Below are 56,342 nucleotides of genomic sequence, written 5' to 3' on the forward strand. Positions count from 1 at the left end.
GCGGTTGATGGTGGCGGGGGAGCGGCTGATCGCCGAGCGGGGATATCTGGTGCCGCTGCGCGATATCGCGGCCGCGGCCGGGCAGCGCAACAACTCGGCGATCCCGTATCACTTCGGCTCACGCGACGGACTCGTCGAGGCGGTGGTCCAGCAGCGGCTGGCGACTTTGGAGGTGCGTCGGTTGGAGTTGCTGGCGCAGCGCCCCGCCGCGGCCGCCGACGATGTGCACACTCTGCTCGACGCGCTGGTCATCCCCATGTTCGAACTGGGAGCGCGTGACGAAAGTTCCTATTACGCAAGGTTTCTCGAACAGATCCGCACCCATCCCGCAGTGTCGGACGCGGCCAATCTGGACAGCGCCGAACGGACCTCGGTGCGAGTGATCGTGGGCGGGCTCGACCGCGCTCTTTCGGACCTGCCGCCGCGTCTGCGGCATCGCAGGCTGCGCAGCCTCACCACGGTGCTGTTCGCGCTGCTGGCCGACCACGAACGCGCCGTCGAGGCAGGCCGGATCGCCGCCGACGACCGGGAGGCCTGGGACCAGGTCATCGACATGCTCGCCGGCACGCTCACCGCGCCGGTGACGACGCGTACCCGCTGACCGTGTGACCATCGGTCCATGTCCAGCGACAATACGATCGGTTTCGCCGCACCGATTCCGGTACTGCGCATCTACGACATCGAGAAGGCGTATGAGTTCTACCGGGATTTCCTGGGTTTCGCGGTGGACTGGGAGCATCGGTTCGAACCGAATTTCCCGCTGTATGCCCAGGTTTCGCGCTCGGGCGCGCGACTGCATCTGAGTGAGCATCACGGCGACGGCACCCCCGGATCGGTGGTGTGGATCGCTGTGGACGATATCGACACCTGGCAATCCGAGCTTGCTGCCACGGATTACCGATTCGCCAAACCTGGGCGCCCCGCCGACGGTCCGGGAGGGCGGGGTTTCGCGGTAACCGACCCGTTCGGCAACATCCTGCGGTTCGCGCAGCCCGGCTGATCCTCGCCGCAGCCCGCCGAGGCTGGCGGCTCACCACGCCGGCCGATTACCGTGAACCCTGTGGATATCGCGCGCGAACTGCCCGGCGAACGGTCGGTGCCGCGTACCGGATGGCGTAGTCAGGGCGGGCCGCTACTGGCGGCCGGTGCGGTGGTCGCCGCGGCCGCGGTGCTGCACTTCCACGATCCGCACAGCCAGGGGGCATACGGGATATGCCCGTTCTATGCCCTGACCGGATGGTGGTGTCCGGGCTGCGGTGGACTGCGGGCTGTGCACAATCTCACCGAAGGCCGGGTACTCGACGCGCTGCACAGCAACGTATTCGTGCTTCCGCTGCTGCTCACCCTGGTGCTGTGGTGGGGGCGGTGGGCTCTGAGCCGCTGGCGCGGCCGAGCCGACACCACCTTCCCGTTCACCCTTCGTGGCCAGGCGCAATGGTGGCTCATCGGGCTGCTCGCGCTGTTCACCGTGATCCGCAATACCCCGTGGGGTACATGGTTGGCCCCGGTCTAAGCGGGCATGCTGGAAATATGACCCAGGAAATCGCTGATTCACTGAAGGCTCGGGTGCGCGAGAAGATGCTGCGCCAATTGAACGAGGACGGCGCGCCCGACGCCGAGCAGGACGATCCGCGCCAGATCGCGATCGAGAAGGACCTCGAGGCCATCGACTCCGTTTCCGACGGCGATCCGCTGATCGAAGAATTGGCCGCCCGCTACCTCGTGCCGTGAATCAGATCGTGCCGAATCAGATCGTGCAGGGTGCCGCGCCCTGCCCCGCCTCGGTCAAGCCGGGCCGGGTCTCCGGCAGCGGGGACCACTGGCCGCCGGCATACGTGTAGTTCCACGAAGCGCCGTCTCGAACCAGTCGGCTCAGCGCCTCGAGCAGGCGATCCACATCCGCGACCGACGTGCCCAGACCGACGCTCGCGCGCACCGCGCCGTCGACACCGAGCCGCTGCAGCAGGGGATGTGCGCAGAAACGCCCGTCGCGCACGCCGATACCGAATTCGGCCGACAGATACGCCGCGACCCGGCCGGGCTCGAACCCGTCGACGGTGAATGCCACGATGCCCACACTGTCGGCGCTGTCGGAAAAGATGCGCAGTTGCCGAACGCCCGCAACGGTTTTCAGGCCGTCGCGCAGGCGGCGGATCAAATGGTGTTCGTGCTCGACCACGGCCTGTTCGTCGAGGGCATACAACGTTTCGCAGGCCGCCGCGACGGCCGCCGCGCCCAAGACGTTCGGTGACCCCGCCTCGTGCCGCTGCGGTGCGGGCGCCCAGTGCGCCTGCTCGGTGGTGACCGCGGTGACCGCCCCGCCGCCGGCCAGATACGGCGGCGCCGCGTCCAGCCAGTCGCGGCGGCCCACCAGCACCCCGGCGCCGAAGGGCGCGTACAACTTGTGCCCGGAGAAGGCCAGGTAGTCGATGCCGGTTCCGCCGGATTCCGCGAACGACTGCAGGTCGATTCGGCGATGCGGGGCCAGTTGCGCGGCATCGACCAGGATGCGGGCGCCGTGGCGATGCGCGATCGCGGTCAGTTCCGCCAGCGGCAGCACCTCACCGGTCACATTCGACGCGCCCGTAACCGCAAGCAGCGCAGCGGGTTCGGCGCACACCTCGGCCTCGATCCGCCGCAGCGTCTCCGCGATCGTCGCGGCGGCGAGAACCACCCGCCGGCCGCGGCGCGTCCAGGGCAGGAAATTCGCGTGGTGCTCGATATCGAGCACCACGGTGTCGCCGGGAACGCAGCACGCCAGCAGATTCAGCGAGTCGGTGGTGTTGCGGGTGAACACCACCACCTGGTCGTCGGCGCAGTTCACCGCCCGCGCTACCGCAACACGCGCTGCCTCGTAGCGATCGGTGCTGATGCGGGAGGCGTATCCGGCGCCGCGGTGCACGCTGGCGTAGTAGGGGAGCAGCTCGTTCACGCGGTCGGTGACCTGGGCCAGGGCGGGGGCGCTGGCGGCGTAGTCGAAGTTGGCGTAGGTACGGAAACCGCCCTGTACCAACGGAACTCGCAGATCGCAGCCGGAGACGCGCGCGATCGCTTCACCGGTGCGGCAGGAACGGGTGGCATGGCCGGCGCAGTCCGACGCCGAGCAGGTGCAGGAGGCGCCGGAGCGGGAGGCGCAGCCGCCGTGAGCGCAAACCTGTTCCGGGACAACGGTTTCGGCGGTAGCGGCGGCAATTGTCGAGACAGCAGTACGCATCGGGGCGATCCCTTTGTTCAGGGACTCCGGACGTGGAGGGTGATCGGAGTCCGCGCTTGCCGTGCTCGGTCGAGCATCGGCCGGGTCGTCACCCGGAGCACCCCACCGCGGAGGAGGGTTGCCGACCAGCTAGCCGGGGCTTGACGCTGGTACTCGTGACCTGAGCCGAGAGTGGCAGAACCGGCCCGGCGTTGTCAAGCACCGGACTCGAGCGAGCAGTGGCGCCGCGACGCCTGCGAAATCGGGCGACGCGTGAAAGGGATTGCGGCTCAGTCCAATCCGGCCGGGCGGTGATAGGTGCCGTTGTAGTACAGCAGCGGGTTGCGCATCGGCTCACCACCGGTGTCGTCGTGCACCCGGGTGACCAATCCGACCACCAGGGTGTGGTCGCCGATGGGAATCAACCGGTGCACGGTGGCCCGCACCCAGATCGGGGTGCCGTGCAGCACCGGCTCGCCCGTGTCCAGCGTCGACCACAACTCCGGGTCGGCGAAACGCTCTTCGGCGGCGCGCGAAAATCGTTGTGCCAGATGCTGTTGATGTTCGCCGAGGAAGTGCACGACGACCGAATCGGCCTCGCTCATCGCGTCGATGGACGAGGAGGTGTGCGCGATGTTGAACGAGATCAGTGGCGGATCCAGCGACAGCGAGGCGAAGGAGGTGGCGGTGAAGCCCACCGGGCGTTCCGGCCGACTCAGGGTGACGATCGTCACTCCCGCGGGGTAGTGGCGCATGGCCGCCCGGTACTGCGCTGCGGTGACGCCGTCGTGCTGAGATTCGAGATGCTGAGGGTCGAGATCGGCCAGCTCGGCGTCGGGTCGCTGGGAACTGCTCACGCCTCCAACCTACGTCGTGCCCGCCCTCCCGCAATCCCGACGCCGTCCCGGCCCCGCCGAACTGCCCCGATACGCTGGACGAATGAGTGATTGGAAGGCCTTCGACGTCGAGCGCACCGGTCACGTCGCGCGAGTGACGCTGACCGGACCCGGCAAGGGCAATGCCATGGGACCGGATTTCTGGAGTGAACTGCCGCTGATCTTCGGCGAGCTGGACGCCGACCCGGAGATCCGCGCGATCGTGCTCACCGGTTCCGGTAAGCACTTCTCCTACGGCCTCGATCTGCCCGCGATGAGCCCGACCTTCGGTCCGCTGCTGGGCGAGAAGGCCCTGGCCGCACCGCGCACCGATTTCCTGTACGAGATCCGCCGCATGCAGGCCTCGGTGACCGCGGTCGCCGACTGCCGCAAACCCGTGATCGCCGCGATCTCCGGCTGGTGCGTGGGTGGCGGACTCGATCTGATCGCCGCCGCGGATATCCGCCTGGCCAGCGCGGAGGCCAGCTTCAGCCTGCGCGAGGCCAAGGTCGCCATCGTCGCCGACATCGGATCGCTGCACCGGCTGCCGGGCATCATCGGCGAGGGCCATGTGCGCGAGCTCGCCTATACCGGCAAGGACATCGATGCCGCGCGTGCGGAGAAGATCGGCCTGATCAACGACGTCTACCCGGACCAGGAGGCGGTGCTGGCCGCCGCGCACACGCTGGCGGAGGAGATCGCCGCGAATCCGCCGCTGGTCGTGCAGGGCATCAAGGACGTGCTGGATCAGCCCAAGGCCGGCAAGGTGGCCGACGGGCTGCGGTACGTCTCGACGTGGAACGCGGCGTTCCTGCCCTCGGAGGATCTGACCGAGGCGATTCAGGCCGTCTTCGAGAAGCGCAAGCCGAACTTCCAGGGCAAGTAGCGCACGTGCGACGGCGCTCGGCGGGACGCATACGCCCGCGAGCGCCGTCGACCGGCACTCAGTGCCCGCCCTGCTCCTGCAGCCGCTCGAACGCCTCGGTGGTGAGAGTCTCGGCCTTGGCCCGGCCGTCCCAGCCGTCGACCTTGACCCACTTGCCGGGCTCGAGGTCCTTGTAGTGCTCGAAGAAGTGCTCAATGGCCTTGCGCTCGAATTCCGGGATGTCGTTGACGTCCTGGATGTGATCCCAGCGCTTGTCACCGGCCGGCACCGCGACGACCTTCTCGTCGCCGCCCGCCTCGTCGCTCATCAGCAACACGCCGACCGGGCGGGCCTCGACGATCACGCCGGGGAACACCGACTCCGGCAGCAGCACCAGGCAGTCCAGCGGGTCGCCGTCGGAGCCGAGGGTGTTCTCGATGTAGCCGTAGTCGGCCGGGTAGACCATCGGGGTGTAGAGGTAGCGGTCCAGCCGCACCCGACCCGTCTCGTGGTCGACCTCGTACTTGTTGCGCTGCCCCTTGGGGATCTCGATGGTGACGTCGAACTCCACGTCATCTCCTTCGTCCGATGCGTATGCGTTGATGCGGTACGGCTGCTCGCCGGCGTGTGCCGCGGCCGACTCGCCGACCGGTCCGGTGGGCTGCCGACGCGCCAGCTCGTTCGGTGGAACGCCGGCGAGGTGAGGATAGTGTGGTCGATGCGCGCATGGGTGCGGCAGGGAGCGTCCGCCTCACACGGGTGAATAGGGAGACAGCTGTCACGTGGTAGGTCGAGGTAGGAAGAACATCGGTGGGCTGGCCGCTCGCCGACGCCGCAATATGTGGGTCGCGGTGCTGGTCGCAACCGTTGTCGCCGTCGTCGTGGCCACGGTCGCTCTGGTGACGGTGCGGCCGTGGACCGAGGAGTTCCGGCACGGGGGTTTGACGATAGCCGCACCCCCGGCCCCCGTGAAGCCCTTTCCCCAGCTGAATCCCGCCTCGGCGAGTGCGCCCGAACCCAGCCGCCAGGGTCTGGCCACTGCTCTGGCTCAGGTGGCTACCAGTCCGGACCTGGGCAATTTCGCCGGATCGATCTCCGATCCCGACACCCGCGCCACGCTCTGGAGCGCCGATCCGGACAAGCCGATGATCCCGGCGTCCACCCTGAAGGTCATGACCGCGGCGGCGGCGCTGCTGGTGTTGCCGCCGGATCGTCGGCTCACCACGCGGGTGGTAGCCGGTTCGGCGCCCGGTGAGGTGGTGCTGGTCGGCGCCGGCGATCCGACCCTGACCGCGCAGGCCGACGGCAAGGGCTACTACCCGAACGGGCCGAAGTTGTCGGATCTGGTGGCTCAGATCCGTGCCGCCGGGCATCCGGTCGACACGGTCGTGGTCGACACCTCGCTGTATTCGGGTCCGACTTCGCCGGCCGGCTGGGATCCGGCCGATATCGCGGGCGGTTCGTGGGCGCCGATCGAACCGGTGATGATCGACGGCGGCCGCCTCGACCCGCTGGTCGAATATTCGCCGCGCTCGGCCACGCCCGCCCTGGACGCGGGTCGCCGGCTGGCGCTGGAACTGGGCGCCGACCCGGCGAAGGTACGGCTGGGCAAGGCCGCCCCCGGCGCCGCCGAATTGGCCCACGTGGATTCCGCGGAACTGCGGGACCGCTTGCGGGACATGATGATTCACTCCGACGATGTGCTCGCCGAGACGATCGGCCGGGAGATCGCGGCGGCGACCGGTGGCGAGCAGTCGTTCGCCGGTGCGGCTTCCGCCACCCTGACGGCGTTGAAGGCAGCGGGTTTCGACACCGCGGGCGTCACCCAGATCGACAACAGCGGACTGTCCACCGACGACCGGGTTCCGGCGCGCCTGCTCGACCGGATCATCGCCGAATCGGCCGCGTCCGCGCAGCCGGGCGGTGCGGATCCGGGCGGCACCACACCGCCCTCGGTCGTGAACACCGGCGATGCCGCCGCGGTCGCCTCGCCGCTGGCGCCGCTGCTGGACTATCTGCCGGTCGCCGGTGGCACCGGATCGCTGGCGGTACGGTTCGCCGACGGCGGCCCCGAGCGCGCCGGAGCGGGCTGGGTGCGTGCCAAGACCGGAACTCTGTCGGTGTCGAGCGCGTTGGCTGGATATGTGTTGGATCGCGACGGCCGCGTCATGACCTTCGCGCTGATGTCGAACGACCGGCCCCCCGAGGCCAGCCGCCCGGCATTGGACGCCGTCGCCACCACGCTTCGCAACTGTGGATGCTCCTGACGGGTGGAAATGCGATGACCGGATCCGGTGACCCCGCCGATGGCCGTACCGCCGACGACGCCGTGGTCGCCGGTCGCGAAGCCACGGACGTGGCGAAGAACGCGTCCGCGAAACGCTCGGTGCTGGCCGGCTCGGTCGATTGGCAGCTGGCGGCACGGGCCGGCAGTGCCGTCGTGCCGTCCGGTCCGCGCACCACGCGGTATTCCGCCGAACAGGTCGTCGAGGAACTGTCCGAGGCGTCCGTGCGGGCCGAGGGCCCGGTGCGCGAGGTGAGTCTGCTCCTCGACGACCAGCCCGTTCCGCAGGCCACGATCGTCGATCGCCGCGGCTGGATCCGCGCAGCGGCCGAATCCATGTCCGAACTCACCGGATCCGCCGACGACGACCGCGGCCGCTTCGCCGGGAAACCGGCCGGCGTCCAGGCCGGGGCGATGCTGGCCTTCCTGTCCACCGCGATCCTCGGCCAATACGATCCGTTCAGCGGGCCGGACGGCACCCTGCTGCTGGTCGCGCCCAATATCATGGCCGTGGAGCGCGCACTCGGCGTCTCGCCCAGCGATTTCCGGCTGTGGGTGTGCCTGCACGAGGTGACGCACCGGGTGCAGTTCTCTTCCGCGCCCTGGCTGGCCGACTATATGAAGCAGAATGTCGACACCCTCGGCGCCGTCGGCGACGAATCGGTGAACGAGGTACTCACCCGGCTGCTGGAGGAGATGCGTCGCCGCCGCGACAACGGGGTGAGCGACGATCCCGCCGATCGCGGCATCCTCGGCCTGCTGCGCGCCACCCAGCCACCGCCGCAGCGCGACGCGCTGGACCGGTTGCTGATGCTCGGCACGCTGCTGGAGGGCCATGCCGACCACGTGATGGACGCCGTCGGCCCGGCCGTGATTCCCACCGTCGCGCAGATCCGCGAGGCCTTCGATCAGCGTCGCCGCCGCCCGGCCAATCCGATCCAGCGGCTGTTGCGCGCCCTGCTCGGGGTGGACGCGAAGGTCGCGCAGTACGTGCGCGGCAAGGCGTTCGTCGACGAGGTCGTCGGCAAGGTCGGCATGCAGCGGTTCAACACCGTGTGGACCGACGCCGACACCCTGCCCCGGCCCGACGAGATCAGCACCCCGCAACGATGGATCGACCGAGTCCTGGGGTGAATCCGGCGGGCGCGGCGGGGGTCGCGCCCGCCCGGCTCCCGGAGACGGCGGCGGTGCTGGGGATGCGGCACGCCGTACGCGAGTGGCTGCTGCGGTATCGGCCGGAGGGCGCGGTGGCCGTCGCCCTGTCCGGCGGGGCGGATTCGCTGGCCCTCACGGCGGCGGCGCTCGCCGAGGCCGACCAGGTCGACGCGTTGATCATCGATCATGGATTGCAGGAAGGCTCGGCGGCGGTCGCGGCGGAGGCCGCGGAGATCGCCCGGCGGCTGGGATGCCGGGCGGTGCGGATGCGCCGTGTGTCGGTGACCGGACCGGGCGGGCCGGAGGCGGCGGCGCGACAAGCGCGCTACGCGGCACTGGACGAGCTGCGCGACGGTCTGCCGGTGCTGGTCGGGCACACCCTCGACGATCAGGCCGAAACCGTGTTGCTCGGATTGGCGCGCGGCTCGGGCCAGCGCTCGATCCAGGGCATGGCCGACTACGACGAGCCCTGGGGCAGGCCGCTGCTGGGCGTGCGGCGCGCGGTCACTCGGGAGATGTGCCGGGATCTGGGTCTCGACCCGCACGAGGACCCGCACAACGCCGCCCCGGAATTCGCCCGCGTCCGGTTGCGGACCGAGGTGCTGCCGCTGCTGGAGGAGGTCCTCGGCGGGGGTGTGGCACCGGCGCTGGCTCGCACGGCCGCGCAACTGCGCGAGGACGGCGAGGCGCTCGATGCGATTGCCGATCGATTGCTGATCGATGCGCGTGATGGTTCGTCGCTGTCGGTCGAGACACTCGCCACGGTTCCGCCCGCGATCCGTCGGCGTGTCATCCGGGCCTGGCTCCTCGGTGGCGGCGCAAAGGCCTTGACGGACAAGCATTTACGCGCGGTGGAGTCCTTGATCACCGATTGGCACGGGCAGGGTGGCGTCGCGGTCGGCGGAGGAATGCCGGGGATCAGGTTGGTTGCCAGGCGCGAACGTGGCAGGCTGACGTTGGCGTTCGCACGATAACGACCCGAAGGGAACCCAGCACACGTGTACGGGGACGACATAGCGTCGGTGCTGATCACCGAGGAGCAGATCCGAGCCAAGGTCGACGAGCTGGCCGAACTCATCGCGAAGCGATATCCCCCGGACGCGCCCGAGGGTGATCTGCTGCTGGTCGGCGTGCTCAAGGGTGCGATCTTCTTCATGACCGAGCTGGCGCAGGCGCTGCCGATCCCGACGCAGATGGAGTTCATGGCCGTCTCGTCCTACGGGTCGTCCACCTCGTCCTCGGGCGTGGTCCGGATTCTGAAGGATCTGGACAAGGACATCGCCGGGCGCAACGTGCTGATCGTCGAGGACATCATCGACTCCGGTCTCACGCTGTCGTGGCTGATGCGCAACCTGTCCAGCCGCAACCCCGCCTCGCTGGAGGTGGTGACGCTGCTGCGCAAGCCTGATGCGCTGCGCACCCACATCGAGGTCGGGCACGTCGGTTTCGACATCCCGAACGAATTCGTCGTCGGGTACGGACTGGACTACGCCGAGCGTTACCGCGATCTGCCCTACATCGGCACCCTGAACCCGCGGGTCTACAGCGCCTGAACTGGGCACATGACCGAATTGGTGACCGAATTCCGCCGAAATGTGGCGAAAATCACCGTTTGACGATGTTCCCTGCGCAATCGCTATCGATGGAAGTTGCTGATCGCCCGGGATGCCGGGCCGTATCGGCGACGGAACTCTCCGTGCCGCGCTGAACGTGGCATCACCGCTGGTCGACGGCTGCGGTGATGTCGTTTCATCGGCTTCTCGCGACGGCTGTCGCGTTCGCTGAGAATTGACCGAGGCGATTGTGCTGGAGTTATGGCGGAGCCCTATGCTGTCGGTAACAAACCGTTTGGCTGTTTATGACCCTCTATTCAGACTCGAAGGTCTAAAGCGGCTGGATTTCCCTGACCGATTCTGATAGCAAGGTGCTATGGACCCGCATTTGCGCGACCTGCGGTACTTCGTCGCCGTCGCTGAGGAACTGCACTTCACCAATGCCGCGCAGCGGCTGCACATCGCTCAACCCACCCTCTCGCGGCAGATCCGCCAGCTCGAGCGTCAGCTCGACGTGGTCCTGTTCGATCGCAACCAGCGCAGCGTCGCGCTGACCGTCGCCGGTAAGGAACTGCTCGAGGGAGCCCGTCGCATCCTGGAGCTGTGGGAGGTCACCAACGTGGCCCTCCAGGAAGCCGGTGAGGTGTTGCGGGTCGGTATCCAGAGCTCGATCGGACGCGGTCTGATCGCCGAACTGGAAAGCGCCAGCGGACATCGGCTGGCCTTGCATTCGGCATCGTGGACCGATCCCTCCAGCGGCCTCGCGGGCCGGCAGGCCGATCTGGCGTTGATGTGGTTGCCGGTGCCCGATTCCGGGCGCTACCGCTGGCAGGTGCTGCGCACCGAAGCGAGGTGGGTGCTCCTCCCCGAGAACCACCGGCTGGCCGATCACGAGGCCATCGAATTCGCCGATCTGATCGACGAGCCGTTCATCGCGATGCCCGCCGAAGCCGGTGCGGCACGCGACTTCTGGCTCGGCGGCGACGCTCGCGGCGGGCGGCAGGCCAAGATCGGCGGCGAGGCCGCCACCGCAGAGGAACGGCTCGAGGCCGTCAGCCTCGGACTCGGCGTCTGCCTGCTGGCCGAGAACAACGTGCCGATGTATCGGTGGCCCGGGCTCACCGCTTGCCCGGTCGCCGGCCTCGCGCCGTGTGAACTCGCGATGGTGTGGCGCGCGGACGACGACCGGCCGACCATTCTCGATTTCGCCAATCGCGTTGTCGCCGGTGGGTTTTCCGTCGTCGAAGACGACCGATGAGCGCTGTCGAAGACGAGCGGTAGGGCTCAGGCGGTGCGTTGCCAGGGCTGAGCGGTCTCCAACTGGGCGGCCAGGCGTAGCAGCGTCGATTCGCTGCCGGGCGGCCCGGCCAGCTGCGCGGCCACCGGCGTCCCGGTGCGCGGGTGCAACCCCATCGGGACGCTCACCGCGGGCCAGCCGACCAGATTCCACAGCGGCGTGAACGGCGAGAAGCGAACGTTGGCAACGACATTGGCCAGCCAGCCCCGGGCGTGCCAATTGCGCGCCGCGGGGGCGGGCGTGGCCAGCGTCGGGGTGATCACCACATCGTGCTGCTCGAAGAAGTCGAGCAGCCGCGCCTCGATCCGGTCGACCTGATTCGGCCGGACCAGACCGGCCTTCAGCACCGCCCGGCCTAGCGCGATATGCACGCGGCTACGGCGTTGCAGCAGTTCCGGATTCGCGACCGCACCCGCCTCGCGCGCCGCATTGGCCAGCCAGCGCCACGCCAGCGCGGTGGTCGCGCCCTGATACGGCAGTGCGGCGGGCACGACGCCGTGACCGGCCTCCTCGGCGAGCCGGGCGGCGGTCTGCGCGGCCGCGGCCCAGTGCTTGTCCACCCGCACCAGCGGGGACGGCGATCCGGGCGCGATCGCGATGCGCAGCGGCGTCGGCGGTTCCAGATCGGCCAGGGCGGGCCGGTCGGCCAGCACAGACAGCATGAGTGCCGCATCGGCGACCGTGGTCGCGAGCACCCCGTTCTCGGTCATCCCGCTCCAGGAGTCGACCCCCACCTGGGCCGGGACCACGCCGCGTCCCGGTTTGATGCCCAAGACGCCGCAGCACGCGGCGGGTATGCGCACCGACCCGAGCCCGTCGTTACCGTGGGCCACCGGCACGAGTCCGGCACCGACCGCGGCGCCCGATCCACCCGAGGAGCCACCGGCGCTGTAGCGAATATTCCACGGGGAACGAGCAATTCGCTCGGGCGTGTCGGAGGTGCCCCACAGTGCGCCCTCCGGCATCTCGGTCAGGCCGACCACGACCGCGCCCGCGGCCCGCAACCGCCGCACCACCGGGTGATCCGTGGCGGCGGGGACGCCCGACCCCGCGCGCGAACCCGCGTCGGTGATCTCACCGGCCACATCGATGTTGTTCTTCACCGCGACGGGGACGCCGGCCAACGGGAGGATGTCGAGGTCGGCGCGGTCGGCCAGGGCGCGGCTCTCGGCCCGTGCCCGCTCCGCGCGGACGGTGTGGAAGGCGCCTACCCGCGTATCGCCCCCGGCGATGCGATCCAGCGCGGCGTCGACGACCTGCCCGGCCGTGACCAGACCGTCGCGTACCGCGGCGGCGATCGCGATGGCGGTCGTCAACTTCGCCGGATCGGGGGCCTTCTCGGCGTCCGCGGCACCGGCGTTCGTGACCGGCTCACTACCCGCGGGCTTCGGGCCGACCGTCGACGAGGGCGAGTCGTGGTGCCGAGTGTCCGTGGACTTCCCGGTGTCCGTTGGGCCTTCGGTAGCGGCGGACTCATCGGTGCTGGGCCCGTCGGTGTCCGAGGCCGCTGCCGGGTCCGCGGCGGGGGGTTGCGGCCGGTCGCCCGGTGGGGTGCTCGACTCGGAACCGGTGGTTTCGTCTGCGTCCACTGCTACCTCCCGGGTGGCGCGCGAGACGGCGTTCGATGTCGCGTCGGCCAGTGCGATGCCCTCGTTGTGCATATGTCGAAGCCCCCGTCGCGTTGTGGTCGATATGGGCTGTTTTCGATGTTGTCGCGCAAGTTATCACTTTCGGCGACGCACACCGTTGATGATCACGGGGCGTGGCGGATGGTGCCGCGAAACCACGACCGCGCCGGTGCCGGACGCACGGTGGCCGCGGCGTCCACCGGACACCGCGGCCGCACAGGTCGATTCGCTCGTGCCCGCTATTCGGTGCCGTTGCGGACCCGTTCCTCGTAGGCCTTGCGGGCGGCCGAATCGACGTCGCCGAGGAAGGTCTGCTGCGCGCCCAGAGCACGTCCGATCGCATCGCCCACCGACTCCGGCAGTAGTCCGACCACCTGCGAGATGGCGCCGGCCACTTTCGTCACGCGGACCTTCGACTTCGGCGCCACCAGGAGTTTCGCGATGGCCTCGGCGATCTCCTCCGGCTCGGCCGGGCGCATCAGCTTCGGCGCCGAAACACCCGATCCCAGTTCGGTATTCGTCAGCGTCGGCAGCACCGACGAGAACAACACGCCCGTATCGCGATACTCCTCCCGCAGCGTGTCGGTGAAGCCCAGGACCGCGTGCTTGGTGGCGTTGTAGGTCGCCAGACCGGGGATGTGGGTCTCGCCGGCGAGGGAGGCGATATTGATGATGTGGCCGCTGCGCCGCGGCAACATCCGGGCCAGCGCCAGTTTCGAGCCCAGGATGACGCCGTAGACATTGATATCGATGATGCGGCGGGTCAACGCATCCGGTTCGTCGACCACCTTGCCGGTGGGCATGATGCCGGCGTTGTTGATCAGCACATCGACGGGTCCCAGCGCCCGTTCCACCTCGTCGAGGAAACTGCTGAACGACTGCTGGTCGGTGACGTCCACCCGGCCGTAGTGATCGAAATCGTGGTCGGTGCCGGACTGTTTGACGGCCGTCTCGTCCACATCGCCGATGGCGATCTTCGCGCCGAGTTGCTGCAGCCGCGTCGCGGTCGCCAGGCCGATACCGCGGGCGCCGCCCGTGATGACGACGACCTTGCCGCTGATCTTGCCGAAGTCGGTCACTTCTTCCCTCCGACCGTGTCGAGCACGTCCTTGATGCCCAGCCGGCGCATGCCGCGCGCACCCGCGGCGCGCATCGCGGCCAGCGCGAAACCGAGTTTGGTGGTGTTGTACGGGAACCACATGAGTTCTTTTTCCTGCGTGGGCAGGATCGGCACGGTGATGGCCTGTTTGCGGCAGTACTTGCGCACGCCGTCGGCGCCGCCCCAGCGCGCGCCCACACCGGACTGCTGCCAGCCGCCCATCGGCAGCGCGAAACTGAACATGTTGGCGAAGACATCGTTGATGTTCACCGCGCCCGCATTCAGCCGGCGCGCAACGCGTTCCCCGCGGGCCTTGTCGCCGGTCCACACCGACGCGGACAGGCCGTAGATCGAATCATTGGCCAGCCGAACGGCTTCGGCCTCGTCGGCGACCTTCATCACCGGGATGGTCGGGCCGAAGGTCTCCTCGGTCATACAGCTCATCGAGTGGTCGACGTCGGCCAGCACGGTGGGCTGGTAGAAGGTGCCCACACCGGTGGCCTTGCCGCCGGTCACCGCTCGCGCGCCCTTGGCGATCGCATCCTCGACGTGGTCGGAGACGATGGATTTCTGCGCGTCGTTGGCCAGCGCGCCGACATCGTATTTCGGCTCCCGCCCGTCCGCGCCCTGCCGCAGTTCGCGCACGTGCGCGGCCAGTTTCTCGACGAAGGTGTCGTAGACCGGAGCCTCGACATAGACCCGCTCGACCGAGATGCACACCTGCCCGGCGTTGAACAGACCGCCGAAGGCGATGCCGTAGGCGGCGCGGTCGATATCGGCGTCGGCCAGCACGATCGCCGGATCCTTGCCGCCGAGTTCCAGGCTGTAGGGGATGAGCCGCTCCACGCAGGCCGCGGCGATCCGCTTACCGGTCTTGGTCGAACCCGTGAACTGCACGTAGTCGACGTTGTCGACGACCGCCGCGCCCGTCTCGCCGGCCCCGGTCACCACGGCCAGCACCGGCGGCGCACCGATTTCGGCCCAGCCGCGCGCCAATTCCAGCGCCGACAGCGGAGTCACCTCGGACGGCTTGAGGACGACGGCCGCACCGGCGGCCAGCGCCGGAATCACATCGATCACCGGCATCGCCAGCGGGAAGTTCCACGGTGTGATCACGCCGACCACGGGATAGGGCCGGTAAGCGGTGGTCAGCTTCTTGACCCGGGCCAACGGGCTGTGCGGGGAGGGATGTTCGTCGGAGAGGAACTTGCCGGCGCGCCGGGCGTAATAGCCGGTGAGGTCGACCGAGAAGCTCGGATCGATCAGCGCGTCGACGCGGGCTTTGCCGGTTTCGGACTGCAGCACATCGGCGAGATGGTCGGTGTGATCGATGATCCAATCCTGCAGCTTCAGCAGCCATTCCTTGCGGCCCTCCGGCCCGATGGCCTCCCATTCGGGCTGGTAGAGCCGCAATTCGCGGACCTTGGCGGCAACCGCGTCGGCCGATTCGGCGGGTACGGTGCCCACCAGCTCGCCGGTCGCGGGGTTGCGCACCTCGATGTCGGTGACCACCGCGGTCGCCGCGGTCGCCTGCCGCGCGGGTGCCGGATCCTTCTTCACGGTTGCCGCCGGGGCCGATTTCGTCGCCGCCGGTGTGCTCGACTTCGCGGCCGGGGCGGACTTGGCCGCCTTCGCGGGCGTCTTCTTGGCCGCGGTCCGGCCGGCGGTCTTACGGGCGGCCGGCTTGTTTGCGCCGGTCGATTTCCCGGCCGCGGATTCGCCGGGTGACGGTTCGGTATTCGGCACGATGCTGTCTCTCCCCACGTGCGCTGCGCTGCGAACGGTTGACATTGTGAATCACTTCACTGATCTATGATCGTGTCACAATGATCCGCGCGCTGCTTGGTCTTTGCGGTCAAGGACTCGGCTGTAATTTGGCACCAGAGCACAAAAATTCCGCGGCCGCCGGCGGGCTGCACAACGAGATCGGGTGAACGAGGGGATCGGTGATGGCGACAGCCCCGTCCGATGTGGCGGTCCGGCAGTGGATGGCCGATTTCGTCGCCGAGACACTGCGCGGCGAGACCCTCGAACAGATGGTGGCCCGGCTCGACGCGCAGATCATCGGCCGCGTGCCGGAACTGACCGATCGCGATCTGCGCCGCGATCTGGAATCCAGCACCCGGGCACACGCCTTGGCCGTGCTCAGCGGTCTCACCCAGGACGCGATGGAGTACGCGGTCCCCGAACAGGCGCACGCCTTCGCCCGCACGCTGGCTCGCCGCGGATACGACCTGCGGCTGCTGCTGCGCGTCTACCACGCCGGCCAGGAGGCCGCGATCGACTACATGACCGAGGTGATCGACGAGCGCAGGCTGCCCGAGCAGTTCGAACGCTCGGCGCTGATCCGGCTGTTCGAACGCTCCACCCGCTGGGTGAACACCTCCGTCGAGGCGCTGACCGACACCTATATGCAGGAGCGGGAGCGCGGCCTGCGCGCGGCGCTCAACCAGCGCACCGAGATCGTGCGGACCTTGCTGTCGGGCGAGGATGTCGACGTGGACTACGCCTCGGCGCGGCTGGGCTTCCGTCTCGGGCAACGCCAGGTCGCGATCGTGCTGTGGACCGATTCCGATGCGCGCGGTGCCGGTGCGCTCCTGTCCGCCGCGGCGGACGGGTTCGCCCTCCCCGGCGCGGGCGGCGGCCGGCGGGAAGGCCCGGACGTCGTGACCGGCCCGCAGGGCGACGGCCTCGCCGGAAACAGTGGCGCCGCGGGGGACATCGGCGCGGACGACCGGCTGGCGGCCGGCAGTGATGAACTCGGACGGCTGGAACGAACGGCCACGCGGCTGGCCACCGCGCTCGGCGGGGTCGGCGTCCTCACCGTGCCGGCGGGTTCGGCGGCGCTGTGGGCGTGGCTCGCGGCCGATGCCGAGGCGGTCGCCGCCGTGGCCGCCGATATCGTCGCCGCGCCGATACGCCTCACGCTGGGCTCGTCCGCGACGGGTGTGGCCGGATTCCGGCAGAGCCATCGCGATGCGATCGCGGCCAGGCAGGTGGCCGAGCGGGCGGCCGTCGATCTCGGCCGGGTGCTGCCGTACGCGCGGGTCGAACCCGCCTATCTGGCCGGTGCGGACGTCGCGGCAATGCGCGCGCTGATCCGGCGGGAACTCGGAGCGCTGGCCGCGCCGGATGCGAATTCGGCGCGGCTGCGCGAGACGCTGCTCGCCTATCTGCGCTGTCACCGCAGCCCGGAGGGTGCGGCGGCGCGTCTGGGCGTGCACAAGAACACGGTCCGCTACCGCATTCAGCGCATCGAGGAAACGCTCGGGCGTCGCATCGAGGAATGCGGCCTGCGGCTCGAGCTGGCGCTGGAATGCGTGGCGGTCTACGGGGTGTGAGCGCTCAGACGCGGTCGCCGGTCGCGCGCAGCGGCGGTTCCGCGGCCGCGGTCACCGGATGGTCGGGCAGTTCGGCCAGCAGCGTCGTCGTCGCCGCGGCCACCGCGGCCACCGCCTTGTCGAAGGCCGGTTTCGTGACATACGACAGACCGGTCAGGCCACCCACCTTCCGCACGTATTCCTGTGCGGCAGCGAAGATTTCCTGGTCGGTGGCGCGGGGTTCGAGCCCGCGCAGCACGGTGATGTTGCTACCCATGGCGCCGAGAGTAGCCCTAGTCAGGGGCTTACGGCGCCCGATGAAACGGCAAATGTGAAAAATGTGTGTATCGGACTGTGGCGGTATGTCCAGAAGCGCCGGAATCCGGCCTTCCGGGTCACAGTCGACACGGCATCGGGAGATAACCGAACCCCCGGATGGCCGATGCGACACAATCGGAACCATGGCTGCCCGCGACATGCCGACCCTGACCACATTCCCCTATCCGGAACTGGACGAGCGCGAGGACGACCACTGGTCCGGCGCTCAGGTTTCCGACGACGAATTGCGCGCGCTTTCCCTGGGGGCGTTCTACTCCGCCCGCTGGGACGCCTTCCACGATGCCCTGCTGCTCGGACCCGAACGAGAACATCCGCTCGGTGACCGCCGCGAACTGGCCATCGACACCCTGACCGGGGCCTGGGGCATCACCGACGGGACCGAGGCGATGGCGTCGATGGAGCAGCTGCTCGACGGAATGCACGCACCGCTGTACGCGCTGGTCCATCCGCTGGTGAACGCGGCCCTCAATTCGCCCGAACGGGACCGCTTCGGTGAGCGCGCCGATCGGCATCGCGCCTTCCTGCGGCAGGTCGGGGCGTTTCGGGGGATGGACAACCCGGAGGCGCTGGTCCGCGACTACGACATCTGGTCCCAGGCGATCAAACTCGATCTGACCGGCCATCTGGTGCAGCCACTGCCCGCCGATATCCAGGCCTGGGATCTCGCCCGGGTGGTCGCGGTGGCGCGGATGGCCTTCACTGCCGGCTACCTCGAGGCCGATACGGCCTGGGATTACGTGATGCGCGCGCTGCCGCCGGCGCAGAAGCGCTACCGCAATTGGCGGCAGTTCGGCGACGCCTATCTCACCGGGTGGACCTACTGGCAGGCCTGTGAGGACATGGCCGTGCTCAAGTCCGGCGGCACCGATCGCCGGCTCGAACTGGTCCGACTATGGATGCGGCCGACCAGTCCGTGGCGGCGCATCGCGCTCCAAGGCGAGTAGCGCCTCAGTCGGGGAGCGAGCGCAGGATCCCGCGGCCGTAACGCTGGAACTGCGCATCGTCCACCATCGCCAGCGAATGCCGCTCGACCAGTAGTTCCCACTCCGAATACAGCTGTGCCACGCCCGGGTCCGGCGGCGCCACGGCGCCGTCGGCGGATTCGCGCTGAATCGCGAAGTTCACCGCGCCGACGATCCGATCGGTATCGGCCCGGTCGGTCCCCAGAAAACTCAGCGTCGTATTGCCGTCGGTGAGGTCGATGCCGTAATCGCCACCCGGCTCGTCGCCCGAACCCTTGCCGACCTCGGCCGAGATCAGCGCCGAGACCGGCATCTCGTGCGCATAGCGCGGGGTGGAACCGATCGAGAGCAGCAGCACCCGCCCGGTGGTGACGGCCAGCAGCCCGCGCCCGCGTCCGGCCGGTGGGACCGCGGTGACCATCGCGGTCTCCAGCATGAACTCCTCGGGTGTGACCATCGTGTGCAGTGCTCCGGCGGCCGAGCGGGTCTCCCGCCGCGGCGCCATCCGCCGGATCGCGCGGTCGACGTCGGCCCGGGTCGGTCCGGTCTTACCCCAGACCGGTGCGGGTGGCACCAGATCGGGCGCCGACATATCGATGCGCTGGGTGGCCAGGATCTGGGAGTTGATCCGCTCCACGATCACGGTCGCGGCCGGCACGTCGTGTTCGGCGATCAGCACCGGGAGTGGGGTGCGGTCGGCCGGGACGCCGGTGAGGACCGGACTCGGATAACGCAGGTAGATCTCGATCACGACGGCGTCGTCGGCGCGCCGGTTCAGCCGGACCTTCAGCAGGTCCGACACCGGAACGTCGAGCACCCGCTCGCCATCGGTGCCCGGCCGCAGAACCTGGAGTCGCCCGCCGCCGTGGCGCAGTATCGCTGTGGGTGTCCGTAGCTCGACTATGTCCATACCCCCTGCGTTCGTCCTGTGTTGTCGCTCACAATAGGTCGTGCATGCCATGATTGGGACCACTTGGACGGACACCGCGAGGTGATCGCCCGATAGGTCGGGAACCACCAGCGTTCTCCGACCGTTTACCTGTTGAACTGCATCAGCTGCCGAACTGCGCGATGTATCGAGTAGACCGTACGCGGTAACGTGGCTTGTCCGCATCCGTTCTGCCCGACCCGGTCGGTGCCGGTATGGATACGGCCCCGCCCGACGCATAGTAGGCATACACCGGAAACACCGGAAAGGACTGGCCCGCCGGCCGACGCTCTATGAACCGCAAGACAGTGTTTCGCAACCTGGCCATAGTCGCGGGCATCCTGCTCGTGATCTATCTGGTCAGCTACTTCAGCAACGACACGCGCGGCTGGAAGAACGTCGATACCTCGGTGGCGCTCACCCAGCTTGCCGACAAGCAGAACGTCAAGCAGGTCCAGATCGATGACAAATCGCAGCAGCTGCGCATCACCCTGAAAAACGGCAACGACGCCACCGGCGGCCAGACCCAGATCATGGCCAAGTACCCCGGTGGCAGCGAGGTCTCGGCGCAGATCCTGCGGGACGTCCAGGCCTCGGGCGCGCCGTACAACACCGAGGTCAAACAGGACTCCTGGTTCACCCAGGTGCTGCTGTTCGTGCTGCCGATGGTGATTCTGCTGGGCCTGTTCGTCTTCGTGATGGCCCGCATGCAGGGCGGTGGCCGCGGCGGCATGATGGGCTTCGGTAAATCCAAGGCCAAACAGCTGTCGAAGGATATGCCGAAGACCACATTCGCCGATGTGGCCGGCGCCGACGAGGCCGTCGAAGAGCTGTACGAGATCAAGGACTTCCTGCAGAACCCGGCTCGCTACCAGGCGCTGGGCGCCAAGATTCCCAAGGGCGTGCTGCTCTACGGCCCGCCCGGAACCGGTAAGACGCTGCTGGCCCGCGCGGTCGCGGGTGAGGCCGGGGTGCCGTTCTTCACCATCTCCGGTTCCGACTTCGTCGAGATGTTCGTCGGTGTCGGCGCCTCGCGCGTGCGCGACCTGTTCGACCAGGCCAAGCAGAACAGCCCCTGCATCATCTTCGTCGACGAGATCGACGCGGTCGGCCGCCAGCGCGGCGCCGGCCTGGGCGGTGGTCACGACGAGCGCGAGCAGACGCTGAACCAGTTGCTGGTCGAGATGGACGGCTTCGGCGATCGCACCGGCGTCATCATCATCGCGGCCACCAACCGGCCCGACATCCTGGACCCGGCGCTGCTGCGTCCGGGCCGCTTCGACCGCCAGATCCCGGTCGGCAATCCGGACCTCGCCGGTCGGCGCGCGATTCTGCGGGTGCATTCGCAGGGCAAGCCGATCGCGCCCGATGCCGATCTGGACGGCCTCGCCAAACGCACCGTCGGCATGTCGGGTGCCGATCTGGCCAATGTGATCAACGAGGCGGCGCTGCTCACCGCCCGCGAGCACGGCAACGTCATCACCGGACCGGCCCTGGAGGAATCGGTCGACCGGGTGATCGGCGGTCCGCGTCGCAAGAGCCGGATCATCAGCGAACACGAGAAGAAGATCACCGCCTACCACGAGGGTGGTCACACCCTGGCCGCATGGGCGATGCCCGATATCGAGCCCGTCTACAAGGTCACCATCCTGGCCCGCGGTCGCACCGGCGGCCACGCCATGACCGTGCCCGAGGACGACAAGGGCCTGATGACCCGGTCGGAGATGATCGCCCGCCTGGTGATGGCGATGGGTGGCCGCGCGGCCGAGGAACTGGTCTTCCACGAGCCGACCACCGGCGCCTCGTCCGATATCGACCAGGCGACCAAGATCGCGCGCGCGATGGTCACCGAATACGGCATGAGTGCCCGGCTGGGCGCGGTGCGCTACGGGCAGGAACAGGGCGACCCGTTCCTGGGCCGCACGATGGGCACCGGCTCGGACTACTCGCACGAGGTGGCCCGCGAGATCGACGAGGAGGTGCGCAACCTCATCGAGGCCGCGCATACCGAGGCCTGGGCGATCCTCAACGACTATCGCGACGAACTCGACGCGCTGGCCACTGCGCTGCTGGAGCGCGAGACCCTGCACCGCAAGGATCTCGAACAGGTCCTCGCCACCGTCGACAAGCGTCCGCGCATCACCGCTTTCAACGATTTCGGTGAACGTGTGCCCTCGGACAGGCCGCCGGTGAAGACCCCGCGCGAGCTCGCCGCCGAACGCGGTGAACCGTGGCCGGAGGAGACCGAGACCCGCAAGCCGAGCCAGCCCGCTCCGCAGCCGGTGCCGGCCAACGGGTATCCGCAGGAGGGCCATCGCAACCCGGCCCCGGCTCCGACCCCCGGCTACGGCTATCCGGCCCCGCAGCCCGGTAACTACCCGCGGCCCGCGAATGGCCCGGGATATCCGCCGCGGCAGGGTACGCACGGCTCCCGCCCGGACTACGGCGCTCCCGCCGGCTGGTCGGCTCCGGGCTGGCCGCCGCAGGAGGATCCGTCCGCGGGCGGTTCGCCGCAGCAGCAGCCGGAGTACGACAGTGGTTACGGCGGATCCCAGGGATACGGCGAACCCCAGCGCTACAGCGGTGGTCATCGCCGGCCCGAGTGGCCCGGAGATCAGGAGGGTTCGACGCAGAACGGCACCCAGGATCACGGCGATTGGGACGGACCGAACAGCCACCGCTGACCGGCTGCGATTAGGCTCGACGGTCGAACCGCGCTGTCGGCGCGTTGATTTACGTGATTGTGGAGGTGTCCTCGTATGTCGGCCAACAACAGCGCTCCCGCCGGCTCCGATTCGGCGTCGGGCGCGGGTGCCGCCGTGGTTGCGGAGGCACCGGCTCCGATCGCGCTGGGTACCGGTCGGACCTTCGATCAGAAGCGGGCCGAGGCCGCGGTACGGGAACTACTGGTCGCGGTCGGGGAGGATCCCGAACGGCCCGGGCTGATCGATACCCCCGCCCGGGTCGCGCGCGCCTATCTCGAAATGTTCGCGGGCCTGTACGTGGAACCGGATTCGGTGCTGAACACCACCTTCGACGAAGGGCATCAGGAATTGGTGCTGGTGCGCGACATCCCGATGTATTCGACCTGCGAACACCACCTGGTGTCCTTCCACGGGGTCGCGCACGTCGGGTACATCCCGGGTCCGCAGGGGCGGGTCACCGGTCTGTCCAAACTGGCCCGCCTGGTCGACCTGTACGCCAAGCGGCCGCAGGTTCAGGAGCGGCTGACGAGCCAGATCGCCGACGCGGTGATGCGGAAACTGGATCCGCGCGGCGCCATCGTGGTGGTCGAGGCCGAACACCTGTGCATGGCGATGCGCGGCATCCGCAAGCCGGGCGCCAGCACCACCACCTCCGCGGTGCGTGGCCTGCTGCAGACCAACGCCTCCTCGCGCGCCGAGGCCCTCGACCTGATCCTGCGCAAATGAGCGATCGCCCATGAGCGCAGTGATCACTCCCCGGGACGGGCGCTCGTGCGTGGTGATGGGCGTGGTGAACGTCACCAGCGACTCCTTCTCCGACGGTGGCCGCTATCTCGATCCGGCCGTCGCGGTCGCCCACGGGGTGCGGTTGTACGAGGCGGGCGCCGACATCATCGATGTGGGCGGTGAATCCACCCGCCCGGGCGCCGTTCGCGTCGATCCCGAGACCGAGGCCCAGCGGGTGGTCCCGGTGATTCGCGGTCTGGTGGAGGCCGGCGTGCCGACCAGCGTGGACACCATGCGGGCGAGTGTCGCGGCCGCCGCGATCGACGCCGGAGTGAGCGTCGTCAACGACGTGTCCGGTGGTCGCGCGGATGTCGAGATGGTGAAAGTCGTTGCCGCCGCGGAGATCCCGTGGATCCTGATGCACTGGCGGGCGAATGCCGACCATCGCCACATCGGCCCGGCCGACCATTACGACGACGTCGTGCGCGAAGTGCTGGCCGAACTCTCGGCGCAGGTGGATCTGGCCATGGCGGCCGGCGTGCATCCGAGCCGGCTCGTCCTGGACCCGGGCCTCGGCTTCGCCAAGAACGCCGAGCACAACTGGGCCCTGCTGGGCGCACTGCCGGAACTGACGGCCCAGGGGTTGCCGATTCTGGTCGGCGCCTCCCGCAAGCGTTTCCTGGGTTCGCTGCTGGCCGACGAGTCCGGACCGCGCCCGCCCGACGGGCGCGAGGTCGCCACCGCCACCATCTCGGCCCTGGCCGCCCAGCACGGCGCGTGGGGCGTGCGAGTGCACGATGTGCGGTCGTCGCTCGACGCCATCGCCGTCGCGGATGCCTGGCGGCGGGCCGCTGGTTCACACCATCAGGGGAGCGAGTGAGTACCGATCGCATCGAGCTGCGCGGTCTGCGCGCCTACGGTCACCACGGCTGCTTCGATTTCGAGCGCCGCGACGGCCAGGAATTCCTGGTCGACATCACCCTGTGGCTGGATTTCGCGAAGGCGGCCGCGACCGATGAGCTGTCGGCCACCGTCGACTACGGCGAGCTGGCGCAGCGCGCGGTGGCGATCGTCTCCGGCCCGCCGCGCAATCTGATCGAGACCGTCGCCGCCGAGATCGCCGACGATGTGATGCGCGATGAGCGCGTCGTCGCTGCGGAGGTGGTCGTGCACAAGCCCTCGGCGCCGATTCCGCATGCCTTCGCCGATGTCCGCGTGGTGGCAACCAGGCGGCGAGACGTACCGCCGACCCCGGAGGTGGCCGGATGAGCCGTGCGGTGCTGTCGATCGGGTCGAATCTGGGAGATCGGCTCGCCCATCTCCGCAGCGTGGTGGAGGCGCTGACGCCGCAGCTGGTCGCGGTCTCGCCGGTGTACTCGACCGCGCCGTGGGGTGGAGTGCCGCAGGACGACTACCTCAATGCCGTTGTGGTGGTGGAGGATTCGGAGCTGGGCCCGCGCGATTGGCTCGAACGCGGCCGGCAGCTGGAGCAGCGGTCCGGGCGAGTCCGCGAGATCCGCTGGGGCGCGCGAACTCTGGATGTCGACGTGATCTGGTGCGCCGAGCGCCGCGCCGGGGGGCTGCGGCCGGTGACCAGTGCGGATCCGGAACTGACACTGCCGCATCCGCAGGCGCACCGCCGCGCATTCGTCCTGGTGCCGTGGGCCGAGATCGAACCCGATGCGACGCTGGAGGCCGACGGCCGGACCCGGCCGATCCGGGACCTGCTGTCCGAGCTCGACCCGGACGAGATCGACGGCGTCCGGCTCACCGACCTGTCGCTGTCCGCGGCGCAACGATGATCGGTGGCTGGTCATGAATGTCATGAGGCCGACCAAGATTCTGGATCTGCTCGCGAACGTCCTGATCGCCGCCGCGGTGGCGTGGGTGGCGACTCGCTGGGCCTATTCGAGCTTTCCGCCGATCACGGTGATCGCGGCGGCCTCGCTGTATCCGGTGGCCGCCGTGGAAGCGGTGCTGGCGTTCGTGATTCGCGCCCGCGTCGGCGATCACCGCATCGGTGACGGTCCGAAACAGTTGCATCCGATCACCGCGGCCCGCGCGGTGGCGCTGGCGAAGGCTTCGGCCCAGGTGGGTTCCCTGGCGGCCGGCGTGTGGCTGGGATTCCTGATCTGGGTGCTGCCGCAGCGGTCGGATATGCGCGCGGCCGCCTCGGACACCCCTGGCGCCATCGTGGGTCTGATCGCCGGTGTGGTGTTGGTCGCCGCCGCGCTGTGGCTGGAGTATTGCTGCCGCGCGCCACATGAGCCACCAGACGAACCGGCTACCTCATAGCTATCACGGTTGAGTCGAGTTCCGGACCGGCTGCGCGCCGAAATCCGCTATTCGAGTTACCCTTGCGGACATGGTTTCACCCTCCCGTAGCAGTGCTTCCCCGCGACAGCGGGACAACGCGGGAAGAATCGTCGTCGGCGTATTAATTCTGCTCGGTCTGATTGCCAGCGTGTTTCTGATTTTCAGCAACAATGTGCAGTTGGTCCGGGTCGGTTTGGTCGCGGCTCTGTGGGCCGCCGCGGTGGCCGCGCTGGCGGCGACCCGCTATCGCCGGGATGCGGCGATCGATCAGGCCAAGGCTCGTGACCTGCAGAAGGTCTACGAGTTGCAGCTCGAACGCGAGATCACCGCCCGGCGTGAATACGAACTCGGCGTCGAATCGCGGGTGCGCCGGGAGATCGGCGCGGAAGCCGCCGAACTGGCCGCGCTGCGGAGTGAGCTGACCGTGTTGCGCGAAAGCCTGCAGCGACTGTTCGACGGCGACTTACTGGTCGACCGACCGGCGCTGCGCGCCGAGGCTGTGCGCGTGCAGGAGCTCACCCGCGCCACCGTGGCGAACGGTAGCTCGCAGGAAACCGACACCTGGGACGCGTGGAGCGCGCCGGCCGTGCCGCTGCACGTGGTCTCGCCGGTCTTCGATCCCGACCATCCCGAACCCCCGGCCTTCGCCAGTCCGTACGACGATCCGGTGACGGCGGAGACCGCCGTGGTGTCGGTGGAGGCGTCGGATGAGGAGGGGGAGTCACCCGGCCGATCGACGGACGACGAAGGGAACGGCGAATCGTCGAAGGTCGAGGCTCCCGGATCCGCATCCGACCGGACGGCCGCTGACGGGCAGGCCGGCCCCGCGGCGACCTCGGTGAAATCCGGCACCGCGTCGGCGAACGAAACTTCCGAACCGGCGAAGGCGAGCTCTGCGGAATCCGGCGACTCGCGCCCGAATTCCTCGGTGCCGCGGCTGGCCCCCGTCCAACCGGCGACGACCATGGGTACCGCCGGTTCCCGCCGCCGTCGCCACGCCGATTCCGACGAGAATCAGCCGGGACGCAAGCTCACCGTCGCGGAAATCATGGCCAACCTGCGATCGGAGCAGAACAGCTCGTCGTGATACCCACGACGGCTGCCGTGAAACAGGTTGCATGTGACGCGCAGTATCGGTAACTTTCGCAGGAGGAGTATGCGAAGGAGACACCGAAGATGCTGTCCACTGCTGTAAAGAACACGTCGGCCGATCCGGAGTATCACGAGATCCTGCGTGGTCTGTCCGAGGGGTCGGTCCACAAGAACTTCGACCCCTACGTCGACATCGATTGGGACTCACCGGAATTCGCGGTCGATCCGACCGACACCCGCTGGGTCATGCCGGACGAGGACCCGCTGGGCCGCCACCCCTGGTACAAGGCGCAGCCGGTGGAACGCCAGATCGCGATGGGTATGTGGCGGCAGGCCGGCATCGCCAAGGTCGGCTTGGATTTCGAACAGCTGCTGATCCGTGGCCTGATGCAGTACCTGGTGTCGGTGCCCAACGGTGATCCGGAATTCCGCTACGTGACGCACGAGGCGGCCGAAGAGTGCAACCACACGATGATGTTCCAGGAGATGATCAACCGCATCGGCGAGGATGTGGTCGGCATGGGCACCATCGACCGCAAGCTCACCATGATCATCTGGCCGGCCGTGAAGTACTTCCCGGAGCTGTTCTTCACGATGATCCTCGGCGGTGAGGAACCGATCGACCACCTGCAGAAGTCGCTGCTGCGCGCCGGCACCGACCTGCATCCGATGGTGCAGCGGGTGATGCAGATCCACGTGGCCGAAGAGGCCCGCCACATCTCGTTCGCGCACGAATATCTGCGCCGCAACGTGCCCGGCATGAATCCGGCCACGAAGTTCGTGCTGTCGCTGCTCTTCCCGACCGCGATGCGGATCATGCTCGACATGATCATGACTCCGCCCAGGGAGTTCGTGGAGAAGTTCGACATCCCCGCGGAGGTGATGCGCGAGGCCTACTGGGGTAGCGCGGAGTCCCAGGTCACCATGCGCAACATCTTCGGCGACGTCCGAGCCCTGGCCACCACCAGCGGCCTGATGAACCCCGTGGCCAAGGTCGCCTGGCGCCTCCTGGGCATCCACGGCCCCACCTCCCGCTACCGCAGCGAACCCGCCCGCAAAGCCGCGTAGGGCCCAGCTTCGCCGAGTAAGTCGTCGGTCGGGGTGTACATCGAAACGATGTACACCCCGACGGTCTTTCTGCCGCCTCGTTCGAGGCACATACCACGAGCCGTCCGCCCTCGGCGCTCGAAATCCGATCACGTTCACATCCACGAGCCGTAAACCTTGGTGGTCTCGGCCCAGGGGGCCGAGACCCCGCCGAAGCGAAGCGGAGGCCAAAGGTACTGAGGGAAATATCACGCGCGGGTCCTCTGGCAGCGCCCCCGGTCACTACCTATTCTCGACTCGTAACGTCCGGTACCCGCCATGCGGGACTGGAACGCCTTCCGAGAGGACAACGGTGACCTCCGATTTTTCGCGGCCCGACGAGGCCGATTCATCGCGCCCCGCCGCGCCCGCGGTATCGGGCTCATCCGCTGTTTCCGGCTCCGATCCGGCGCCTGCTCGGCTGACGGTCGGCATCGTGTCGGCGGGCCGGGTGGGCTCGGCGCTGGGTGTCGCGCTGGAGCGCGCCGGCCATGTGGTGTTCGGGGTGTCCGCGATTTCCGATGCGTCGCGGCATCGGGCGCGGACGCGGTTGCCGGAGTCGCAGATCTTGCCGGTGGAGGAGATCGCGGCGCGCAGCGAACTGCTGATTCTGGCCGTGCCGGACAGTGAACTGCCCGGTCTGGTGGCCGGTTTGGCGGCCGCGCAGGTGGTCCGCCCGGGAACGATCGTCGCGCATACCTCGGGTGCGAACGGCGTGGCCGTATTGTCCCCGCTGACCGGTGTCCGCCCGCTGGCGATCCATCCGGCGATGACCTTCACCGGCCACGACGAGGACACCGCCCGCTTGGCGAATGCCTGTTTCGGCATCACCGCGGCCGACGAGATCGGATATGCGATCGCGCAGTCGCTGGTGATCGAGATGGGCGGCGAACCGGTGCGAGTGCCGGAGGAGAACCGGGCGCTCTATCACGCGGCTCTCGCGCACGGCAGTAATCATCTGGTCACTCTGATCGTCGATGCGGTGGCGGCGTTGCGGGCGGCGCTGGACGGCCCGGGTCTGCTGGGGCAGCAGGTGGTCGACGAGCAGCCCAACGGGTTGGCGGAGCGGATGCTGGCGCCGCTGGCGTCGGCGGCGCTGGACAATGCGCTGCGTCGTGGCCTGCCCGCCTTGACCGGTCCGGTGGCGCGGGGTGACGCCCTCGCGGTGTCGGCGCACCTGGAGGCACTGGCCGCGGCCGATCCGGAGCTGGCCGCGGGCTATCGCGCGATGTCGCTGCGGACGGCGCAGCTGGCCCGTACGAGCCCGGATCTGATCGGTCTGCTGGAGGGACACTGATGTCGAATTCGCGAGCGAAGAAGCTGACCCCGGAGCAGTTGCGCACCCTGTATCGCCCGGGCGAGCTGACGGTGGTGCACGAGCCGGCCGGGCTCTCGGCGGTGACCTCCGCGTTGCGCGGGGTGGGTCGCACGGTCGCGCTGGTGCCGACGATGGGTGCCCTGCACGAGGGCCATCTGGAGTTGGTGCGCCGCGCCAAGCGCACGAATCAGGTTGTGGTGGTGTCGATTTTCGTCAATCCGCTGCAGTTCGGCGAGAACGAGGACTTCGACAAGTATCCGCGCACGCTCGACGGCGATGTGGCGCTGCTGCGTGAGGAGGGCGTGGCGCTGGTGTTCGCGCCGAGCGTGGCCCAGATGTATCCGGAGGGCCCGCGCACCTCGGTCCATCCGGGACCGCTCGGCGCCGAGTTGGAGGGCGCCAGCCGGCCGACCCACTTCGCCGGAATGTTGACGGTGGTGGCGAAACTGCTGCAGATCGTCCGTCCGCACGAGGCGTTCTTCGGCGAGAAGGACTATCAGCAGCTGACTCTGATCCGGCAGATGGTCCGGGATCTGAACTTCGACGTCGAGATCGTCGCGGTGCCCACGGTGCGCGAATCCGACGGCCTGGCGCTGTCCTCGCGCAACCGCTATCTGGACGACCAGCAGCGCGAATCGGCGATCACCTTGTCTGCCGCGCTGGCCGCGGGCCGGCATGCGGCGGGGCGGGGTCCCGACGCGGTGGTGGCCGCGGCCCGTTCGGTGCTCGACGGCGCGACCGGTGTCGATGTCGACTACCTGGAGTTGCGCGGTTCGGATCTGGGCCCCATTCCGAGCAGCGGGAACGCTCGTCTGCTGGTGGCCGCGCGCATCGGCGCCACTCGTTTGATCGACAACGTGCCGGTCACCGTCCCTCCCGCTGTGTCCGATGCGGCGTCCGCGGGGCCCTCCGTGGTTACGCAGGCTGCCGCCTCCGAGCCCGTCGCTCCCGCCGGCGGCCACAACGCTGTCCCCGATTTCCAGCCTGCCCAGGCCGACGCATAGGAAAGGCGACCACGATGTTGCGCACCATGATGAAGTCGAAGATCCACCGTGCCACGGTGACCCACGCCGATCTGCACTATGTGGGTTCGGTGACCGTGGACCCGGATCTGATGGATGCTGCCGATCTGCTCGAGGGCGAGCAGGTCTGCATCGTCGATATCGACAACGGCGCTCGGCTGGAAACCTATGTGATCGCCGGTGAACGAGGTTCGGGCGTGATCGGAATCAACGGTGCCGCAGCGCATCTGGTGAATCCGGGTGATCTCGTCATCCTGATCGCCTACGGCATGATGGACGAGGCCGAGCTGCGCGAGTACCAGCCGCGGGTGGTGTTCGTCGACGACCGCAACCGTCCGGTGGAGCTGGGTTCGGACCCGGCGCACGCCCCGGAGGGTTCGGGGTTGACCTCGCCGCGCTCGCTGACCTTCGCCTGAGCCGCGGGCAGCGGGGCGAGGATGCTGCTGACGATCGACGTCCGCAACACCAGTATCGAGATCGGCCTGTTCTCGGGCAGTGGTGCGCATGCGGAACTGGTGCACACCTGGCGTGTGCACACCAATCCGTTGCTGACCGCCGACGAATTCGCCATCCAGGTACGGGGTTTGGTGGGCGAGCGGCTGGATCAGGTGGTCGGGGTGTCGGCCCTGTCGACGGTGCCGCCGGTCCTGCGGGAGTTGCGAACCATGTTGGGCCGCTACTGGTCGCACGTGCCGCACGTGCTGGTGGAACCCGGTGTGCGCACCGGAATTCCGCTGCTGGTCGACAATCCGAAAGAGGTCGGCGCCGACCGGATCGTGAATTGCCTTGCGGCATATCACCGTTTCGAATCGCCGGCGATCGTCGTCGATTTCGGCACCGCCATCTGTGTCGACCTGGTGTCGGCGAAGGGAGAGTTCCTCGGCGGGACGATCGCGCCCGGAGTGGAGATCTCCACCGAGGCGCTGGTGGCCCGCAGTGCGCTGCGGCGCGCGGAGCTGACCCGCCCGCGGTCGGTGGTGGGTAAGAACAGCATGGAATGCATGCAGTCCGGCGCGGTGTTCGGCTTCGCCGGGCTGGTCGACGGTTTGATCGACCGGATCCGTGACGAGCTCGACGCCTTCGCCGGTGACGACGTGTCGGTGGTGGCGACGGGCCCGACCGCACCGCTGATCGTCCCCGAATCCGAGACCATCGATCACCACGAGCCGCATCTGACCCTGGACGGGCTGCGTCTGGTCTACGAGCGCAACCAGCAGCGCCGCCGCCCGTGACGGCGCTGCTGTGGGGTGGAACACACCGCTCTTGCACGCGCCGACCACCCTGCTAGACTTCGGCTCGTGACTTTCCGCGTGAGCACCCAGGAGTGTTGTCGAGGCTGATTCGCCTCGGCTGATTGTCGAGGCTGCGTATCCGCCCTCGGCCATCCACTACTCCTGGAGCTTCGCTCATGCGTTCCTCTGTAATCACCTCTGCTGTTGCCTCTGCCGCGAACGGTGACGCCGCGCGTCGCCGGACGGGGCAGTTGCCGCCCGCTCGCCCGGCCAACCGGCTCGCCGCGGAGATCACCGATCGTTCGGTCTCGTCCGCGTTGCCGACCCGGCTGCGTCCGGCGGATCTGCTGCGGCTGACGGACGAGGGTGCCGAGGACGTCCTGGCCGGCCGCTTCGATCATCTGCTGCCGTCGGCTGGCGTGTGGCCCACCGAAAACCGTTGGGCGGTACGCCTTCTCGCCGACGACGAGGTCGACGTCTGGTTGATCAGCTGGGTGCCGGACCGGTCGACGGAACTACACGACCATGCCGGCTCGCTCGGCGCGCTGACCGTGTTGAGCGGCGCGCTCTCGGAATTCCGCTGGAACGGTAAGGAATTGCGTCAGCGCACCCTCGCCGCCGGTGATCAGGCCTCCTTCCCGCTCGGCTGGGTGCACGACGTGGTGCGTGCCCCGGACCACGTCGCGGGCGTGCCCGAACCGTCGAATCCGACGCTGTCGGTGCACGCGTATTCACCACCTCTGTCCGCCATGTCGTATTACGAAGTGACCGGCCACGGAACGCTGCGGCGCACCCGTACCGTGCTCACCGACCAGCCCGAAGGCGATGTGAAATGACGCACACGCATCTCACCATCAATGACATGCTGGAGGCGGCGCGTGCGCGATTGACGCGCATGTACGCATTCGAATTACCGGAGGCGATCGCGCGCGGCGCCCTGCTGGTCGATATTCGCCCGCAAGCCCAGCGCGTCAAGGAGGGCACCCTGCCGGGCGCCCTGGTGATAGAGCGCAACGTGCTGGAGTGGCGGCTGGACCCCACCAGCTCCGCGCGGCTCGCACTGGCCACCGATCACGACCGGGAATGGGTGATCGTCTGCTCGGAGGGCTACACGTCGAGTCTGGCGGCCGCGGCACTGCAGCAGTTGGGTCTGCACCGGGCCACCGATCTGGTCGGTGGCTATCAGGCGGTAAAGGCCGCGGGGCTGCTGTCGGTGGCCGCCGGCGCACCGCATCTGGCCGGTGAGATCAACGCACTCGTCTCGCTGTAATCGCCCGGGTGAGCGGGGGTCGGGCGCGCGCAAAACAATTTCCGGCGCAAGATAGGGTGGTTCGCTGTGAGCACCCCGAACAGCCCTTCGTCCGGTGGCTCCGCGGGCCGGGTTCCCGCGGGGCAATCGCATCCTGCCGCAGCGGAAGTCGACGTTCCCGAGCAGATGCGGATCCGCCGGGAGAAGCGTGAGCGGCTGATCGACGCGGGCGTCGAGGCGTATCCGGTCGTGGTGCCGCGGACCCACAGCCTCGCCGAGATCCGCGCCGCCTATCCCGACCTCGAGCCCGACACCAGCACGGGAGTGCAGGCCGGTGTGGCCGGCCGCGTCATCTTCATGCGCAATACGGGCAAGCTGTGCTTCGCCACGCTGCAGGAGGGTGACGGCACCAAGCTGCAGGCGATGATCAGCCTGAACGGTGTCGGCGCCGACGCGCTGGCGGCGTGGAAGGCCGATGTCGATCTGGGTGATTTCGTCTTCGTGCACGGTGAGGTCATCTCCTCCCGTACCGGGGAACTGAGCGTGATGGCCGATTCCTGGTCGATGGCGGCCAAATCGCTGCGTCCGCTGCCGGTGGCGCACAAAGAACTGAGCGAGGAGTCGCGGGTCCGGCAGCGCTATGTCGACCTCATCGTGCGGCCGGAGGCGCGGGAGAACGCCCGCACCCGGATCGCGGCGGTGCGCGCACTGCGAAATGCGTTGGAGCGCAGGGGTTTCCTCGAGGTCGAGACGCCGATGCTGCAGACCCTGCACGGGGGTGCGGCGGCGCGTCCGTTCGTCACCCATTCCAATGCGCTGGATATGGATCTGTATCTGCGCATCGCGCCGGAGTTGTTCCTGAAGCGCTGCGTGGTGGGCGGGATCGAGAAGGTCTTCGAGATCAACCGCAACTTCCGTAACGAGGGCGCCGACTCGACGCATTCGCCCGAGTTCGCGATGTTGGAAACTTATGAGGCCTACGGCACCTACGACGATTCCGCGCTGATGATGCGGGAATTGATCCAGGAAGTCGCGCAAGAGGTCTTCGGCACTCAGGTCGTCACGCTCGCCGACGGTACGGAATACGATCTGAGTGGTGAGTGGAACACCGTCGAGATGTATCCTTCGCTATCCGATTCGCTGGGTGTCGAGGTAACGCCGGAAACTACTGTTCCGGAATTGCTCGCACTGGCCGATCGGGTCGGTCTGGAAATTCCTCCGGACAAGGGTTACGGCCACGGCAAACTTGTCGAGGAACTGTGGGAACACAGCTATGGCGACAAGCTCTATGCCCCCACTTTCGTGCGTGACTTCCCGGTGGAGACGTCGCCGCTGACGCGGCAGCACCGGAGTAAGCCGGGCGTCACCGAGAAGTGGGATCTGTATGTCCGCGGATTCGAGTTGGCCACCGGCTATTCGGAACTCGTGGATCCGGTCGTGCAGCGGGAACGTTTTGTCGACCAGGCCAGACTGGCCGCCGCTGGTGACGACGAGGCCATGCGACTGGACGAGGACTTCCTCGCCGCCATGGAACACGGTATGCCGCCGACAACGGGTACCGGTATGGGAATCGACCGCTTGCTGATGGCACTGACCGGACTCGGAATCCGGGAAACCATACTCTTCCCAATTGTGCGTCCGTCCGGTCGCTGAGTACCGGGTTTGAATGCCGATTCCCCGTCTTGGAAATTTCGTATCTAGAGGTATTCTCGACTCGGGCATCGGCCTGGTATCCGGGTCGCACGATTTCGAGAGGACGTTCATCTCATGGCAAAGAAGGTCACCGTTAGCCTGATCGACGATGTCGATGGTGAGTCCATTGCGGACGAGACCATCGAGTTCGCGATCGACGGTGTTTCGTACGAGATCGACCTGTCCGCGGCGAATGCGGCGAAGCTGCGGGACGGGCTGGACGTGTGGGTCGCCAATGCCCGTCGGGTGAGCGGTCGTCGGCGCAGCAAGCCGGTCGGTGCGACCACCGGTGCGCCGAAGGGCCGAGTTTCCATGGATCGCGAACAGAGTGCGGCAATTCGGGAATGGGCGCGGCGCAAGGGCCACAAGGTTTCCGCGCGTGGTCGCATCTCCGCCGATGTCGTGGAGAGCTACCACAAGGAAGTCGGCCGCAACAACTAGTGCGGTCGAAAAGACCCGGCTGCGTCTGTGCCGCTGCCGCCCGGAGGAATCGTGCGACGTCCGGGCGGCAGCGGCATTTCGATGCGGCCCCGGCGTGGTGATCTTGCTCGCCGCCGCGTCGGCGCGGCACCATGGGGCCTATGCAGACCACGTCACTGGCGGTACGAGGGTGGGGGTAGCAACGCGGTGACGGACATTCACGAATCGTTCCTCCGGTTCATCGACGACACCGGCAGCCGGCACGAATTGACGCTGACCCCGGATCATCAGCGCATCACCATCGGGCGGTCGCCGCAGGCGGATCTGTCGCTGGGCTGGGATGCCGAGGTGTCGCGATTGCATGCGGCCGTGGAATATCTGGGCGCGCACTGGACCATCGTCGACGACGGACTGTCGCGCAACGGCACTTTCGTCAACGGGGAGCGACTGGCCGGCCGCCGCCGGCTCGAGGCCGGCGACCGCATCCGGGTCGGTACCTCGATGCTGTCGTTCCACGACTACACCGGCAGGGTCGACGATGCGACCCGGACCTCGGTCGGCTCCGTCCCGAGTCCGCGATCGCTCACCGATACCCAGCGCGCGGTACTGATCGCGCTGTGCCGCCCGTATCGCGGCAACACCGAATTCGCCACGCCCGCATCCAATCAGCAGATCGCCGACGAGTTGTACCTGAGCGTGGATGCGATCAAAACCCATCTGCGCGCGCTGTTTTCGAAGTTCGGCGTCGAGGACCTGCCGCAGAATCAGAAGCGGGTGCGGCTGGCGGCGCTGGCCATCCAGAACGGCATCATCTCGCACCGCGACCTCTGATACCCGGCCGCCGGATGTGACCGGCGATTCCGGTTACCCGTCGGTATCGATCCGAATGGTCCCCTTTTCCGGCTAGCGTGTTGAAACACGTTCTAGTTTTTTTGGGAGGGGATCCCGATGCCGTCTCATATCGCGCATCTGCCGCGCCGGGCGCTCGGAGCCGCGCTCGTTCTGGCGATCTCGAGCATTCTGTGGGTGACCGCCGCCGCCGCGGCCCACGCCGAATATCCGGTGGACTACAACTTCTTCTCCGGCATTCCGTACGAGCTGCGAAATCCGGGTGGATCCCTGCCCGGCGCCGACGACTGGTCGTGCCGGCCCAGCGACGCCCATCCCGAACCCGTCGTGCTGGTGCACGGCACCGGCGGCGGGGCGCAGACGAACTGGGGCGTGTACGCGCCGCTGCTGGCCAACGAGGGATATTGCGTCTATTCGCTGACCTACGGCGCCTACGATCTGCCGTGGCCGCTCTCTGCGATCGGCGGGATGCGGCCGATCGAGGACAGTTCGGCGCAGCTCGCGGAGTTCGTGGACCGGGTGCTGGCGGCGACCGGCGCCGAGAAGGTCGATCTGATCGCACATTCGCAGGGCAATCTGGTGGGCAACTACTTCGTGAAGCGATTGGGCGGTGCCGACAAGGTCGACAAGTTCGTGGCGATCGCGGCGCCGTGGCTGGGCACCTTCGGTCCCGTGATCGACCCGGCTCGCGATGTCGCGGTGCGCCTGGGCGCGGGGCCGGCCTTCGACGCCGCCCTGGGGGCGAGCCCCTGTGCCGCCTGTGCGCAGATGACGGGTAGCACGGATTTCATCCGCTCCCTGAACGCCGACGGCGTGTACGACCCGGACGTCACCTACACCAATATCGAGACCCGCTACGACGAGCTGGTGGTGCCGTACACCGTCGCCCTGGTACCCGGTCCGAACACGACGAACGTCGTGGTCCAGGACGGCTGCGCGGCGGACTACTCGGAGCACGCGGGCATCGCGGGCAGCGACCGGGCGGCGGCGTTCGCGCTCAACGCCCTGGATCCGGACGATCCGCGGCCGGTGCCCTGCCACTTCATCCCGCCGATCACCGGATAGTTCCGTATCCGGGCCGCGAACCCCACCATCGCGAAGCGGAAGCGGAAAATTCAGCTGTGGGCGTAGTTGCTGGGGAAACGTTCCGGGTTGGTGCCGCGTTAGAACGGTATGACTCGCGTTGTCGCCCGTTCGCAATAGGGTGGACGGACGACGGCCGTGACCCCCGCCAACTACAGTAGAGGCGGGGGATGCAACCCCAGGGCTTCATGGCAGGCTGGCGCCACAGGTGTGAAGCACGAAGCACAACAGCAGCGCCGGATGCCGTGGATAGCGGAGCAGGAAGTGAGGGAGCGATGTTCGAGAGGTTCACCGACCGCGCGCGGCGGGTCGTTGTCCTGGCCCAAGAAGAGGCTCGGATGCTCAACCACAACTACATCGGCACCGAGCACATCCTGCTGGGCCTGATCCACGAGGGTGAGGGTGTCGCGGCGAAGTCCCTGGAGTCGCTGGGAATTTCGCTCGAGGGTGTGCGCAGCCAGGTGGAGGAGATCATCGGGCAGGGCCAGCAGGCGCCGTCCGGTCACATCCCCTTCACCCCCCGGGCCAAGAAGGTGCTGGAGCTGAGCCTGCGCGAAGCGCTGCAGCTCGGCCACAACTACATCGGTACCGAGCACATTCTGCTCGGCCTGATTCGTGAGGGCGAAGGCGTCGCGGCCCAGGTGCTGGTGAAGCTGGGCGCCGACCTCAACCGGGTGCGGCAGCAGGTCATCCAGCTGCTGTCCGGCTACCAGGGCGGTAAGGAGGCGGTGGAGTCCGGCGCTCGTGGCGAGTCCGGGACCCCGTCCACCTCGCTGGTCCTCGACCAGTTCGGCCGCAACCTGACCCAGGCCGCACTCGAAGGCAAACTCGACCCCGTCATCGGCCGCTCGAAGGAGATCGAGCGCGTCATGCAGGTGCTGAGCCGCCGCACCAAGAACAACCCGGTCCTGATCGGTGAGCCCGGCGTCGGTAAGACCGCCGTCGTCGAGGGTCTCGCCCAGGCCATCGTCAACGGCGAGGTGCCGGAGACGCTGAAGGACAAGCAGCTCTACACCCTCGACCTGGGTTCCCTGGTCGCGGGCAGCCGCTACCGCGGTGATTTCGAGGAGCGCCTGAAGAAGGTGCTCAAGGAGATCAACACCCGCGGCGACATCATCCTGTTCATCGACGAGCTGCACACGCTCGTGGGTGCGGGTGCCGCCGAGGGCGCCATCGACGCGGCCTCGATCCTGAAGCCGAAGCTGGCCCGCGGTGAGCTGCAGACCATCGGTGCCACCACCCTCGACGAGTACCGCAAGTACATCGAGAAGGACGCCGCCCTGGAGCGCCGGTTCCAGCCGGTCCAGGTGGGCGAGCCGACGGTCGAGCACACCATCAACATCCTCAAGGGTCTGCGCGACCGCTACGAGGCGCACCACCGGGTGTCCATCACCGACGGTGCGCTGGTGGCCGCGGCCACGCTGGCCGACCGGTACATCAACGACCGGTTCCTGCCGGACAAGGCGATCGACCTGATCGACGAGGCGGGCGCGCGGATGCGCATCCGCCGGATGACCGCTCCGCCGGACCTGCGCGAATTCGACGACAAGATCGCCGATGCCCGCCGGGAGAAGGAAAGCGCCATCGACGCGCAGGACTTCGAGAAGGCCGCGCGGCTGCGCGACAAGGAGAAGCAGCTCGTCGCCAAGCGCGCCGAGCGGGAGAAGCAGTGGCGTTCCGGTGATCTGGACGTCGTGGCCGAGGTCGACGACGAGCAGATCGCGGAGGTGCTGGCCAACTGGACCGGTATCCCGGTGTTCAAGCTCACCGAGGAGGAGACCACCCGTCTGCTCCGCATGGAGGACGAGCTGCACAAGCGGATCATCGGCCAGGAGGACGCGGTCAAGGCCGTCTCGAAGGCCATCCGCCGTACTCGCGCCGGCCTGAAGGATCCGAAGCGTCCGTCCGGTTCGTTCATCTTCGCCGGTCCGTCCGGTGTCGGTAAGACCGAGCTGTCCAAGGCGCTGGCGAACTTCCTGTTCGGCGACGACGACGCGCTCATCCAGATCGACATGGGTGAGTTCCACGACCGCTTCACCGCCTCGCGGCTGTTCGGTGCCCCTCCGGGCTACGTCGGCTACGAGGAGGGCGGCCAGCTCACCGAGAAGGTGCGCCGCAAGCCGTTCTCGGTCGTGCTGTTCGACGAGATCGAGAAGGCCCACCAGGAGATCTACAACACCCTGTTGCAGGTGCTGGAGGACGGTCGTCTCACCGACGGTCAGGGTCGTACGGTCGACTTCAAGAACACCGTGCTGATCTTCACCTCGAACCTGGGCACCTCCGACATCTCGAAGGCCGTGGGTCTGGGCTTCGCCCAGTCCAACAACGAGGGCTCGAACTACGAGCGGATGAAGCTCAAGGTCAACGACGAGCTGAAGAAGCACTTCCGTCCGGAGTTCCTCAACCGTATCGACGACGTCATCGTCTTCCACCAGCTCACCAACGAGCAGATCGTGGAGATGGTGGATCTGATGATCAATCGCGTCGCGACCCAGCTGCGGAACAAGGATATGGAGATCGACCTCACCGAGAAGGCCAAGAGCCTGCTCGCCAAGCGCGGATTCGACCCGGTGCTGGGCGCCCGCCCGCTGCGCCGGACCATCCAGCGCGAGATCGAGGATCAGCTCTCGGAGAAGATCCTGTTCGGCGAGATCGGCCCCGGCCAGATCGTCGAGGTCGACGTCGAGAACTGGGACGGCGAGGGTGCCGGCGAGGACGCCAAGTTCACCTTCGCGGGTAAGGCCAAGCCCGCGAAGGCGGAGGCCGAACCGGTCGCGGCGCTGGCCGGCGCCGGTGAGACCACTCCCGAGGCCTCGGCCGAGTAAGTAGTCCGCACAGATCGGTAGATGCCGGTCATCCCGCACGGCGGGGTGGCCGGCATCGTCGTATGCGCACAAAAGTCGTAGCGCACAAAATGAGTGGCGGCCGCGCGGGCGAATGTTCCATTCTGGCGATGTTCGCGAGCGGAAAGAGGGCTGTGTGCTGACCGATGCCGAGGTGGAGGGCTTCGTCGCCGAGGGTTTCGTCCGAGTGGAGGGTGCGTTCTCCGAGTCCACCGCGGCTGAGGCGAGGGAAATCCTGTGGCGCGCAACCGGATGCGATCCGGTGGATTCCGCAACGTGGACCCGGCCGGTGGTCCGGCTGCCCGGATTCGCCGACCCACCGTTCGCCCGGGCGGCACGCAGTCCGCTGCTGGCACAGGCGTGTGATCGGCTGGTCGGTGCGGGCCGCTGGGTTCCGTACCAGGGGCTGGGCACCTTCCCGATTCGGTTCCCCAGCGCGCAGCCGCCGGGCGACGACGGATGGCATATCGACGCGAGTTTCCCGGGCGAGGATCCGCAGGACTATCTGCGGTGGCGCATCAACGTGCGGTCGAAGGGCCGCGGTCTGCTGATGCTGTTCCTGTTCTCCGACGTCGGCCCCGACGATGCGCCGACGCGGATCCGGGTGGGCTCGCATCTGCGGATCGCGAAGGTGCTGGAACCGTACGGTGCGGCCGGGGTCGCGATGTCGGACCTGGTCGAGGACTTCGCCGCCACCGAGGGCCTTCCGGAAGTGGCGGCCACCGGCCGGGCCGGAGATGTGTATCTCTGCCACCCGTTCCTGGTGCATGCCGCCCAGGCGCATCGCGGACGCAACCCGAAATTCATGGCTCAGCCGCCGCTGCAGCTGCGCGAACCGTGCGTGCTGGACCGGCCCGAGGGTGCGTATTCACCGGTGGAACAGGCGATTCGGCGGGGACTCGAGCTCGGCGGCATCCGCTGACTACGCGCGGGGACGTACCCGGGATGTGTTCTCCGGACGGATGATTCGCGCCGCCCGGAGGCAGAGGCTGAAGTCATGGACATCGGATTGCATCTCACGAACTTCGCGCTGGACACCCCCTCGGAACGCATCGGATCGGGTCTGGCCGAGGTGGTGCGCACGGCCGAGGACAGCGGGTTCTCGCTCATCGCCGTGGGTGATCATCTCTGGCAGAGCCCGTGGCTCGGGCGTGTGGAACAGAATGTGCTGGAGGCGTATTCGACGCTGTCGTTCATCGCGGCGCATACGTCGCGGGTGGAGCTGACCGCGGTGGTGTCGGGGGTGCACTATCGGCATCCGGCCATGCTCGGAAAGCTCGTCACCACCCTGGATGTGCTGTCCGGCGGCCGGGCCTGGCTGGGGATCGGTTCGGGCACCTCCACCGGCGATGTGGAGGGGTACGGTCTGCCGTTCCCGCCGCTGCGCGACCGCTACGAGATGCTGGAGGAGACGCTGCGGATCTGCCGGGCCATGTGGAGCGGCGAGCGAGGCGGATCGGAACCCGTGCACGGCAAGCACTTTCACGTCGAGCGCCCGCTGAACGCCCCGCAGGCGGTGCGGACCTCGCTCTCGGGTGCGCATCGCCCGCATCCGCCCGTGCTCATCGGCGGGGATGGTGAGCGGCGCACGCTGCCGCTGGTGGCGCGGTACGCGGATGTGGCGAGCCTGCGGCCGGGGCCGGAGCTGGCGAACAAGATCGAACTGCTGGACCGATTGTGCGTGGAGATCGGCCGCGATCCGCATGAGATCCGCAAGAGCTGTGTCTTCGCCTTCGATCTCGGACCGGACGGGGGCGGCGCCGGTCAGGTGCTGGGGCAGCTGAAGCGGATGGCGGATATGGGCATCGACCTGGTGATCGGCCGGATGGCCGGCGTCGACGAGCTGACTCCCCTGGAGATGATGGGGCGCGAGGTGATTCCGGTGGCCGCGGAATTCGGTCGCTGACACCGGGCCCGCGGCCGGACTACTGCCAGCCGGGCCGGACCAGACCGGATTCGTAGGCCATCACCACGAGTTGCGTCCGGTCGCGGGCGCCGAGTTTCACCAGGATTCGACTCACATGGGTGCGGGCGGTGGCGGGGCTCATGAAGAGGCGCCGCCCGATTTCGGCGTTGGTGAGCCCTTCGGCGACCAGCGCCATCACCTCGCGCTCGCGGTCGGTGAGTTCGGACAGGGCCGCGGTGGGCGCGGGTTTGGCGTGGGTGGCGAATTCGGCGACCAGGCGGCGGGTGACGCTGGGCGAAAGCAGTGCGTCCCCGTCGGCGACCACCCGCACCGCCCGCACCAGATCCGCGGGTTCGGTGTGTTTGACCAGGAAACCCGTGGCGCCCGAACGCATGGCCTCGAAGACGTACTCGTCGAGTTCGAAGGTGGTGAGGACGACTACTCTCACGCCGGTGAGATCGGGATCGGCGGCGATCTCCCGGGTCGCGGCCAGGCCGTCGAGCACCGGCATCCGGATATCCATCAGAACCACATCCGGGCGCAGTTCCCGGGTCAGCCGCAGCGCGTGCTCACCGTTGTCGGCCTCGCCCACGACCGCGATCCCGTCCTGAGCGTCCAGCAGCGCGGCGAATCCGGCGCGGACGAGGGCTTGGTCGTCGGCGACCAGGACGCGAATGTCGTTCACGAAACCTCCTGTAGCTCAGGGTATTCGGTGCCGATCACGGGGGTTCGGGTGGTTCGACCGGAGGGGCGGGTGTTCCGGGCTCGCCGGCGGCGGTCACCGGGATCGGTAGTCGAGCATCCACCCGGAACCCACCGTCGGCGCGCGGCGTCGCGGACACCTCCCCGCCCAGTGCGTGCGCGCGTTCGACCATGCCGGGAATCCCGTTCCCGCCACCGGTTGTGGACGACTGTGGAGAATTCGGAGGTCGCTCGTTGTCCACAGTGATGCACAGCTCGCTCGGTGAATAATCCACAACCACCGTCGTTTCCGCGCCGGGCGCGTGTCGCAGCACATTGGTCAGCGATTCCTGCACGATGCGGGCGGCGGCCACGTCGACCACCACGGGCAGCCGGCGCGGTGTGCCCGTAATCCGGGTGTGGACCGCCGTCCCGGCGGCGCGGGTCGGAGCCAGCAATGATTCCAGATCGCCGATGCCGACCGCCGGACCGGTCGGCGCCGCAACGGTTTCCGCGCCGGCACGGATCGAGCGCAGCAGACTGTGCACCTCACCGATCGCATCGCGGCTGACCTCTTTGATCGCCGACAGCGCGGTCGCGGCCTGTTCGGGTTTGCGGTCGAGCAGTTCCAGCGCCACCGACGACTGCACATTGATCAGCGACAGGCTGTGCGCGAGCACATCGTGCAGTTCGCGCGCGATGGCCAGCCGCTCCTGGGCCGCCCTCTGTTCGCGCTCGGCCAGTTCGCGGGCGCGTTCGGCCTCCCGGTTACGCCGCGCCGCCTCGGCGCGCTGACGCCGCGCGATCAGCGTCGAACGCCGCTGCCGGATTCCCTCGGCGATCGCGATCAGCACCACCAGCCAGGCCAGGATCCCGGCGACCGGCCAGCCCCCGGGGCCGTGGCCGCGCAGGGCGGGCACCGGCCACACCATCAGCAGATATCCCAGCGGCACCAGCGGATAGGTGTACCAGCGGGAGCCGCGCGAGGCCGCGGTCAGGAAGGCGATGACCAGCGATACGAAGACCGGTCCGTAACCGTAGCCGACCAGCAGATAGGCAACGGTGACCGCGAGCACGCCCACGAATACCGCCCGGGGATACATCGCGCGCAGCGCCAACAGCAGCGGGCCGGCCACCAGCAACGCGTATCCCAGCGCATCCAGTGGTCGCACGCCGGACTGATGCGCATTCGCCGCATGTCCGGCGCCCAGTTGGACAGCGGCCACGACGACGCTCAGCATCACATCCCGGGCGCCGGGCCGCCTACTCGACTGCACAGTTCGAACGGTAACCCCGTCGCGCCGCACAGCGAGCCCCCGCGCCGCGAATTACGTCCAGATACGTACGCCGAGGCGGGCACCGTGACGGATGTGTCGCCGCAGGTCCAAGCGGATGGTCGAGATATGAACAGATCGAATGCCGATCCGGGTGGCGCGCTCCCCGGTACGGCCACGCAGGCTCGGTCGGCCGCAGCCGAGGTCGTGGTCACCGACGCGCTCACCAAGAAGTACGGCGACCATACGGCCGTGGACGCGGTGTCCATGTCGGTGCGGCGCGGCGAGATCTACGGATTTCTCGGTCCCAACGGCGCCGGTAAGACGACGACGCTGCGGATGCTCGTCGGGCTGATCGCGCCGACCTCCGGTACCGCGACGGTGCTGGGCCGCAATCCCGGTGAACCGGAGTCGTTGCGGCGCATCGGCGTTCTGATCGAAGGGCCCGGCTTCCATCCGTACCTGTCCGGCCGCGACAACCTGCGGGTGCTGGCCCGCTACCACCGGACCGAGCGCACCGCCGGTACCCGGCGTCGCGACCGATTCGCCGAGGTGGACGAGATCCTGGCGCGGGTAGGCCTCGCCGATCGGGCCGACGACCGCTTCCGCACCTATTCGCTCGGCATGAAGCAGCGCCTCGGCGTCGGCGCCGCGCTGCTCGGCAACCCCGATCTGCTCATCCTCGACGAGCCGACCAACGGCCTGGACCCGGCCGGCATGGCCGAAATGCGGGAACTGGTCACCGGTTTGGCCGCCGACGGGCACACCGTCGTGCTCTCCTCGCATCTGCTCGGCGAGGTGCAGGAAATCTGCGATCGGGTCGGCGTGATCTCCGGCGGGACGCTGCTCACCGAATCGACGGTGAACGAATTACGTGGCGCGGCAACGCTTCTGGTGCGTGCCGAGCCGCTGGAGACGGCCTATCCGGCGGTGCGCCGGGTGGTGGGTGAACACCGCGCGCTGCTGACCGCCGCCGGCATCAGAGTCGATGCCGGTAGGGCACTGGCGCCCGAGGTGGCGCGCGCGGTGATCGCATCCGGCGCGGATCTGCTGGAGCTGCGCACGGACGAGAAGTCGCTGGAGGAAGTGTTTTTCGAGATGACGAAACAGGAGCACCGATGAACGACATACTGGCATGCACCCGAGCCGAATTCGCGCGGCTGCGGAAGTGGCCCGCGTTCTGGATCGTGCTCGGTACCTGGATCGCGCTGAATCTCGTCTTCGCCTATCTGTTCAACTATCTGGCCTACACCTCGGGCAGCAGTTCCCGGATGTCGAACGGGCAACCGCGCGAGGTGCTGTTGCAACTGATGCTGCCCGCGGCCGTGCCCGAGGTGTTCACCCAGGGCATGGCGATGTTCGGCGGTGCGCTCATGCTGGTACTCGGTGCGCTGGTGGTGGGCAGCGGATACGGCTGGGGCAGTTGGAAAACCGTCTTCACACAGGGGCCTTCGCGCCGCGCGGTGGTCGGCGGTACCGTGCTGGCCCTGACGGGCGTGGTGGTGGGCTTGGTCGGTGCGGCGTTCGTGGTGGATACCGGTGTGGCCGCGGTGATCGGGGTGGCCGAGCACCAGACGCTGACGCTGCCGACGGCCGCGCACACCCTGTTCGGCCTCGCGACCGGCGTGGTGATCCTCGGTATGTGGACGCTGGCCGGCGCGCTGATCGCGGCGATCGCGCGCGGTCCGGCGCTGGCGGTCGGGCTGGGGCTGGTGTGGGTGCTGGTGGTGGAGAATCTGCTGCGCGGCGTTGCCTCGATCTTCTCGCCGATCCGGGCCGTCGCCGACCATCTGCCGGGGACCGCGGCGGGTTCGGCGGCCGGGGCCATGCGCAGTGTGGGCGGCGCCGCGACACCGGGCGTCCTGGATATCCTGTCGCGACCGGCGTCGTTCCTCGTCCTGGCGGCATATATCGCGGTATTCGCCTGCGGCACAGTGGTATTGATGGTTCGTCGCGATATGGCGTGACCGTCCGCGCGGTGTCGCGCGGGAATCGTGCCGGACAACGGTGAGTCGAGCGCGCTCGGCGAGTAGGTTCGACCGCGACGGCTCATTCTCACTCGACGAAAGGACAGCGATGCCTACACGTAGCGCGCGTACCGCATGGACCGGTGGCTTGCAGGACGGATCCGGACAGGTCGACCTGGCCAGTTCCGGTGTCGGCAAATTCGACGTCTCGTTCCCGAAGCGGACCGCCGATACCGCCGAGGGCACCACCAGCCCCGAGGAATTGATCGCGGCCGCGCATTCGTCCTGCTACGCGATGGCGCTGTCCGGTCAGATCGGCGCCGCCGGCGGCACCATCGAAAGCCTGGACGTGAATGCCGACGTGACCCTCGGCCCGGACCCCGCGGGCGGCTTCCGCATCTCGAAGATCGCGCTGACCGTGCGCGGCCGGGTCTCGGGTATCGACGCGGGTGGCTTCGAGCAGGCCGCCCAGACCGCCAAGGCCGGTTGCCCGGTCAGCAAGGCCCTCGCCGGCGTCGAGACGATCGAACTCGACGCCGCACTCGAAAACTGAGCCGGCGCTCGCCGAAGTAAGCGCGGGCGTCGGCTGCCACGGGACAGCCCACCCGGTGGTCGGGCCGACCACCGGGTGCAAGGACCACTACTGGGCCGGTTTGCCCGCGACGTCGAGGACGACTTCGAATTCCAGCAGCGAGGCGCCCGTGGCGACCGGCTGACGGGCCTGCCCGGCGTGCGCCTCCTTGGCCGGTCCGTCCCGCCACGCGGCGAACGATTCCTCCGAATCCCACTGCGTCACAACGAAATACCGGTTGTCACCGGCCACCGGGCGGAGCAACTGGAAGCCCAGGAAGCCGGGCGAGTCCTCCACCGCGTGCGCGCGATGCGCGAAGCGCTTCTCGAGTTCGGGTCCGGCTCCCTCGGGAACCTCGATCGCATTGATCTTCACAACAGCCATGAGCCCAGGCTAATCCCCTGGCTCGCCACGTATCGTCGGTGCCGATGTTGTACGACGAGGGCGGCACCGGGGTGCCGATTCTGCTGCTGCACGGATTGATGGGCAGCGCGCGGACCTGGGCCGGCCAGGTGCCGTGGCTGCGCGCATTCGGTCATGTCCACTCCTTCGACGCCGCCGGCCACGGTCGCCCGGCGCCGCCGGAGCTCACCACGGAGGCGTTCGTCGCCGACCTGGCCGCCGCGACCGCCGCGATATCGGAGCCGATGGTGGTGATCGGGCATTCGATGGGCGGACTGCACGGATGGATGTTCGCGGCCGCGCATCCCGAGCGGGTGCGGGCGCTGGTGGTCGAGGATATGGCGCCCGATTTCCGGGGGCGCACCGCCCAGCACTGGGCGGAGATGATCGAGTCCTGGCCGCAGCCGTTTCCCGATGCCGACGCGGTACTCGACTATTTCGGCCCCGTCGCCGGGCGCTACTTCCTCCACTCGTTCACGCCCGCACCGGACGGCTACCGGTTGCACGGTTCCGTCGCGACCTTCCGCGACATCTCCGAGGAGTGGGGCACTCGCGACTTCTGGGCCGAATGGGCTGCGGTGCGCGTGCCGACACTGCTGCTCGAGGGCGAATACACGATCACGCCGCCGGGGCAGATGCGGGAGATGGCGGCGGCGCGGCCGGGTGTGCGCCATGTGGTTGTCGGCGCCGCCGGACATCTCGTCCACGACGATCAACCCGCTGTCTATCGCGCCGAAGTCGAACGGTTTCTGCACGAAAACGTGGGTTGATCGGATCGTGCGCGGGCGGGAGCGGGCCGAGACAGCGGCCTTCGGGAGCTGCGGTCCGGCAGTTGCGGGCAATCGCCTTCAGTCTCGGGCCGGAGCCGACGTATGCTCCTCTGAGGCCCCGACCAAAAGGTGAATCATGATTAACTTCTCGATCCCCGCCGACCTCGCCGCCGAACGTGACCGCATCCGCCGGTTCGTCATCGACAAGATCGTCCCGTTCGAGCGCGACCCCCGCCTGACCGCGCACGGACCCAACGACGAGCTGCGGCAGGAATTGGTCGAAGTGGCACGGGCCGAGAAGCTGCTCACCATTCAGGCGCCCGAGGCGCTCGGTGGTCGCGGGCTCACCCACGTCGAACAGGCCGTGCTGTACGAGGCCGCCGGATGGTCCACCCTGGGACCGGTCGCGATGAACTGCGCCGCGCCCGACGAGGGCAATATGTTCCTGCTGTCCAAGGTGGCGAATCCGGAGCAGGTGGAGCGCTACCTGATGCCGGTGATCGACGGCCACCAGCGATCGGTCTTCGCGATGACCGAACCCGGGGGCGCCGGATCGGATCCGGCCCAGCTCGCCACCACCGCCACCTTCGACGGCGAGAACTTCACGATCAACGGCCGCAAATGGCTGATCACCGGGGCCGACGGGGCGAAGACCTGGATCGTCATGGCCAAACTCGAGGACAACGACCACCTCCCCGCGGGCCCGACCCTGTTCCTCACCGAGGGGGACACGCCGGGAATCGTCATCGAGCGAACGATGAACACGATGGACCGCAACTACGTCGGCGGCCACGGCGTCGTGCGCTTCGAGAATCTGGTCCTGCCCAAGGAGGCGTTGCTGGGGGAGAGCGGCCAGGCCCTGCGCTACGCCCAGCTGCGACTGGCACCCGCCCGCCTCACCCACTGCATGCGCTGGCTCGGCGCCGCCGAACGTGCGCAGAGCATCGCCGTCGAACACGCCAAGACCCGCACCGCGTTCGGCAAACCGATCGGCGAACACGAGGGCGTGTCGTTCATGCTGGCCGACAACGAGATCGCCCTGCACCAGTGCCGCCTGACCATTTGGCACGCCTGCTGGCTGATGGATCAGGGCCACAAGGCGCGTCACGAGAGCTCGATGGCGAAATCCTATGTATCCGAGGAACTGTTCAAGGTCGCCGACCGCTGCGTCCAGGTCCTCGGCGGCATCGGCATCAGCGACGAAACCGTGGTCGAGATGATCTTCCGCGACATGCGCGCCTTCCGCCTCTACGACGGCCCCACCGAAGTCCACAAATACGCGATCGGCCGCCAAGTGCTGCGCGGATAGAGAGCCTGCGCGCGCTGCCCCCGTCAAGGCGTACGTCTACGAGCCGTGCACCTCGGTGGGTCTCGGCCCGCCTCGATTTTGGAGCGACGGAGCGAGGGAGCGCAGCGACTGAGCGGAGGAGTGAAAAATCGAGGCCCAGGGGGCCGAGACCCCGCCGAAGCGAAGCGAAGGCCAAAGATCCAGCCAGTAAGGTGGGGCGGAAAGATCACCCAAGCCTAGGATTGTGTCGCATGAGTTCGGAACTGCAGGTCGATGTGTCCGCCGGTGTCGCCGTACTCACGCTCAATCGTCCCGCGCAGCAGAACGCCATGACGCCCACGATGGCGGCGGAGCTCGGAACCGCGCTGCGGCGCTGCGATACCGAGGACGCGATTCGCGCGGTGGTGATCACCGGGACTCCGCCCGCGTTCTGCGCGGGCGCCGATCTGTCCGCACGCGTGGGTGACGTGCGCGGCACGATCGATCCGCCGCCGTGGCAGATCCGCAAGCCGGTGATCGCGGCCGTGAACGGGCATGCCGTGGGGATCGGGCTGTCGCTGGCACTGCAGTGCGATCTGCGATACATGGCGACCGACGCCGTATACGGGCTGAACCAGGTGCGTCGCGGCGCGATGGCCGACGGTTACGCGCACTGGACACTGCCGCGTCTGGCGGGGATGGCCAATGCGGCCGACATCATGCTGACCGGTCGCACGTTCGACGGTGAGGAAGCGCGCCAGATGGGCGTGGCCAACAGCAGTCTGCAGGCCGGCGAGGTGTTGCCGACCGCCCTGGCCGTGGCCCACGACCTGGCGGCCGGTTCGGCGCCGCTGCCGACGGCACTGACCAAGCGGCTGCTCTGGGAGGGCCTCGGGATGAGCCCCGAGGCGGTCGGCCGGCTGGAGTCCGAACTGCACGGCTTCGTCGGCAAGAGCGTGGACGCGGCCGAGGGGATGGCGGCGTTCCGCGACCGCCGCCAGCCGCAGTGGAAGGGCAGTATCAGCGCCGAATGGCCCGCGGGCGAGTTGTCGTCGCCGGGCGAACGTCCGGGGCTCGACGGCACCACCGAGGAACCGGCCTAGCGGACGTCAGCGCCCGCCGATGAGCATCATCAGAAAGACGCACGCGTACAGCACCATCAGTACGGTGCCGACGATGCCGACCACGTAGCCGACCACCACCTGTGAGCGGCCGCCGATGGTGCCGCCGGACATCTCGATCTGGTCGAGCGCCCGTTTGCCCATCACCCACGCCACCGGACCCAGTGCGCCGCAACACAATAGGCTCAGCACACCCAGGATCAGCACCGTCGTCGCATGGGGGTGTTCGACCGGGTTGCCGGTCGGCGGCTCAGGCAGCGATCCCCAGTAGTCGGGTTGATTCATGGCCACCGTGCGAGTTTACGGCGTGCCGACCCGAAAAGCTGTTTCTTCGGCCTTCGCTTCGCTTCGGCGGGGTCTCGGCCCCCTGGGCCTCGATTTTTCACTCCTCCGCTCAGTCGCTGCGCTCCCTCGCTCCGTCGCTCCAAAATCGAGGCGGGCCGAGACCCACCAAGGTGCACGGCTCGAAGATGTTCACCAGGTGGGATAAGACTCGGTGTCTCGCAAATGGCTGCGACTGTGTAGAACTCGATGGTCGCCGGCCACGCTGCGACTGCTCAGCGGCGTTGCCGGGCGATGTCGGAGAGCACGACGCCCGCCGCCACCGAGGCGTTGAGCGACTCCACCGGCCCGGCCATCGGGATGCTGATGATGGTGTCGCAGGTTTCGCGGACCAAGCGCGACAGGCCCTTACCTTCCGAGCCGACGACCACGACGGTCGGTGTGGTGCCGTCGAAGTCGTCGAGGACGGTGTCGCCGCCGGCGTCGAGGCCGACCACCTGCAGACCGGCCTTGGCCCAATCCTTGAGTGTGCGAGTCAGATTGGTCGCGCGCGCCACCGGCAACCGGGCCGCGGCGCCGGCGCTGGTGCGCCAGGCGACCGCCGTGACACTCGCGCTGCGGCGCTGCGGAATCACCACGCCGTGGCCACCGAACGCGGCGACGGAACGGATCACCGCGCCCAGGTTGCGGGGATCGGAGATGTTGTCCAGCGCCACCAGCAGCGGCGCGGTCCCGGACGCGCGCGCACTGTCCAGCAGATCCTCCGGATGGGCGTAGCGGTACGGCGGCACCTGCAGGGCCATGCCCTGATGTAAACCGTTGGCGCTCATCCGATCCAGATCGGTGCGCGACACCTCCAGGATGGAGATTCCGGCATCGGCGGCGCGCTGCACGGATTCGGTCAGACGGTCGTCGTTCTCGGTACCCAGCGCGACGTACAGCGCGGTGGCGGGAACCTCCGCGCGCAGACACTCCACCACCGGGTTGCGGCCCAGCACCAACTCCGGCCCGTCGTCGCCCTTGCGGGTGCCGGGCCGGGCGCGGTTCTGGCCCTGCGTCGCCTTGGCCGCTTTCGCCGCCACCGCAGCGCGTTTCGAGGCGGGGTGGTTCTTGCGCATGGTGGCGGGCGGGGTGGCGCCGCGGCCCTCGAGCCCGCGGCGGCGCTTACCGCCGCTGCCGACGACGGCGCCCTTCTTGGTGCCGCCCTTGCGGATCGCACCTCGTCGCTGCGAATTTCCTGCCATCAGTATGCCTTTCGTGTCGGTCGCGACACCCGCACCCGATCAGCAGGCTTCGCCGGTTGAATCATTTGGCCAGCGACCAATCCGAGCCGCCGGCAGTGTCGACGACTTCGATTCCGGCCGCACCGAGCCGATCGCGCACGGCGTCGGCGGTGGCCCAATCCTTTTCGCTGCGGGCCCGCTGGCGGCGCTCGAGTTCGGCCCGCACCAGGATGTCGAGTGCGGATTCGGCCGCCGAGGTGTCCTTCGGGCCGGCCCAGTGCGGATCCAGCGGATCGACACCCAGGATTCCGAGCATCGCCCGCACCTGTCCGGCGGCCTCGCGCGCCGATTCGCCCGCGCCCGCCTCGAGCGCTCGATTGCCCTCGTGCACCACGCGATGAATTTCGGCCAGTGCCTTCGGGATCGCGAGATTGTCGTCGAGCGCCTCGGCGAAGGCATCGGTCCATTTCCCGACGGCGACCTCACCGACCCGCTCGACGGTGCGCTGTACGAATGCCTCGAGTCGCTGATAGGTCTGCGCGGCATCGCGCAGCGCCTGCTCGGAATATTCGAGCATCGACGCGTAATGCGCACTGCCCAAATAGAACCGCAATTCCACGGGGCGCACCTGGGTGAGAATATTCGGCACCGAGAGCGTGTTGCCGAGCGACTTCGACATCTTCTCGCCGCCGAGCGTCACCCAGCCGTTGTGCAGCCAATACTGTGCGAATCCGTCTCCGGCGGCACGGGATTGGGCGATCTCGTTCTCGTGGTGCGGGAAAACCAGATCCATACCACCGCAGTGGATATCGAATTCGGGGCCGAGGTAGAACTCGGCCATCGCCGAGCATTCCAGATGCCAGCCCGGGCGCCCGGGACCCCACGGCGACGGCCAGGTCGGCTCGCCCGGTTTGGCGGCCTTCCACAGCGTGAAATCGCGCGGATCGCGTTTACCCTCGCCGGCGCTCTCGCCCTGCTGCACATCCTCGAGTTTGTGCCCGGAGAGCGCACCGTATTCCGGATAACTGCGCACATCGAAATACACGTTGCCGCTCGACGCGTAGGCGTGCCCGCGGTCGATGAGCCGCTGCATCATCTCGACCATCTGGGTGATGTGCCCGGTGGCCCGCGGTTCCACCGACGGCGGCAGTACCCCGAGCGCCTCGTAGGCGCGGTCGAAGGCGCGCTCGTGGGTCGCGGCCCATTCCCACCACGGGCGGCCCGCGGCGGCGGCCTTGGTGAGGATCTTGTCTTCGATATCGGTGACATTTCGCACGAAGGCCACGTCGTAGCCGTTCGCGGTGAGCCAGCGGCGCAGCACGTCGAAGGCGACGCCGCTGCGGACGTGCCCGATATGAGGTTCGCCCTGCACGGTGGCGCCACACAGGTACACCGACGCACGTCCAGGGACCAGCGGGGTGAAATCCCGCAGGGTCCGCGTCGCGGTGTCGAACAGGCGCAGAGTCACGACCAGCCATCCTAAGGCTTGTTGAACAACGGTATGGGTGGGCCCCTCCTATGGTCCACGGTCCATCGAATGCGATGGCACCGCGGGTCCGGAAAGGATTCGCCGGGGCATGTTTCCGGAGCGAGTTTCGAGCCGAGCGGTGCGGCCGAAGGCGCGAGTGCGAATACGGCGGTCGGCGCCGAGTTCGCTGCGGTCGATCGACGCGAGCGGTAAATCCGCGAGGGATCGCCGACTGCGGTTATGCGGTACTACATCGCCCGTCGTGCACGAGTAATGCGGTCGCCACCGCGGCGATGCCCTCACCGCGTCCGGTGAGTCCCAGACCGTCGGAAGTCGTACCGGATACCGAAACCGGTGCGTCGAGTAATTCGCCGAGTATTTTTTGCGCTTCGGCGCGTCGCGGCCCGATCTTGGGGCGATTACCGATGATCTGTACCGCCGCGTTGAGGATCCGATATCCGGATTCGGCGAGCAGTCGCCGCACCTCGGTCAGCATCGCGGCGCCGGATACGCCTTCCCATTCGGGCCGTCCGGTGCCGAAGACCGCGCCGACGTCGCCCAGGCAGGCGGCCGAGAGCAGCGCGTCGCACAGAGCGTGGGCGGCCACATCGCCGTCGGAATGTCCGGAGCACCCGTCGTCGCCCTCGAACAGCAGTCCGGCCATCCAGCAGGGCCGGCCCGGTTCGATGGGATGCACATCGCTGCCGATGCCGGTGCGCAGCGCGGTGAGATCGGTCATCCGGTCACCGCCGCTCCGGTCGTCGCGGGGAGTGTGGCGTCCGCTACCAGCGCGTTCGCGAGTTTCAGATCGAGTGGGCCGGTGATCTTGAAAGCCAGCGGATCGCCCGGGACCACCGAGACGGTCGCGCCGGTGGCCTCCACGAGGCCCGCGTCGTCGGTGGCGGGCAGGTCGAGCGCGTACGCCTCGCGCAGCAGCCCGGCATCGAAGCCCTGGGGAGTCTGAATGGCCCGCAGCCCCGAACGGTCGGGCGTACCGGTGACGTCGCCGACCGCATCGACGGCCTTGATGGTGTCGGCCACCGGAATGCCGGGAACGACGGCGCGGTGACCGGCGTTCAGCGCGTCCACGACTCGCGCGATCAGCGACGGCGGCGTCAGGGCGCGGGCCGCGTCGTGCACGAGGACATGAGTGGCCTCCGATGCGGCGGCCAGGCCGGCACGGACCGAGTCGGTGCGTTCCACGCCGCCGGCCACCACGTCGACCGGTATCGGGCTGGCCGCGTGGGCACGGGCGGCGAGCAGTTCCCGGGCCGCATCGATCATCTCGATGGGCGCCATGATCACGATGCGGTCGACGACCCCGGACGCGATCAGACCGTCTACTGCGTGTACGAGCATGGGACTGCCGCCGACCGGGACGAACGCCTTGGGTGTCGATTCACCCAGGCGAACGCCCCGGCCGGCGGCAGGAACCAATGCCACAACGCGGCGGGAGTTGAGCGTCAAGGCGATGCGGTCAGGAGGCCGCGGCGAGAACCTCGTCGAGCAGGGTCTCGGCCTTGACGTCGTCGGTGCCCTCGGCGAGCGCGAGCTCACCGACCAGGATCTGCCGGGCCTTGGCCAGCATCCGCTTCTCGCCGGCGGACAGGCCGCGGTCCTGCTCCCGACGCCACAGGTCGCGGACGACCTCGGCCACCTTGTTCACATCGCCGGAGGCGAGCTTCTCGAGGTTGGCCTTGTACCGCCGAGACCAGTTCGTCGGCTCCTCCGTGTGCGGAGCGCGTAGCACCTGGAAGACTCGGTCGAGACCTTCCTGGCCGACGACGTCGCGGACGCCGACGTACTCCGCGTTCTCTGCGGGAACCCGAACGGTGAGATCGCCTTGGGCGACCTTCAGGACCAGATACTCTTTCTGAACACCCTTGATGGTGCGAGTCTCGATTGCTTCGATCAGCGCCGCTCCGTGGTGGGGGTAAACGACGGTGTCTCCGACCTTAAAAATCATGTGTCCCGTGCCCCTTTCGATGTTCACAGTTTAACATGCGACTCGATAACGCTGCGATCAACGGCGCAGGTCAGGGGCCACAACAGGCAGACCTTGGGGCTTGACAGATCGCGAAGCGTATGCATCTTGTTGCGGCAGAAGGGGATACGCGGCTCGCGGGTCGCCGCGGAACCTTACACCGGACCGGTCCACACCGACCACCCTGTGAACTACTACGCTGCCTACTACTACTCTCCATCGTGGAGTGAGCCGGTCGACATGGAGGACAACCCGTGACTGCCCTGAAAGCCACCACAGCGTCGAATGTGACCAAGGTGTCGCGGCGCGCAATCGCTGTTGCCGCGCTGGCCACCGGTGCGGCGCTGGCGTTGTCCGGATGCGGTGCCGGTCAGATCTCGCAGACCGCGGGCCAGGTGCCCGCCGTCAACGGCGCCGCGGCCACCGTCGGCAATGTGGCGCTGCGTGACGTGCGCATCCTGCTGCCGCAGTCGGAGGAGTACACCAACGCCAAGGGCGGCAAGTCCGTCGTCGCGTTCAGTGCGATCAACGAGGGTTCGTCCAAGACCGACACACTGGTCAGCATCACCACCGACCTCGGCCAGGTGAAGATCACCCCGGCCACGCCGGAGCTGATCCCGGGGCAGACGGTCGTCGCCGCGAGCCCGGAAGCGGCCAAGGCGGCCCAGGCGGGCGAGAACTCGACGCCGACCTCCGCTCCCGCGCAGCCCACCAGCTCGGCCGCGACCCCCACGCCCGAGCACAGCGCGTCGCCGCGCCAGGAGGGCGCCGGAACGCCCGATCAGCCGGCCGACCCGAACGCGCATCCGATCCTGGTCGAGGTCACCGGGCTGTCCAAGGACATCGTGCCCGGCCTGACCTACGGCGTGACCTTCAACTTCAAGAACGCCGGCACCGTGCAGGTGCAGGTGCCCGTCGACGCCGGCCCGGACACCCCGCGGCACGAGGGCGCGACGGTCGCCGAGCACGGCGGCCACTGAGCCACGCCTGCGCGCACCCGCCCCGGTATACCGGCCCGTGTCGGCCCCTCTCTCTAGGCTGCGCACGTGGCCAAGGTGAAATCGCTGTACCGCTGCTCGGCATGCGGGAACGAGGTTGCCAAATGGGTGGGGCGCTGCCCGGGGTGCAACGAATGGGGGACCGTCGACGAGGTGGTGACGGCCGGCGCCGGTGCGGGAACGCATGCCGCCGGGCGCCGGGCGCTGCTGCCCTCGACGGCCGCGGCGCCCATCTCGACCATCGATTCGAAGGTCACCCGCGCCCGGCCCACCGGTGTCGCGGAATTGGACCGCGTCCTCGGCGGCGGGGTGGTGCCGGGATCGGTGGTGCTGCTCTCGGGTGAACCGGGCGTCGGCAAGTCGACGCTGTTGCTCGAGGTCGCCCACCGCTGGGCCCGGCAACGCGACGAGCGCGCGCTCTACGTCACCGCCGAGGAGTCCGCCGGACAGGTCCGGCTGCGCGCCGACCGGACCGGGGCCGTGCACGAAAGGGTCTATCTCGCAGCCGAATCCGATCTCGCCACGATTCTCGGCCATGTCGATCAGGTCCGGCCGACACTGCTGGTGGTCGATTCGGTGCAGACCATGCTGGCCGCCGACGCGGACGGGGTGATCGGCGGCGTCACCCAGGTGCGTGCCGTGACCGCGGCCCTCACCTCCCTGGCCAAGGCGAGCGGGATCGCGGTGCTGCTGGTCGGCCACGTCACCAAGGACGGCAATGTCGCCGGGCCGCGCACCCTCGAACACCTGGTGGACGTGGTGTTGCAGTTCGAGGGCGACAAACACTCCACTCTGCGCATGGTGCGCGGCATCAAGAACCGCTTCGGCAGTGCCGACGAGGTGGGCTGTTTCGAACTGCACGACGACGGCATCGTCGGGGTGAGCGATCCGTCCGGACTGTTCCTGCATCACCGCGCGGATCAGGTTCCCGGGACCGCGATCACCGTCGCGATGGACGGTAAGCGGCCGCTGCTCGGCGAGGTGCAGGGGTTGACCGTATCCACCCAGGTACCCGCGCCGCGGCGGGCGGTGAGCGGTCTGGACTACAACCGTGTGTCGATGGTGCTCGCGGTGCTGCAGAGCCGCTGCGGTGTGTATCTGGGCAAGCACGACGTGTATGCCGCCACGGTCGGCGGGATGCGATTGACCGAACCCGCCGCCGATCTGGCCGTCGCGGTCGCGATCACCGGCGCCGAACGCGATATCCCGCTGCGCGCGGGCATGGTTGTGCTGGGCGAGGTCGGTCTCGCCGGGGAGGTCCGGCGTGTCACGGGGGTCGGGCGCAGGTTGCGCGAAG

58 protein-coding genes and 1 riboswitch (2 of these 59 cut by a window edge) are annotated in these 56,342 nt (G+C 68.2%); of the genes, 41 read left to right on the forward strand and 17 right to left on the reverse strand.

The genetic code is table 11. The annotated features are described in order from the left end of the window. The 4 genes in view from C8258_RS06560 to C8258_RS06575 are tightly spaced (at most 60 nt apart) and all read left to right on the forward strand, a layout consistent with a single transcriptional unit that may run on beyond the window. Positions 1 to 601, forward strand: the 3' portion of a protein-coding gene (locus C8258_RS06560) for a TetR family transcriptional regulator (RefSeq protein WP_146161177.1). 23 nt of this gene lie to the left of the window's left edge; the window shows 601 of its 624 coding nt (coding positions 24–624); its start codon lies off the left edge, out of view; its stop codon occupies positions 599 to 601. A gap of 18 nt (positions 602 to 619) precedes the next feature. Continuing rightward, the gene (locus C8258_RS06565; RefSeq protein ID WP_106954418.1) at positions 620 to 1,000 is read left to right on the forward strand and encodes a glyoxalase superfamily protein; all 381 of its coding nucleotides are present in this window, start codon (positions 620 to 622) and stop codon (positions 998 to 1,000) included. A gap of 60 nt (positions 1,001 to 1,060) precedes the next feature. Next, positions 1,061 to 1,513 carry a DUF2752 domain-containing protein gene (locus C8258_RS06570; protein ID WP_233224918.1) on the forward strand — a complete coding sequence of 151 codons (453 nt, stop codon included), beginning with the start codon at positions 1,061 to 1,063 and terminating at the stop codon, positions 1,511 to 1,513. A 29-nt stretch (positions 1,514 to 1,542) separates the two neighbouring features. Continuing rightward, complete coding sequence (locus C8258_RS06575; protein WP_106954593.1) at positions 1,543 to 1,731, forward strand: hypothetical protein; 189 nt, start codon at positions 1,543 to 1,545, stop codon at positions 1,729 to 1,731. 16 nt (positions 1,732 to 1,747) lie between these two features. On the opposite strand, the gene C8258_RS06580 is transcribed toward C8258_RS06575, so the two are convergent. Continuing rightward, complete coding sequence (locus tag C8258_RS06580) at positions 1,748 to 3,214, reverse strand: aminotransferase class V-fold PLP-dependent enzyme (RefSeq protein ID WP_106954419.1); 1,467 nt, start codon at positions 3,212 to 3,214, stop codon at positions 1,748 to 1,750. 47 nt (positions 3,215 to 3,261) lie between these two features. Next, positions 3,262 to 3,375: riboswitch (SAM riboswitch) on the reverse strand. Positions 3,376 to 3,483: 108 nt separating this feature from the next. Then, positions 3,484 to 3,948, reverse strand: a complete 465-nt coding sequence (locus tag C8258_RS06585) for a flavin reductase family protein (RefSeq protein ID WP_083903646.1) — start codon at positions 3,946 to 3,948, stop codon at positions 3,484 to 3,486. A gap of 184 nt (positions 3,949 to 4,132) precedes the next feature. Here C8258_RS06585 and C8258_RS06590 point away from each other — a divergent pair, with 184 nt between their 5' ends. Beyond that, complete coding sequence (locus tag C8258_RS06590) at positions 4,133 to 4,954, forward strand: crotonase/enoyl-CoA hydratase family protein (protein WP_036497431.1); 822 nt, start codon at positions 4,133 to 4,135, stop codon at positions 4,952 to 4,954. A 58-nt stretch (positions 4,955 to 5,012) separates the two neighbouring features. On the opposite strand, the gene ppa is transcribed toward C8258_RS06590, so the two are convergent. After that, positions 5,013 to 5,504, reverse strand: coding sequence for an inorganic diphosphatase (gene ppa, locus C8258_RS06595; RefSeq protein WP_036497432.1), 492 nt, complete (start codon positions 5,502 to 5,504; stop codon positions 5,013 to 5,015). A gap of 268 nt (positions 5,505 to 5,772) precedes the next feature. Between ppa and C8258_RS06600 the strand changes: the two genes are divergently transcribed. From C8258_RS06600 to C8258_RS06620, 5 genes are all read left to right on the forward strand, one after another. Further along, on the forward strand, positions 5,773 to 7,200 hold the full coding sequence (locus C8258_RS06600) for a D-alanyl-D-alanine carboxypeptidase/D-alanyl-D-alanine-endopeptidase (RefSeq protein ID WP_106954420.1): 1,428 nt from the start codon (positions 5,773 to 5,775) through the stop codon (positions 7,198 to 7,200). 14 nt (positions 7,201 to 7,214) lie between these two features. Further along, positions 7,215 to 8,351 carry a zinc-dependent metalloprotease gene (locus tag C8258_RS06605; RefSeq protein ID WP_083903632.1) on the forward strand — a complete coding sequence of 379 codons (1,137 nt, stop codon included), beginning with the start codon at positions 7,215 to 7,217 and terminating at the stop codon, positions 8,349 to 8,351. Beyond that, positions 8,327 to 9,346, forward strand: coding sequence for a tRNA lysidine(34) synthetase TilS (gene tilS / locus C8258_RS06610; protein ID WP_106954421.1), 1,020 nt, complete (start codon positions 8,327 to 8,329; stop codon positions 9,344 to 9,346). The genes C8258_RS06605 and tilS overlap by 25 nt, the downstream gene beginning before the upstream one ends. Before the next feature lie 24 nt (positions 9,347 to 9,370). Beyond that, a complete protein-coding gene (gene hpt, locus C8258_RS06615) occupies positions 9,371 to 9,925 on the forward strand; it encodes a hypoxanthine phosphoribosyltransferase (RefSeq protein WP_062994550.1) in 555 nt (184 codons plus the stop codon). Positions 9,926 to 10,301: 376 nt separating this feature from the next. Continuing rightward, positions 10,302 to 11,183, forward strand: a complete 882-nt coding sequence (locus C8258_RS06620) for a LysR family transcriptional regulator (protein ID WP_106954422.1) — start codon at positions 10,302 to 10,304, stop codon at positions 11,181 to 11,183. Positions 11,184 to 11,209: 26 nt separating this feature from the next. On the opposite strand, the gene C8258_RS06625 is transcribed toward C8258_RS06620, so the two are convergent. From C8258_RS06625 to C8258_RS06635, 3 genes are all read right to left on the reverse strand, one after another. Next, positions 11,210 to 12,538, reverse strand: a complete 1,329-nt coding sequence (locus C8258_RS06625) for an amidase (RefSeq protein WP_233224938.1) — start codon at positions 12,536 to 12,538, stop codon at positions 11,210 to 11,212. 551 nt (positions 12,539 to 13,089) lie between these two features. Beyond that, a complete protein-coding gene (locus C8258_RS06630; RefSeq protein ID WP_106954424.1) occupies positions 13,090 to 13,929 on the reverse strand; it encodes an SDR family oxidoreductase in 840 nt (279 codons plus the stop codon). After that, the gene (locus tag C8258_RS06635; protein WP_233224939.1) at positions 13,926 to 15,509 is read right to left on the reverse strand and encodes an aldehyde dehydrogenase family protein; all 1,584 of its coding nucleotides are present in this window, start codon (positions 15,507 to 15,509) and stop codon (positions 13,926 to 13,928) included. Before C8258_RS06635 ends, C8258_RS06630 begins: the two co-directional genes overlap by 4 nt. A gap of 389 nt (positions 15,510 to 15,898) precedes the next feature. Between C8258_RS06635 and C8258_RS06640 the strand changes: the two genes are divergently transcribed. Further along, complete coding sequence (locus tag C8258_RS06640; RefSeq protein ID WP_106954425.1) at positions 15,899 to 17,290, forward strand: CdaR family transcriptional regulator; 1,392 nt, start codon at positions 15,899 to 15,901, stop codon at positions 17,288 to 17,290. Between the two features lie 4 nt (positions 17,291 to 17,294). Here the strand turns inward: C8258_RS06640 and C8258_RS06645 are convergent, their stop codons facing one another. Further along, positions 17,295 to 17,546 carry a DUF2277 domain-containing protein gene (locus tag C8258_RS06645; RefSeq protein ID WP_036497439.1) on the reverse strand — a complete coding sequence of 84 codons (252 nt, stop codon included), beginning with the start codon at positions 17,544 to 17,546 and terminating at the stop codon, positions 17,295 to 17,297. 184 nt (positions 17,547 to 17,730) lie between these two features. On the opposite strand from C8258_RS06645, the gene C8258_RS06650 reads away from it, so the two are divergent. Next, positions 17,731 to 18,552 carry a DUF1266 domain-containing protein gene (locus C8258_RS06650; RefSeq protein WP_223273473.1) on the forward strand — a complete coding sequence of 274 codons (822 nt, stop codon included), beginning with the start codon at positions 17,731 to 17,733 and terminating at the stop codon, positions 18,550 to 18,552. 4 nt (positions 18,553 to 18,556) lie between these two features. On the opposite strand, the gene C8258_RS06655 is transcribed toward C8258_RS06650, so the two are convergent. Further along, positions 18,557 to 19,480 carry a hypothetical protein gene (locus C8258_RS06655; RefSeq protein WP_106954426.1) on the reverse strand — a complete coding sequence of 308 codons (924 nt, stop codon included), beginning with the start codon at positions 19,478 to 19,480 and terminating at the stop codon, positions 18,557 to 18,559. Between the two features lie 311 nt (positions 19,481 to 19,791). Here C8258_RS06655 and ftsH point away from each other — a divergent pair, with 311 nt between their 5' ends. From ftsH to C8258_RS06760, 21 genes are all read left to right on the forward strand, one after another. After that, positions 19,792 to 22,182 (forward strand): ATP-dependent zinc metalloprotease FtsH, encoded by a 2,391-nt coding sequence (gene ftsH / locus C8258_RS06660; protein ID WP_106954427.1) that lies wholly within the window; start codon positions 19,792 to 19,794, stop codon positions 22,180 to 22,182. A gap of 75 nt (positions 22,183 to 22,257) precedes the next feature. After that, entirely contained in the window at positions 22,258 to 22,929 is a 672-nt protein-coding gene (gene folE / locus C8258_RS06665; RefSeq protein ID WP_233224919.1) for a GTP cyclohydrolase I FolE, read from the forward strand. A 10-nt stretch (positions 22,930 to 22,939) separates the two neighbouring features. After that, positions 22,940 to 23,809, forward strand: a complete 870-nt coding sequence (folP, locus tag C8258_RS06670; RefSeq protein WP_106954428.1) for a dihydropteroate synthase — start codon at positions 22,940 to 22,942, stop codon at positions 23,807 to 23,809. Next, the gene (folB, locus tag C8258_RS06675) at positions 23,806 to 24,198 is read left to right on the forward strand and encodes a dihydroneopterin aldolase (RefSeq protein WP_063006869.1); all 393 of its coding nucleotides are present in this window, start codon (positions 23,806 to 23,808) and stop codon (positions 24,196 to 24,198) included. Before folP ends, folB begins: the two co-directional genes overlap by 4 nt. After that, positions 24,195 to 24,731 (forward strand): 2-amino-4-hydroxy-6-hydroxymethyldihydropteridine diphosphokinase, encoded by a 537-nt coding sequence (folK, locus tag C8258_RS06680; protein WP_106954429.1) that lies wholly within the window; start codon positions 24,195 to 24,197, stop codon positions 24,729 to 24,731. The genes folB and folK overlap by 4 nt, the downstream gene beginning before the upstream one ends. Positions 24,732 to 24,753: 22 nt before the next feature. Continuing rightward, entirely contained in the window at positions 24,754 to 25,224 is a 471-nt protein-coding gene (locus tag C8258_RS06685; RefSeq protein ID WP_036497449.1) for a DUF3180 domain-containing protein, read from the forward strand. A gap of 70 nt (positions 25,225 to 25,294) precedes the next feature. Further along, positions 25,295 to 26,332 carry a DUF6779 domain-containing protein gene (locus C8258_RS06690; protein ID WP_199195616.1) on the forward strand — a complete coding sequence of 346 codons (1,038 nt, stop codon included), beginning with the start codon at positions 25,295 to 25,297 and terminating at the stop codon, positions 26,330 to 26,332. An 89-nt stretch (positions 26,333 to 26,421) separates the two neighbouring features. After that, entirely contained in the window at positions 26,422 to 27,405 is a 984-nt protein-coding gene (locus C8258_RS06695; protein WP_106954430.1) for a diiron oxygenase, read from the forward strand. 439 nt (positions 27,406 to 27,844) lie between these two features. Further along, complete coding sequence (locus tag C8258_RS06700) at positions 27,845 to 28,720, forward strand: Rossmann-like and DUF2520 domain-containing protein (RefSeq protein ID WP_106954597.1); 876 nt, start codon at positions 27,845 to 27,847, stop codon at positions 28,718 to 28,720. Positions 28,721 to 28,758: 38 nt separating this feature from the next. After that, positions 28,759 to 29,745, forward strand: a complete 987-nt coding sequence (gene panC / locus C8258_RS06705; RefSeq protein WP_369974725.1) for a pantoate--beta-alanine ligase — start codon at positions 28,759 to 28,761, stop codon at positions 29,743 to 29,745. 14 nt (positions 29,746 to 29,759) lie between these two features. Continuing rightward, positions 29,760 to 30,179, forward strand: a complete 420-nt coding sequence (panD, locus tag C8258_RS06710; protein WP_030517343.1) for an aspartate 1-decarboxylase — start codon at positions 29,760 to 29,762, stop codon at positions 30,177 to 30,179. A 21-nt stretch (positions 30,180 to 30,200) separates the two neighbouring features. Next, positions 30,201 to 30,995 (forward strand): type III pantothenate kinase, encoded by a 795-nt coding sequence (locus tag C8258_RS06715; RefSeq protein ID WP_106954432.1) that lies wholly within the window; start codon positions 30,201 to 30,203, stop codon positions 30,993 to 30,995. A gap of 176 nt (positions 30,996 to 31,171) precedes the next feature. Then, positions 31,172 to 31,831, forward strand: a complete 660-nt coding sequence (locus tag C8258_RS06720; RefSeq protein WP_106954433.1) for a cysteine dioxygenase — start codon at positions 31,172 to 31,174, stop codon at positions 31,829 to 31,831. Further along, a complete protein-coding gene (locus C8258_RS06725; protein WP_036497453.1) occupies positions 31,828 to 32,265 on the forward strand; it encodes a rhodanese-like domain-containing protein in 438 nt (145 codons plus the stop codon). The genes C8258_RS06720 and C8258_RS06725 overlap by 4 nt, the downstream gene beginning before the upstream one ends. Before the next feature lie 165 nt (positions 32,266 to 32,430). After that, a complete protein-coding gene (gene lysS, locus C8258_RS06730) occupies positions 32,431 to 33,897 on the forward strand; it encodes a lysine--tRNA ligase (protein ID WP_036497454.1) in 1,467 nt (488 codons plus the stop codon). 114 nt (positions 33,898 to 34,011) lie between these two features. Then, positions 34,012 to 34,377, forward strand: a complete 366-nt coding sequence (locus C8258_RS06735) for an Lsr2 family protein (protein ID WP_030517338.1) — start codon at positions 34,012 to 34,014, stop codon at positions 34,375 to 34,377. A 186-nt stretch (positions 34,378 to 34,563) separates the two neighbouring features. Then, positions 34,564 to 35,187 carry an FHA domain-containing protein gene (locus tag C8258_RS06740; RefSeq protein WP_036497456.1) on the forward strand — a complete coding sequence of 208 codons (624 nt, stop codon included), beginning with the start codon at positions 34,564 to 34,566 and terminating at the stop codon, positions 35,185 to 35,187. A 117-nt stretch (positions 35,188 to 35,304) separates the two neighbouring features. Further along, the gene (locus C8258_RS06745; protein WP_106954434.1) at positions 35,305 to 36,270 is read left to right on the forward strand and encodes a triacylglycerol lipase; all 966 of its coding nucleotides are present in this window, start codon (positions 35,305 to 35,307) and stop codon (positions 36,268 to 36,270) included. A 293-nt stretch (positions 36,271 to 36,563) separates the two neighbouring features. Further along, a complete protein-coding gene (locus C8258_RS06750) occupies positions 36,564 to 39,113 on the forward strand; it encodes an ATP-dependent Clp protease ATP-binding subunit (protein ID WP_036497458.1) in 2,550 nt (849 codons plus the stop codon). A gap of 154 nt (positions 39,114 to 39,267) precedes the next feature. Next, entirely contained in the window at positions 39,268 to 40,053 is a 786-nt protein-coding gene (locus C8258_RS06755) for a phytanoyl-CoA dioxygenase family protein (protein WP_199195618.1), read from the forward strand. A 75-nt stretch (positions 40,054 to 40,128) separates the two neighbouring features. Then, entirely contained in the window at positions 40,129 to 41,037 is a 909-nt protein-coding gene (locus C8258_RS06760) for an LLM class flavin-dependent oxidoreductase (protein WP_106954436.1), read from the forward strand. 19 nt (positions 41,038 to 41,056) lie between these two features. Here the strand turns inward: C8258_RS06760 and C8258_RS06765 are convergent, their stop codons facing one another. Both C8258_RS06765 and C8258_RS06770 read right to left on the reverse strand, forming a co-directional pair. Continuing rightward, a complete protein-coding gene (locus C8258_RS06765) occupies positions 41,057 to 41,722 on the reverse strand; it encodes a response regulator transcription factor (protein ID WP_199195619.1) in 666 nt (221 codons plus the stop codon). A 34-nt stretch (positions 41,723 to 41,756) separates the two neighbouring features. Then, positions 41,757 to 42,995: a sensor histidine kinase gene (locus C8258_RS06770; RefSeq protein WP_233224920.1), complete on the reverse strand. Its 1,239-nt coding sequence runs from the start codon at positions 42,993 to 42,995 to the stop codon at positions 41,757 to 41,759. A 126-nt stretch (positions 42,996 to 43,121) separates the two neighbouring features. Between C8258_RS06770 and C8258_RS06775 the strand changes: the two genes are divergently transcribed. The 3 genes from C8258_RS06775 to C8258_RS06785 all read left to right on the forward strand — a co-directional run bounded on the left by C8258_RS06775 (position 43,122) and on the right by C8258_RS06785 (position 45,512). After that, complete coding sequence (locus tag C8258_RS06775) at positions 43,122 to 44,114, forward strand: ABC transporter ATP-binding protein (RefSeq protein WP_106954438.1); 993 nt, start codon at positions 43,122 to 43,124, stop codon at positions 44,112 to 44,114. After that, on the forward strand, positions 44,111 to 44,959 hold the full coding sequence (locus C8258_RS06780) for an ABC transporter permease subunit (protein ID WP_106954439.1): 849 nt from the start codon (positions 44,111 to 44,113) through the stop codon (positions 44,957 to 44,959). The genes C8258_RS06775 and C8258_RS06780 overlap by 4 nt, the downstream gene beginning before the upstream one ends. A 109-nt stretch (positions 44,960 to 45,068) precedes the next feature. Next, positions 45,069 to 45,512 (forward strand): OsmC family peroxiredoxin, encoded by a 444-nt coding sequence (locus C8258_RS06785; protein ID WP_106954440.1) that lies wholly within the window; start codon positions 45,069 to 45,071, stop codon positions 45,510 to 45,512. Between the two features lie 87 nt (positions 45,513 to 45,599). On the opposite strand, the gene mhuD is transcribed toward C8258_RS06785, so the two are convergent. Beyond that, on the reverse strand, positions 45,600 to 45,914 hold the full coding sequence (mhuD, locus tag C8258_RS06790) for a mycobilin-forming heme oxygenase MhuD (RefSeq protein WP_106954441.1): 315 nt from the start codon (positions 45,912 to 45,914) through the stop codon (positions 45,600 to 45,602). A gap of 44 nt (positions 45,915 to 45,958) precedes the next feature. Between mhuD and C8258_RS06795 the strand changes: the two genes are divergently transcribed. The 3 genes from C8258_RS06795 to C8258_RS06805 all read left to right on the forward strand — a co-directional run bounded on the left by C8258_RS06795 (position 45,959) and on the right by C8258_RS06805 (position 49,072). Then, positions 45,959 to 46,702, forward strand: a complete 744-nt coding sequence (locus C8258_RS06795; protein ID WP_106954442.1) for an alpha/beta fold hydrolase — start codon at positions 45,959 to 45,961, stop codon at positions 46,700 to 46,702. Positions 46,703 to 46,838: 136 nt separating this feature from the next. Continuing rightward, complete coding sequence (locus C8258_RS06800) at positions 46,839 to 48,011, forward strand: acyl-CoA dehydrogenase family protein (RefSeq protein WP_106954443.1); 1,173 nt, start codon at positions 46,839 to 46,841, stop codon at positions 48,009 to 48,011. 230 nt (positions 48,012 to 48,241) lie between these two features. Further along, the gene (locus C8258_RS06805) at positions 48,242 to 49,072 is read left to right on the forward strand and encodes an enoyl-CoA hydratase/isomerase family protein (protein WP_036497503.1); all 831 of its coding nucleotides are present in this window, start codon (positions 48,242 to 48,244) and stop codon (positions 49,070 to 49,072) included. Positions 49,073 to 49,078: 6 nt separating this feature from the next. Here the strand turns inward: C8258_RS06805 and C8258_RS06810 are convergent, their stop codons facing one another. From C8258_RS06810 to carD, 6 genes are all read right to left on the reverse strand, one after another. After that, positions 49,079 to 49,375: a hypothetical protein gene (locus tag C8258_RS06810; protein ID WP_036497501.1), complete on the reverse strand. Its 297-nt coding sequence runs from the start codon at positions 49,373 to 49,375 to the stop codon at positions 49,079 to 49,081. A 272-nt stretch (positions 49,376 to 49,647) separates the two neighbouring features. Further along, complete coding sequence (gene rlmB, locus C8258_RS06815) at positions 49,648 to 50,616, reverse strand: 23S rRNA (guanosine(2251)-2'-O)-methyltransferase RlmB (protein WP_036497499.1); 969 nt, start codon at positions 50,614 to 50,616, stop codon at positions 49,648 to 49,650. A gap of 61 nt (positions 50,617 to 50,677) precedes the next feature. Continuing rightward, entirely contained in the window at positions 50,678 to 52,063 is a 1,386-nt protein-coding gene (gene cysS / locus C8258_RS06820; RefSeq protein ID WP_036497498.1) for a cysteine--tRNA ligase, read from the reverse strand. A gap of 238 nt (positions 52,064 to 52,301) precedes the next feature. After that, complete coding sequence (gene ispF, locus C8258_RS06825) at positions 52,302 to 52,784, reverse strand: 2-C-methyl-D-erythritol 2,4-cyclodiphosphate synthase (RefSeq protein ID WP_106954600.1); 483 nt, start codon at positions 52,782 to 52,784, stop codon at positions 52,302 to 52,304. A 14-nt stretch (positions 52,785 to 52,798) separates the two neighbouring features. Continuing rightward, positions 52,799 to 53,530: a 2-C-methyl-D-erythritol 4-phosphate cytidylyltransferase gene (gene ispD, locus C8258_RS06830; protein ID WP_106954444.1), complete on the reverse strand. Its 732-nt coding sequence runs from the start codon at positions 53,528 to 53,530 to the stop codon at positions 52,799 to 52,801. Between the two features lie 10 nt (positions 53,531 to 53,540). Then, the gene (carD, locus tag C8258_RS06835; RefSeq protein WP_019931623.1) at positions 53,541 to 54,029 is read right to left on the reverse strand and encodes an RNA polymerase-binding transcription factor CarD; all 489 of its coding nucleotides are present in this window, start codon (positions 54,027 to 54,029) and stop codon (positions 53,541 to 53,543) included. A 272-nt stretch (positions 54,030 to 54,301) separates the two neighbouring features. Between carD and C8258_RS06840 the strand changes: the two genes are divergently transcribed. Both C8258_RS06840 and radA read left to right on the forward strand, forming a co-directional pair. After that, on the forward strand, positions 54,302 to 55,027 hold the full coding sequence (locus C8258_RS06840) for a hypothetical protein (RefSeq protein ID WP_233224921.1): 726 nt from the start codon (positions 54,302 to 54,304) through the stop codon (positions 55,025 to 55,027). 66 nt (positions 55,028 to 55,093) lie between these two features. Continuing rightward, positions 55,094 to 56,342 carry the 5' portion of a DNA repair protein RadA gene (radA, locus tag C8258_RS06845; RefSeq protein WP_106954445.1) on the forward strand. 155 nt of this gene lie beyond the right edge of the window, so 1,249 of the gene's 1,404 nt are visible here — the first part of the coding sequence; the start codon lies at positions 55,094 to 55,096; the stop codon falls past the right edge of the window.

The organism is Nocardia sp. MDA0666, from assembly GCF_003023875.1.
GTDB classification, from domain to species: Bacteria; Actinomycetota; Actinomycetes; order Mycobacteriales; family Mycobacteriaceae; genus Nocardia; species Nocardia aobensis.

Excerpts from the sequence above, each read along its gene's own strand:
- C8258_RS06585 (WP_083903646.1), bottom strand. The coding sequence starts at position 3,948 with ATGCGCCACTACCCCGCGGGAGTGACGATCGTCACCCTGAGTCGGCCG.
- C8258_RS06605 (WP_083903632.1), top strand. The coding sequence starts at position 7,215 with ATGACCGGATCCGGTGACCCCGCCGATGGCCGTACCGCCGACGACGCC.
- C8258_RS06685 (WP_036497449.1), top strand. The coding sequence starts at position 24,754 with ATGAGGCCGACCAAGATTCTGGATCTGCTCGCGAACGTCCTGATCGCC.
- C8258_RS06720 (WP_106954433.1), top strand. The coding sequence starts at position 31,172 with ATGCGTTCCTCTGTAATCACCTCTGCTGTTGCCTCTGCCGCGAACGGT.
- C8258_RS06565 (WP_106954418.1), top strand. The coding sequence starts at position 620 with ATGTCCAGCGACAATACGATCGGTTTCGCCGCACCGATTCCGGTACTG.
- C8258_RS06690 (WP_199195616.1), top strand. The coding sequence starts at position 25,295 with ATGGTTTCACCCTCCCGTAGCAGTGCTTCCCCGCGACAGCGGGACAAC.
- tilS (WP_106954421.1), top strand. The coding sequence starts at position 8,327 with ATGGATCGACCGAGTCCTGGGGTGAATCCGGCGGGCGCGGCGGGGGTC.
- C8258_RS06620 (WP_106954422.1), top strand. The coding sequence starts at position 10,302 with ATGGACCCGCATTTGCGCGACCTGCGGTACTTCGTCGCCGTCGCTGAG.
- ftsH (WP_106954427.1), top strand. The coding sequence starts at position 19,792 with ATGAACCGCAAGACAGTGTTTCGCAACCTGGCCATAGTCGCGGGCATC.
- C8258_RS06735 (WP_030517338.1), top strand. The coding sequence starts at position 34,012 with ATGGCAAAGAAGGTCACCGTTAGCCTGATCGACGATGTCGATGGTGAG.
- C8258_RS06800 (WP_106954443.1), top strand. The coding sequence starts at position 46,839 with ATGATTAACTTCTCGATCCCCGCCGACCTCGCCGCCGAACGTGACCGC.
- folE (WP_233224919.1), top strand. The coding sequence starts at position 22,258 with ATGTCGGCCAACAACAGCGCTCCCGCCGGCTCCGATTCGGCGTCGGGC.
- C8258_RS06715 (WP_106954432.1), top strand. The coding sequence starts at position 30,201 with ATGCTGCTGACGATCGACGTCCGCAACACCAGTATCGAGATCGGCCTG.
- carD (WP_019931623.1), bottom strand. The coding sequence starts at position 54,029 with ATGATTTTTAAGGTCGGAGACACCGTCGTTTACCCCCACCACGGAGCG.
- C8258_RS06775 (WP_106954438.1), top strand. The coding sequence starts at position 43,122 with ATGAACAGATCGAATGCCGATCCGGGTGGCGCGCTCCCCGGTACGGCC.
- C8258_RS06655 (WP_106954426.1), bottom strand. The coding sequence starts at position 19,480 with ATGGACATAGTCGAGCTACGGACACCCACAGCGATACTGCGCCACGGC.
- C8258_RS06785 (WP_106954440.1), top strand. The coding sequence starts at position 45,069 with ATGCCTACACGTAGCGCGCGTACCGCATGGACCGGTGGCTTGCAGGAC.
- C8258_RS06745 (WP_106954434.1), top strand. The coding sequence starts at position 35,305 with ATGCCGTCTCATATCGCGCATCTGCCGCGCCGGGCGCTCGGAGCCGCG.
- C8258_RS06590 (WP_036497431.1), top strand. The coding sequence starts at position 4,133 with ATGAGTGATTGGAAGGCCTTCGACGTCGAGCGCACCGGTCACGTCGCG.
- C8258_RS06645 (WP_036497439.1), bottom strand. The coding sequence starts at position 17,546 with ATGGGTAGCAACATCACCGTGCTGCGCGGGCTCGAACCCCGCGCCACC.
- mhuD (WP_106954441.1), bottom strand. The coding sequence starts at position 45,914 with ATGGCTGTTGTGAAGATCAATGCGATCGAGGTTCCCGAGGGAGCCGGA.
- C8258_RS06805 (WP_036497503.1), top strand. The coding sequence starts at position 48,242 with ATGAGTTCGGAACTGCAGGTCGATGTGTCCGCCGGTGTCGCCGTACTC.
- C8258_RS06600 (WP_106954420.1), top strand. The coding sequence starts at position 5,773 with ATGTGGGTCGCGGTGCTGGTCGCAACCGTTGTCGCCGTCGTCGTGGCC.
- C8258_RS06760 (WP_106954436.1), top strand. The coding sequence starts at position 40,129 with ATGGACATCGGATTGCATCTCACGAACTTCGCGCTGGACACCCCCTCG.
- panD (WP_030517343.1), top strand. The coding sequence starts at position 29,760 with ATGTTGCGCACCATGATGAAGTCGAAGATCCACCGTGCCACGGTGACC.
- rlmB (WP_036497499.1), bottom strand. The coding sequence starts at position 50,616 with ATGGCAGGAAATTCGCAGCGACGAGGTGCGATCCGCAAGGGCGGCACC.
- folP (WP_106954428.1), top strand. The coding sequence starts at position 22,940 with ATGAGCGCAGTGATCACTCCCCGGGACGGGCGCTCGTGCGTGGTGATG.
- C8258_RS06795 (WP_106954442.1), top strand. The coding sequence starts at position 45,959 with ATGTTGTACGACGAGGGCGGCACCGGGGTGCCGATTCTGCTGCTGCAC.
- C8258_RS06650 (WP_223273473.1), top strand. The coding sequence starts at position 17,731 with ATGGCTGCCCGCGACATGCCGACCCTGACCACATTCCCCTATCCGGAA.
- C8258_RS06695 (WP_106954430.1), top strand. The coding sequence starts at position 26,422 with ATGCTGTCCACTGCTGTAAAGAACACGTCGGCCGATCCGGAGTATCAC.
- C8258_RS06725 (WP_036497453.1), top strand. The coding sequence starts at position 31,828 with ATGACGCACACGCATCTCACCATCAATGACATGCTGGAGGCGGCGCGT.
- C8258_RS06750 (WP_036497458.1), top strand. The coding sequence starts at position 36,564 with ATGTTCGAGAGGTTCACCGACCGCGCGCGGCGGGTCGTTGTCCTGGCC.
- C8258_RS06640 (WP_106954425.1), top strand. The coding sequence starts at position 15,899 with ATGGCGACAGCCCCGTCCGATGTGGCGGTCCGGCAGTGGATGGCCGAT.
- C8258_RS06580 (WP_106954419.1), bottom strand. The coding sequence starts at position 3,214 with ATGCGTACTGCTGTCTCGACAATTGCCGCCGCTACCGCCGAAACCGTT.
- C8258_RS06780 (WP_106954439.1), top strand. The coding sequence starts at position 44,111 with ATGAACGACATACTGGCATGCACCCGAGCCGAATTCGCGCGGCTGCGG.
- folK (WP_106954429.1), top strand. The coding sequence starts at position 24,195 with ATGAGCCGTGCGGTGCTGTCGATCGGGTCGAATCTGGGAGATCGGCTC.
- lysS (WP_036497454.1), top strand. The coding sequence starts at position 32,431 with ATGCGGATCCGCCGGGAGAAGCGTGAGCGGCTGATCGACGCGGGCGTC.
- C8258_RS06810 (WP_036497501.1), bottom strand. The coding sequence starts at position 49,375 with ATGAATCAACCCGACTACTGGGGATCGCTGCCTGAGCCGCCGACCGGC.